The sequence below is a fragment of the Malikia sp. genome, assembly GCF_028687635.1.
GTDB lineage: Bacteria > Pseudomonadota > Gammaproteobacteria > Burkholderiales > Burkholderiaceae_C > Malikia.
Map to the genome: position 1 here is coordinate 1 of NZ_JAQTZS010000008.1, position 56,885 is coordinate 56,885.

47 protein-coding genes and 3 tRNA genes (1 of these 50 running past the window's edge) are annotated in these 56,885 nt (G+C 67.3%); 21 read left to right on the plus strand and 29 right to left on the minus strand.

The genetic code is table 11. The annotated features are described in order from the left end of the window. Positions 1 to 110: 110 nt before the first annotated feature. Positions 111 to 665, plus strand: coding sequence for a DUF5666 domain-containing protein (locus PHR85_RS06990; RefSeq protein ID WP_300052253.1), 555 nt, complete (start codon positions 111 to 113; stop codon positions 663 to 665). Here the strand turns inward: PHR85_RS06990 and PHR85_RS06995 are convergent. The 5 genes from PHR85_RS06995 to PHR85_RS07015 form a co-directional block, all read right to left on the minus strand. Next, positions 662 to 1,744, minus strand: a complete 1,083-nt coding sequence (locus tag PHR85_RS06995; RefSeq protein WP_300052256.1) for a transposase — start codon at positions 1,742 to 1,744, stop codon at positions 662 to 664. The genes PHR85_RS06990 and PHR85_RS06995 overlap by 4 nt on opposite strands. A 161-nt stretch (positions 1,745 to 1,905) precedes the next feature. Further along, positions 1,906 to 2,622: an ABC transporter ATP-binding protein gene (locus PHR85_RS07000; protein WP_300052258.1), complete on the minus strand. Its 717-nt coding sequence runs from the start codon at positions 2,620 to 2,622 to the stop codon at positions 1,906 to 1,908. A gap of 1 nt (position 2,623) precedes the next feature. Further along, a complete protein-coding gene (locus PHR85_RS07005) occupies positions 2,624 to 3,394 on the minus strand; it encodes an ABC transporter ATP-binding protein (RefSeq protein WP_300052260.1) in 771 nt (256 codons plus the stop codon). 16 nt (positions 3,395 to 3,410) lie between these two features. After that, complete coding sequence (locus tag PHR85_RS07010; RefSeq protein WP_300052262.1) at positions 3,411 to 4,487, minus strand: ABC transporter ATP-binding protein; 1,077 nt, start codon at positions 4,485 to 4,487, stop codon at positions 3,411 to 3,413. A gap of 18 nt (positions 4,488 to 4,505) precedes the next feature. Further along, positions 4,506 to 5,435, minus strand: a complete 930-nt coding sequence (locus tag PHR85_RS07015) for a branched-chain amino acid ABC transporter permease (protein ID WP_300052264.1) — start codon at positions 5,433 to 5,435, stop codon at positions 4,506 to 4,508. 313 nt (positions 5,436 to 5,748) lie between these two features. Between PHR85_RS07015 and PHR85_RS07020 the strand changes: the two genes are divergently transcribed. Beyond that, entirely contained in the window at positions 5,749 to 7,317 is a 1,569-nt protein-coding gene (locus tag PHR85_RS07020; protein WP_300052267.1) for a hypothetical protein, read from the plus strand. Positions 7,318 to 7,369: 52 nt separating this feature from the next. Here the strand turns inward: PHR85_RS07020 and PHR85_RS07025 are convergent. From PHR85_RS07025 to PHR85_RS07035, 3 genes are all read right to left on the minus strand, one after another. After that, positions 7,370 to 7,445: transfer RNA gene (locus PHR85_RS07025), tRNA-Lys, on the minus strand. A 70-nt stretch (positions 7,446 to 7,515) separates the two neighbouring features. Further along, positions 7,516 to 7,591, minus strand: a tRNA-Lys gene (locus tag PHR85_RS07030). An 87-nt stretch (positions 7,592 to 7,678) separates the two neighbouring features. Further along, positions 7,679 to 7,754 (minus strand) — tRNA-Lys (locus PHR85_RS07035). 58 nt (positions 7,755 to 7,812) lie between these two features. Here PHR85_RS07035 and PHR85_RS07040 point away from each other — a divergent pair. Further along, entirely contained in the window at positions 7,813 to 8,511 is a 699-nt protein-coding gene (locus PHR85_RS07040) for a ProQ/FinO family protein (protein WP_300052270.1), read from the plus strand. Positions 8,512 to 8,589: 78 nt separating this feature from the next. Here the strand turns inward: PHR85_RS07040 and purB are convergent, their stop codons facing one another. Both purB and glnE read right to left on the minus strand, forming a co-directional pair. Further along, a complete protein-coding gene (gene purB, locus PHR85_RS07045) occupies positions 8,590 to 10,038 on the minus strand; it encodes an adenylosuccinate lyase (protein ID WP_300052273.1) in 1,449 nt (482 codons plus the stop codon). A gap of 340 nt (positions 10,039 to 10,378) precedes the next feature. Beyond that, a complete protein-coding gene (glnE, locus tag PHR85_RS07050; RefSeq protein ID WP_300052276.1) occupies positions 10,379 to 13,159 on the minus strand; it encodes a bifunctional [glutamate--ammonia ligase]-adenylyl-L-tyrosine phosphorylase/[glutamate--ammonia-ligase] adenylyltransferase in 2,781 nt (926 codons plus the stop codon). Positions 13,160 to 13,171: 12 nt separating this feature from the next. Between glnE and PHR85_RS07055 the strand changes: the two genes are divergently transcribed. From PHR85_RS07055 to PHR85_RS07070, 4 genes are all read left to right on the plus strand, one after another. Continuing rightward, positions 13,172 to 17,245 carry a YhdP family protein gene (locus tag PHR85_RS07055; protein ID WP_300052279.1) on the plus strand — a complete coding sequence of 1,358 codons (4,074 nt, stop codon included), beginning with the start codon at positions 13,172 to 13,174 and terminating at the stop codon, positions 17,243 to 17,245. Further along, complete coding sequence (locus PHR85_RS07060; RefSeq protein ID WP_300052282.1) at positions 17,242 to 18,048, plus strand: carbon-nitrogen hydrolase family protein; 807 nt, start codon at positions 17,242 to 17,244, stop codon at positions 18,046 to 18,048. The genes PHR85_RS07055 and PHR85_RS07060 overlap by 4 nt, the downstream gene beginning before the upstream one ends. Before the next feature lie 67 nt (positions 18,049 to 18,115). After that, the gene (locus tag PHR85_RS07065; protein ID WP_300052284.1) at positions 18,116 to 19,378 is read left to right on the plus strand and encodes an MltA domain-containing protein; all 1,263 of its coding nucleotides are present in this window, start codon (positions 18,116 to 18,118) and stop codon (positions 19,376 to 19,378) included. A gap of 37 nt (positions 19,379 to 19,415) precedes the next feature. Next, positions 19,416 to 20,471, plus strand: coding sequence for a 6-phosphofructokinase (locus tag PHR85_RS07070; RefSeq protein ID WP_300052287.1), 1,056 nt, complete (start codon positions 19,416 to 19,418; stop codon positions 20,469 to 20,471). A gap of 16 nt (positions 20,472 to 20,487) precedes the next feature. On the opposite strand, the gene PHR85_RS07075 is transcribed toward PHR85_RS07070, so the two are convergent. Genes PHR85_RS07075 through tsaB form a run of 3 tightly spaced genes read right to left on the minus strand, consistent with a single transcriptional unit; the run spans position 20,488 to position 22,801 of the window. Beyond that, entirely contained in the window at positions 20,488 to 21,381 is an 894-nt protein-coding gene (locus PHR85_RS07075) for a uracil-DNA glycosylase (RefSeq protein WP_300052290.1), read from the minus strand. Beyond that, complete coding sequence (locus PHR85_RS07080) at positions 21,378 to 21,956, minus strand: GNAT family N-acetyltransferase (protein ID WP_300052293.1); 579 nt, start codon at positions 21,954 to 21,956, stop codon at positions 21,378 to 21,380. The genes PHR85_RS07075 and PHR85_RS07080 overlap by 4 nt, the downstream gene beginning before the upstream one ends. Continuing rightward, positions 21,953 to 22,801: a tRNA (adenosine(37)-N6)-threonylcarbamoyltransferase complex dimerization subunit type 1 TsaB gene (gene tsaB, locus PHR85_RS07085; RefSeq protein ID WP_300052295.1), complete on the minus strand. Its 849-nt coding sequence runs from the start codon at positions 22,799 to 22,801 to the stop codon at positions 21,953 to 21,955. The genes PHR85_RS07080 and tsaB overlap by 4 nt, the downstream gene beginning before the upstream one ends. A gap of 128 nt (positions 22,802 to 22,929) precedes the next feature. On the opposite strand from tsaB, the gene PHR85_RS07090 reads away from it, so the two are divergent. Continuing rightward, complete coding sequence (locus PHR85_RS07090) at positions 22,930 to 24,039, plus strand: RNA-guided endonuclease TnpB family protein (protein ID WP_300052298.1); 1,110 nt, start codon at positions 22,930 to 22,932, stop codon at positions 24,037 to 24,039. A gap of 74 nt (positions 24,040 to 24,113) precedes the next feature. Beyond that, positions 24,114 to 25,556, plus strand: coding sequence for a D-alanyl-D-alanine carboxypeptidase/D-alanyl-D-alanine-endopeptidase (gene dacB, locus PHR85_RS07095; protein ID WP_300052300.1), 1,443 nt, complete (start codon positions 24,114 to 24,116; stop codon positions 25,554 to 25,556). On the opposite strand, the gene PHR85_RS07100 is transcribed toward dacB, so the two are convergent. Continuing rightward, positions 25,553 to 26,143, minus strand: a complete 591-nt coding sequence (locus PHR85_RS07100; RefSeq protein ID WP_300052303.1) for a diguanylate cyclase — start codon at positions 26,141 to 26,143, stop codon at positions 25,553 to 25,555. The two genes, dacB and PHR85_RS07100, sit on opposite strands and share 4 nt — an antisense overlap. Positions 26,144 to 26,415: 272 nt before the next feature. Here PHR85_RS07100 and PHR85_RS07105 point away from each other — a divergent pair, with 272 nt between their 5' ends. After that, positions 26,416 to 27,741, plus strand: a complete 1,326-nt coding sequence (locus PHR85_RS07105; protein WP_300052305.1) for an aromatic acid/H+ symport family MFS transporter — start codon at positions 26,416 to 26,418, stop codon at positions 27,739 to 27,741. A gap of 105 nt (positions 27,742 to 27,846) precedes the next feature. Here PHR85_RS07105 and maiA read toward each other — a convergent pair whose 3' ends face one another. From maiA to PHR85_RS07125, 4 genes are all read right to left on the minus strand, one after another. Then, complete coding sequence (gene maiA / locus PHR85_RS07110; protein ID WP_300052307.1) at positions 27,847 to 28,485, minus strand: maleylacetoacetate isomerase; 639 nt, start codon at positions 28,483 to 28,485, stop codon at positions 27,847 to 27,849. Between the two features lie 111 nt (positions 28,486 to 28,596). Further along, positions 28,597 to 29,298, minus strand: a complete 702-nt coding sequence (locus PHR85_RS07115; protein ID WP_300052309.1) for a fumarylacetoacetate hydrolase family protein — start codon at positions 29,296 to 29,298, stop codon at positions 28,597 to 28,599. A gap of 88 nt (positions 29,299 to 29,386) precedes the next feature. After that, positions 29,387 to 30,442, minus strand: coding sequence for a cupin domain-containing protein (locus tag PHR85_RS07120; RefSeq protein WP_300052311.1), 1,056 nt, complete (start codon positions 30,440 to 30,442; stop codon positions 29,387 to 29,389). 33 nt (positions 30,443 to 30,475) lie between these two features. Next, the gene (locus PHR85_RS07125; RefSeq protein WP_300052314.1) at positions 30,476 to 31,684 is read right to left on the minus strand and encodes a 3-hydroxybenzoate 6-monooxygenase; all 1,209 of its coding nucleotides are present in this window, start codon (positions 31,682 to 31,684) and stop codon (positions 30,476 to 30,478) included. Positions 31,685 to 31,829: 145 nt separating this feature from the next. On the opposite strand from PHR85_RS07125, the gene PHR85_RS07130 reads away from it, so the two are divergent. The 4 genes from PHR85_RS07130 (at position 31,830) to PHR85_RS07145 (ending at position 36,357) form a co-directional block, all read left to right on the plus strand. Continuing rightward, positions 31,830 to 32,309, plus strand: a complete 480-nt coding sequence (locus PHR85_RS07130) for a MarR family winged helix-turn-helix transcriptional regulator (protein ID WP_300052317.1) — start codon at positions 31,830 to 31,832, stop codon at positions 32,307 to 32,309. An 84-nt stretch (positions 32,310 to 32,393) separates the two neighbouring features. Next, complete coding sequence (locus tag PHR85_RS07135; protein WP_300052319.1) at positions 32,394 to 33,674, plus strand: glutamate-5-semialdehyde dehydrogenase; 1,281 nt, start codon at positions 32,394 to 32,396, stop codon at positions 33,672 to 33,674. Positions 33,675 to 33,691: 17 nt separating this feature from the next. Next, positions 33,692 to 34,939, plus strand: coding sequence for a hypothetical protein (locus PHR85_RS07140; protein ID WP_300052322.1), 1,248 nt, complete (start codon positions 33,692 to 33,694; stop codon positions 34,937 to 34,939). Further along, positions 34,939 to 36,357 (plus strand): Fic family protein, encoded by a 1,419-nt coding sequence (locus PHR85_RS07145; protein WP_367278714.1) that lies wholly within the window; start codon positions 34,939 to 34,941, stop codon positions 36,355 to 36,357. The genes PHR85_RS07140 and PHR85_RS07145 overlap by 1 nt, the downstream gene beginning before the upstream one ends. On the opposite strand, the gene PHR85_RS07150 is transcribed toward PHR85_RS07145, so the two are convergent. The 3 genes from PHR85_RS07150 to PHR85_RS07160 all read right to left on the minus strand — a co-directional run bounded on the left by PHR85_RS07150 (position 36,354) and on the right by PHR85_RS07160 (position 41,888). Beyond that, positions 36,354 to 39,275: a DEAD/DEAH box helicase family protein gene (locus PHR85_RS07150; protein ID WP_300052325.1), complete on the minus strand. Its 2,922-nt coding sequence runs from the start codon at positions 39,273 to 39,275 to the stop codon at positions 36,354 to 36,356. The genes PHR85_RS07145 and PHR85_RS07150 overlap by 4 nt on opposite strands. 16 nt (positions 39,276 to 39,291) lie before the next feature. Then, on the minus strand, positions 39,292 to 41,556 hold the full coding sequence (locus tag PHR85_RS07155) for a dynamin family protein (protein ID WP_300052328.1): 2,265 nt from the start codon (positions 41,554 to 41,556) through the stop codon (positions 39,292 to 39,294). 80 nt (positions 41,557 to 41,636) lie between these two features. After that, on the minus strand, positions 41,637 to 41,888 hold the full coding sequence (locus tag PHR85_RS07160) for a hypothetical protein (protein WP_300052331.1): 252 nt from the start codon (positions 41,886 to 41,888) through the stop codon (positions 41,637 to 41,639). 102 nt (positions 41,889 to 41,990) lie between these two features. Here PHR85_RS07160 and PHR85_RS07165 point away from each other — a divergent pair, with 102 nt between their 5' ends. Then, positions 41,991 to 42,401, plus strand: coding sequence for a transcriptional regulator (locus tag PHR85_RS07165; protein ID WP_300052334.1), 411 nt, complete (start codon positions 41,991 to 41,993; stop codon positions 42,399 to 42,401). A gap of 3 nt (positions 42,402 to 42,404) precedes the next feature. Here PHR85_RS07165 and modC read toward each other — a convergent pair whose 3' ends face one another. From modC to modA, 3 genes are read right to left on the minus strand one after another with little or no spacing between them, the layout of a single operon-like run. Then, the gene (modC, locus tag PHR85_RS07170; RefSeq protein WP_300052337.1) at positions 42,405 to 43,487 is read right to left on the minus strand and encodes a molybdenum ABC transporter ATP-binding protein; all 1,083 of its coding nucleotides are present in this window, start codon (positions 43,485 to 43,487) and stop codon (positions 42,405 to 42,407) included. Then, the gene (modB, locus tag PHR85_RS07175) at positions 43,484 to 44,173 is read right to left on the minus strand and encodes a molybdate ABC transporter permease subunit (protein WP_300052340.1); all 690 of its coding nucleotides are present in this window, start codon (positions 44,171 to 44,173) and stop codon (positions 43,484 to 43,486) included. Before modB ends, modC begins: the two co-directional genes overlap by 4 nt. Before the next feature lie 3 nt (positions 44,174 to 44,176). Beyond that, positions 44,177 to 44,923 carry a molybdate ABC transporter substrate-binding protein gene (gene modA, locus PHR85_RS07180; RefSeq protein ID WP_300052342.1) on the minus strand — a complete coding sequence of 249 codons (747 nt, stop codon included), beginning with the start codon at positions 44,921 to 44,923 and terminating at the stop codon, positions 44,177 to 44,179. Positions 44,924 to 45,068: 145 nt separating this feature from the next. Between modA and mnmA the strand changes: the two genes are divergently transcribed. Both mnmA and PHR85_RS07190 read left to right on the plus strand, forming a co-directional pair. Beyond that, entirely contained in the window at positions 45,069 to 46,253 is a 1,185-nt protein-coding gene (gene mnmA, locus PHR85_RS07185; protein ID WP_300052344.1) for a tRNA 2-thiouridine(34) synthase MnmA, read from the plus strand. A 223-nt stretch (positions 46,254 to 46,476) separates the two neighbouring features. Then, entirely contained in the window at positions 46,477 to 48,027 is a 1,551-nt protein-coding gene (locus PHR85_RS07190) for a methyl-accepting chemotaxis protein (protein WP_300052347.1), read from the plus strand. Between the two features lie 45 nt (positions 48,028 to 48,072). On the opposite strand, the gene PHR85_RS07195 is transcribed toward PHR85_RS07190, so the two are convergent. After that, entirely contained in the window at positions 48,073 to 48,999 is a 927-nt protein-coding gene (locus tag PHR85_RS07195; protein ID WP_300052350.1) for a LysR family transcriptional regulator, read from the minus strand. A 92-nt stretch (positions 49,000 to 49,091) separates the two neighbouring features. Between PHR85_RS07195 and PHR85_RS07200 the strand changes: the two genes are divergently transcribed. Both PHR85_RS07200 and PHR85_RS07205 read left to right on the plus strand, forming a co-directional pair. Then, positions 49,092 to 49,694, plus strand: a complete 603-nt coding sequence (locus PHR85_RS07200) for an NAD(P)H-dependent oxidoreductase (RefSeq protein ID WP_300052352.1) — start codon at positions 49,092 to 49,094, stop codon at positions 49,692 to 49,694. A gap of 71 nt (positions 49,695 to 49,765) precedes the next feature. Then, positions 49,766 to 50,638, plus strand: coding sequence for a pirin family protein (locus tag PHR85_RS07205; protein WP_300052356.1), 873 nt, complete (start codon positions 49,766 to 49,768; stop codon positions 50,636 to 50,638). Positions 50,639 to 50,649: 11 nt separating this feature from the next. On the opposite strand, the gene PHR85_RS07210 is transcribed toward PHR85_RS07205, so the two are convergent. From PHR85_RS07210 to rpe, 4 genes are all read right to left on the minus strand, one after another. After that, complete coding sequence (locus PHR85_RS07210) at positions 50,650 to 51,180, minus strand: single-stranded DNA-binding protein (protein ID WP_300052358.1); 531 nt, start codon at positions 51,178 to 51,180, stop codon at positions 50,650 to 50,652. Positions 51,181 to 51,263: 83 nt separating this feature from the next. Next, entirely contained in the window at positions 51,264 to 52,445 is a 1,182-nt protein-coding gene (locus tag PHR85_RS07215; protein WP_300052510.1) for an MFS transporter, read from the minus strand. 119 nt (positions 52,446 to 52,564) lie between these two features. After that, on the minus strand, positions 52,565 to 54,919 hold the full coding sequence (locus tag PHR85_RS07220; RefSeq protein WP_300052360.1) for a methyl-accepting chemotaxis protein: 2,355 nt from the start codon (positions 54,917 to 54,919) through the stop codon (positions 52,565 to 52,567). Positions 54,920 to 55,020: 101 nt separating this feature from the next. Further along, on the minus strand, positions 55,021 to 55,698 hold the full coding sequence (gene rpe / locus PHR85_RS07225; RefSeq protein WP_300052363.1) for a ribulose-phosphate 3-epimerase: 678 nt from the start codon (positions 55,696 to 55,698) through the stop codon (positions 55,021 to 55,023). Positions 55,699 to 55,790: 92 nt separating this feature from the next. On the opposite strand from rpe, the gene apaG reads away from it, so the two are divergent. Continuing rightward, on the plus strand, positions 55,791 to 56,174 hold the full coding sequence (gene apaG, locus PHR85_RS07230) for a Co2+/Mg2+ efflux protein ApaG (protein WP_300052365.1): 384 nt from the start codon (positions 55,791 to 55,793) through the stop codon (positions 56,172 to 56,174). A 12-nt stretch (positions 56,175 to 56,186) separates the two neighbouring features. Beyond that, positions 56,187 to 56,885, plus strand: partial view of a site-specific recombinase gene (locus PHR85_RS07235; RefSeq protein WP_300052367.1) — the start only. Its footprint extends 1,368 nt past the window's final position; 699 of the gene's 2,067 nt are visible here — the first part of the coding sequence; the start codon lies at positions 56,187 to 56,189; its stop codon lies off the right edge, out of view.

Consider the following 56,885-nt stretch of genomic DNA (forward strand, 5'->3'; position numbering starts at 1 on the left):
CTGACTTTCAGCGGGAGAAAGCTCAAATCATCTTCTGTCATCGTTGCGTCCGCAGTTCTTGGTTGCGGACGCAATCCTGTCAAACCTCGGCCACCGGCGCCAGGGCGTAGTTGTTCACGCGCTTACAATACATCGGCACCACGCGCCAGGCCAACGAGCGCAACGAGCTCTACGGCGTGATCTCCGACAAGGGGACGACAACCAGCGGTTGCTCGTTCAAGGTCCAGGGCGTGCCGGTGCAGGCCGTCAGCACGACACTGTGCGCGAGCATCGTCAACGGCGACTATGTCGAGGCCAAGGGCCGGATCGTCAACGGTGTACTGGAAGCGACCCGCATCGAGTTCGAAGGTCAGCACAAGACCGAAGACTATTCGGATGACTCGACCGATTCGGACCGTGACGGTCTGCGTTACAAGAGCCTGACCCCGCCGGCATCGAACAACTCGACGACTCCGGCCAACCCCTCGCGCAGCTTCGAGATTTACGGCAACCTGAGCTGCTCGGCGCTCAACACCGCATGCACGCTGCAGAGCGGAACGGTGAGCTACACCGCAGACCTGAGCTCGGCGAGCTGGGAGCACGGCTCAATCGTCAGCGGCTTCGTCGAGGCCAAAGGCTACCTGTCGGGCAGCAGCTTCAAGGTTTTGACATCCTCCCCGCCTTAAAGGGCGGGGATTCCTGCTGCCAGACGGCGATGTCCCGCCGCGAGAATGTTCCTGGCCGCGTTCACGTCCCGGTCGTGGACCGTCGCGCACTCGCTGCAAGCCCATTCTCTTATTCGCAAACCCGCCCTACCTTTCGGACTGCTGGCGGGAATGCCCCCGCAGCACGAGCAAGTCTGGGTTGAATACGCTTCGTTGACTACCTCGAAGACGATACCGGCCTGATGGCTCTTGTATTCCAACATCGTCTTGAACATGGCCCAGCCCGCATCCAGCGTGGACTTGGCCATTCTGGTCTTGACCAGCTTGGCGCTGGCCACGTCGCCCACGAAGATGGCGGCGTTCTGTTGCACCAGGGCGGTGCTCAATTGGTGCAGCGCATCCTTGCGCTGGTTTCTGATCCGGGCGTGAAGGGCCTTGACGCGCCGTTTCTTTCTCGCCCGCTGGGCGGTGGCCAGCTTTTGCTCATGCGCCCGGTACCAGCGGCCTTCGATACGCTGGCCATCTGAACAAACGGCCGCCTCCTTCAGGCCCAGGTCGATGCCCACCGCTGCCGTGCCCGCGCTCGGTTTTGCTGGCACCTGCACCGCCACGTTGAAGTACCAGCGGCCCCGGCTGTCCTCGCTGAACGAGCCGGCGCGCAACTCGTAATCCGACAGACCATAGCTGTCCCACAGGCCGAACTTTTGGCCGGCAAAGTGGATCTGCCCGGCCTTGTAGCGGGCGTGCCCACCCTTGCACGGAATCCAGCCCAACGAGTATTTCGATGATTGGGGGTTCGATACCCGCCAGTTCAGGCGTGAGCGTTTGAACTGCTTGCGCCGGGTGGCGTATTCAGCGCAGACGACTTGCACGGTGCCGCTGCCGATGGTGATGCCGTCGCACTGGCTGAACCCGGCGGTGAGCTTTTGCAGGTCGTAGCCACTGAGCCACTGGTGGCGCTCGCGGATGGCGCGGGCACTGGTCTCGTTGCAGAAGTTGAACACCTGATTGACCTCACGGGCCATCGACGACAGCACGCGGGCGTGCTTGTCCTTGATGCGCAGCTGGAGGGTCTTGGTGGCGGTGTTCACGGCGAACATGATAGGGCATGGACTGCGCAGCAGGCTACAGGCCGTACCGGCCTGATCGCTCGAACCTCGGGCTGAACCCCGAGGCTTGCCGCTCAGTTCTGGTCAAGATCGAGTCCAAGAGCAGCAGCTACTGATAGCTACTGAGCCTGGCGCACCAGACGGCGCCCGGCTCACTCGCCCAGGTAGGCCGCTCTCACCTTGGGGTCGTTCAGCATCTCGCTGCCCCGGCCTCTCATCGTGATCAGGCCCGAGTCCATCACGTAGCCGCGATCGGCCAGCGCCAGCGCGCGGCTGGCGTTCTGCTCGACCAGCAGCACGGTCATGCCCTGGTCATGGACATCCTTCACGACCTCGAAGATCTTGTCGACCATGATCGGCGACAGGCCCATCGAGGGCTCGTCGAGCAGCAACAGCTTCGGCTGGCTCATCAGCGCGCGGCCCATCGCCAGCATCTGCTGCTCGCCGCCCGACATGGTGCCGGCGAGCTGGTCCTTGCGCTCGCGCAGCCGTGGGAAGATCTCGAACATGCGCTCGATGTCGGCCGCGATGCCGGCCTTGTCGTTGCGCAGGTAGGCGCCCATCTGCAGGTTCTCGGTGATGGTCATGCGCGTGAAGACGCCGCGGCCCTCGGGCACCATGACCAGGCCCTGCCCGACCAGATCCCAGGGTCCCTGGCCCTTGAGACTGCGGCCCAGGTACTCGATGTCGCCGCCCTGGATCCCCTGCGTGCCGGTGATGGCCTTCATGGTGGTGGTCTTGCCGGCGCCATTGGAGCCGATCAGCGACACCAGCTCGCCCGCGCGAACCTCGAAATCCACCCCCTTGACCGCCTGGATGCCGCCGTAGGCGACCTTCAGGCCCTTGACTCTCAGCAATGCGTCGGCCATATCAATGTGCTCCGGTGCCCAGATAGGCTTCGATGACTTTTTCGTTGTGCTGCACCTCGGCTGGCGTACCAGCGGCCAGCAGCTTGCCGTACTCGAGCACGGTGACGCGGTCGCACAGGCCCATGACCAGCTTGACGTCGTGCTCGATCAGCAGCACGGTGCGGTTGTCCTGCCGGATGCGCTCGATCAGCTCGCGCAGCATGACCTTCTCGGTCGCGTTCATGCCGGCGGCCGGCTCGTCGAGCGCGATCAGCTGCGGGTCGGTCGCCAGCGCGCGGGCGATCTCGAGCCGGCGCTGGTCGCCGTAGCTCAGCGTGCGCGCCTTGAAATCGGCGTACTTGCCGATGCCGACATAGTCGAGCAGTTCGCGCGCGCGCTCCATGATCGCGCGCTCCTCGGCCTTGAAGCCGGGCGTGCGCAGGATCGCGCCCAGCAGGCCCGACTGGGTGCGCAGGTGGCGGCCCACCATCACGTTCTCCAGCGCGGTCATCTCGGAGAACAGCCGGATGTTCTGGAAGGTGCGCGCGATGCCGGCCTTGGCCACCTCGTGCACCGCCGTCGGCCGGTAGGGCTTGCCGCCGAGCTCGAAAGTTCCGCTGTCGGGCGTGTAGAGCCCGGTGATGACGTTGAAGAAGGTGGTCTTGCCGGCGCCGTTGGGGCCGATCAGACCGTAGACCTGGCCACGCTCGATGGTGAGCCCGACCTCGGACAAGGCCTGCAGGCCGCCGAAGCGTTTCGAGATGCCAGCGACTTTCAGTACGGTTTCTGCCATGGTTTTTCCTTGCGGCTCACTTGACATGCTGCAGGCTCTTGCCATGCTCGGAGGTCGGCCACAGGCCGCGCGGACGCACCAGCATCACGATGATCATGGCCAGCGCGGTCAGCAGCTGGCGCAGGATCGAGGCATCCAGTCGCCCGTCGGTCATGGCCTGCAGGGGACCGGCCACATAGCGCAGCACCTCGGGCAGCGCCGACAGCAGCACCGCGCCCAGGATCACGCCGGGCAGGTGGCCGATGCCGCCAAGCACGACCATCGCGACGATCATGACCGATTCGAGCAGGCTGAACGATTCGGGCGAGATGAAGCCCTGGAAGCCCGCGAACATCGAGCCCGAGATGCCACCGAAGCTCGCGCCCATGCCGAAGGCCAGCAGCTTCATGTTGCGGGTGTTGATGCCCATCGCCTTGGCGGCGATCTCGTCCTCGCGGATCGCCATCCAGGCGCGGCCGATGCGCGAATACTCGATCCGGTGCGAGACCAGCACCACCCCCAGCACCAGCGCCAGGAACAGGTAGTAGTAGAGCGTGACCGAGGCGATCTCGAAGCCGAACAGTTCGAGCTTCTTGCCGAAGTTGAGACCGAACAGGTGGATGGCGTCGATCTGGTCGATGCCCTTGGGGCCGTTGGTGATGTTGACCGGATGGTCCAGGTTGTTCATGAAGACGCGGATGATCTCGCCGAAACCCAGCGTCACGATCGCCAGGTAGTCGCCGCGCAGCTTGAGCGTGGGCGCGCCCAGCAGCACGCCGGCGATGCCGGCCAGCAGCGCCGCCAGCGGCACGATGACGAGCAGCGACATGTGCATGCCTTGCGGGAACAGCGCGGCGATGGCCGGGAAGGTGTCGATCAGGTGCGGCGAGGACAGCAGGCCGTAGAGATAGGCGCCGACCGCGAAGAAGGCGACGTAGCCCAGGTCGAGCAGGCCGGCATAACCGACCACGATGTTGAGGCCCAGCGCCAGCATCACGTAAAGCAGCGCCATGTCGGCGATGCGCACCCAGGCATTGCCGAAGCCCTGCAACAGCAGCGGCAGCACCAGCAGCGCCAGCGCGAACAGCAGCGTTTGGAATTTGTTCAGTTTCATGGGGTACTCCGGTTCCCGTCAGGCGCGGTCGGCCACGCGCTCGCCCAGCAGGCCCGAGGGGCGCAGGGTCAGCATGATGATCAGCACGACGAAGGCGAAGATGTCGGTGTAGTGGCTGCCCAGCACGCCGCCGGTCAGCTCGCCGATATAGCCCGAGCCGATCGCCTCGATCAGGCCCAGCAGCAGGCCGCCGACCACGGCGCCGGCCAGGTTGCCAATGCCGCCGAACACCGCCGCCGTGAAGGCCTTGAGACCCGGCAGCATGCCCATGGTGTGCTGCACCGTGCCGTAGTTGGAGGCCCACATCACGCCCGCGATGGTCGCCAGCACGGCGCCGATCACGAAGGTCGAGCCGATCACGAAATCGGGCCTGACCCCCATCAGGCTGGCCACGCGCGGGTTCTCGGAGGTCGCGCGCATCGCGCGGCCGAGCTTGGTCGAGTTGACCAGCCACATCAGCACCGCCAGCGACACGGCGGTCAGGCCCAGGATCATGATCTGGGTCGGCGTGATCACCGCGCCACCGAACTCGTAGGGCGTGCTCGGCAGCAGGGTCGGGAAGGACTTGTAGTTCGGCTTCCAGATGATCATGGCCAGCGTCTGCAGCAGGATGCTCATGCCCATCGCGGTCAGCATCGGCGCCAGCTTGGGGCTGTTGCGCAGGCGCCGGTAGGCGACACGTTCGATGGTCCAGTTGAGCGCGGCGGCCACCACGCTGGCCAGCGCCATCGCGACCAGCAGCACGAGCCAGCCCGGCAGACCGGGAAAGGCCTCCTGCAGCAGGCCGACCAGGGTCCAGCAGGTCAAGGCACCGACCATCAACACCTCGCCATGGGCGAAGTTGATCAGATTGACGATGCCGTAGACCATGGTGTAGCCCAGCGCGACCAGGGCATACATGCTGCCCAGCACCAGACCGTTGATGATCTGCTGAAGCAAGACTTCCATAATGACTCCATTGACTGATGGCCCTTCCCGGAAGGGTGAGGGCAGGTGCGCCGATTGTATGCAGCCGGGTTGCCGCAGAGGTCCTGAGCGCTAGTGGTTTACCCGCAGGCCAGCGCGGGGGCGGCATCAGGCGACTCGGTGCCACTGACGCCGGTTTGCGCTGACTTCACGCCCAGCCTGAAATAATATATACAAAAATAAAGAGAATATAAAACAAGGCAATCATCTTGTTAAACCAAGAAAAAAATAATAAATTTGCCTTTTCATCGCTTAAAACTTACAGTCATCGCTCACGATCTACTTCGTTGCAGCGATGGACTCGAACACCGAAGCCCGGCCTCTGCTGGCCGTCTCCCCCGAGCGGCATCTGCTCGAGGGCTGTGTGTCGACGCAGTCGCTCAAGGAGCGGCTGCCGACCGGCAGCGCGCTGGCGGCGCTGGGGCAGCTCAGGCAATGGCTGGCCGAACTGGTCGAGCTGAGGCAATGCCCGCTGGAACACTGGCTGGACCTGATCGGGCAGATCGAAAAACTGGCCGAGTACCACCAGCTCCGCCTGGTGCCGCAGTACCTCGACGCGCAGCGCATGCGCAAGCTCAGCGAGAGCGAGATCTGGCGCACGACCTTTGGCTACTGGCAGCAACTGGGCCACGCCTACCTGCAATGCCTGCTGCGCTACCAGGCGGAACCCGACGAGGTACGAAATTTCCGATCCCGGCTGCCGCTGGTGCTGACCCGTCTGTTGCACACCCTGGCCCGGCAGCACGAATGGTCACTGTTGCGCTATGCGCATGTCGAAGAGCGCATCTGGCGCGACCTCGGCCAGTGCTACCTGCTGGCGGAAAGCTGGGGGCTGGCCGAACGGCGCTGCGTCCTGCACGAAGGCCGGCCGGGCGAATCGACGCCCAAGCAGGAACTGCTCAAGACCCTGATGCTGTCGATGGCGGCGCCCGATGCCCTGGCGCCGGTCCAGCTGTACATAGCGGAACGCCTCTCGGCCCACCTGAGCCCCTATTTCGCGCTGCACACCACGGCAGGTCCCGGCTGCGCCTTCTGCTTCGACCTGTCGCTACACCAGCCGCCGACGCGGGTAGCAGGCGGCGCGGCGGCGACGACCGCACCGCTGTCGCGCTTCTTCGGTGCGGGAACCTCGGCGCTGGCGCTGCAGAAACTGATCACGCAGGCGCAACAACATGGCCAACTGACCCGCGAGGTCGGCTTGGGCAGCGAATTCTCGCGGGCCGACCTGCTGGCAACGCTGCACCACCTGGAGCGCCACTGGGCGGATGCCAGGCCAGCCCGACGCAGCAAGCGCGAGCCCACCCTGTCCCGCATGACCGTGCTGCCGGGCCTGTTGCCGGCGCTGCGCTGGCTGGGACAGCTGCAGGAAGGCGGCAAGGGCGCGATGCCCATTCCACTCAGGGCCGAGAGCTGGGTCGTCTCCGACCACAGCGCGGAAGGATTCGGCGCCACGCTGCCCGCGCAACCATCCGACTGGCTAACGGTCGGCACGCTGATCGGCACGCGGGTGCAAAGCGCCGCAGCCATGCGCATGGGACTGTTGCGGCGCATCACGGCCGAGACCGACACGCACTATCGCATCGGAGTCGAACTGATCGGCCAGCAGGCCGTCCGCGTGAACTTGCGCCCCGTCCTGCCGCATCAGGACGGTGGCCCCATGTCGAAGGGCCAGACCGCCATCCTGCTCAGCCTTCGCCCCGACGAACAGGATGCGGTGGAATTGTTGCTGCCACCCGATGCGCTTGGACTGCGCCGCCTGCAGATGCAGCTGGGAACACGCCACTTCATCATCGAGACGCTCGAACTGGTCGAACAGGGCCGTGACTACCGACGCGTTCGTTACCGGCTGTTGCCGCTGGGCTGAAGCCAGCCGGAAAAAACAAAAGCCCCACAGCTTGTGGCTGCGGGGCTATGTATGGTGGGTCGTGCGGGACTCGAACCTGCGACCAATTGATTAAAAGTCAACTGCTCTACCAACTGAGCTAACGACCCAATCGAGCGTGATGAATCGCCATCTGCTCGAAAACTGAATGCTGAAGACTGTCGTCTGCAGCAGCTTGAATGGTGGGTCCTGAGTGACTCGAACACTCGACCTACGGATTAAGAGTCCGCTGCTCTACCAACTGAGCTAAGAACCCATTCAATCTGGCACCAGTCGCCTCATGAGACAACTGAACTTCCTTGACGGAAGAAGGCTTGCAGCGGCCAAGCTGCTCCTCGGTATTTGGTGGGTCCTGAGTGACTCGAACACTCGACCTACGGATTAAGAGTCCGCTGCTCTACCAACTGAGCTAAGAACCCGAGAAGCGGCTATTATCGCACAAAACCGGCATGCCGAAAAATCGGCGACAATTTTTTCATGAACGATACACAAGCCAAACCGCCCCGCTCCAACAATTCCTCCAGCCAGCCGCGTCGGCGCCGTGGTCCGGCCCCGGCCAGCCAGGGCCAGGCACGCGCGCAGGCGCCGGCCCATCCCGTGCTCCAGCAGTTGGCCGACTGGTATCCCAAGCTGTTCGGCGAACAGCCGCGCCCGCTCAAGCGCGGCATCTACGCCGACCTGCTGGCCGCCCAGCCCGAGGGGCTGGAGGCGGAGGGCCTCAAGGCGGCGCTGGCGCTGCACACCCGCTCGACCCGCTACCTCAGCGGCGTCGCGGCCGGTCAGGCCCGCCATGATCTGGCGGGCCAGGCGGTCGAGGACATGGCGCCCGAGCATGTGCTGCATGCCTTGCTGGAAGTCCACCGCCGCCGCCAGACGCGCAGCCAGGAAGACCTCCGCCCCAAGCTGCGCCAGCGCATCGCTCAGGCCTTCGAGGCCTCGGGGCTGAGCCGCGAGGACTACGCCGTGCTGCTGCCCAGTCGCGACCCGGCGGTGCAGGCGCTGTTTGACCAGGCGCTCGACGAGGCGGCCGCGCGCGCGGCCAAGGACGCCGCGCTGCACCGCGCCTACAGCGCCAGCGGTCTGGAGCCGGCCGCCTTCGCCGACAGCTACGGTCTGCCAGCGGCCGAGGTCCAGCGCATGCTGGAACGCGTCAAGCGCCGCAGCCAGCAGACCTGAAGCGGCCCGCACCCATGCAAAAAGCCCCGAGAAGGGGCTTTTTGCTGCGCGATCCGTCCCTGAAGAACGGATTTGTCGTCAGACGCGCTGAGCCAGCTCGACGGCCTTGCCGATGTAGCTGGCCGGCGTCATGGCCAGCAGCCGGTCCTTGTCGGCCTGCGGGATCTCCAGCGAGACGATCAACGCATGCAGCGCCTCGGCCGTGACCGACTTGCCGCGCGTGACTTCCTTGAGCTTCTCGTAGGCGCCCGGCACGCCGTAGCGGCGCATGACGGTCTGGATCGGCTCGGCCAGCACTTCCCAGGCCGCGTCGAGATCGGCGGCCAGCGCCTCCTCGTTGAGTTCGAGCTTGTTCAAGCCGGTCATCAGCGACTGGTGCGCCAGCACGGCGTAGCCGAGCGCGACGCCGATGTTGCGCAGCACGGTCGAGTCGGTCAGGTCGCGCTGCCAGCGGCTGATCGGCAGCTTCTCGGACAGGTGCTTCAGCACCGCGTTGGCCAGGCCCAGGTTGCCTTCGGCGTTCTCGAAGTCGATCGGGTTGACCTTGTGCGGCATGGTGCTGGAGCCGATCTCGCCGGCCTTGAGCTTCTGCTTGAAGTAGCCCAGCGAGACGTAACCCCAGATGTCGCGCGACAGGTCGATCAGGATGGTGTTGCTGCGCGCGACGGCGTCGAACAGCTCGGCCATGTAGTCGTGCGGCTCGATCTGGATCGAGTAGGGCTGGAAGGTCAGGCCCAGACCGATCTTGGCGTCGGCCGGGGTGGTGGCGGTCGCCTCCGGGGTCTCGACCACGGCGCGGCTGAAGGCTTCCCAGTCAAACTCGGGCCAGGCGCTCAGGTGGGCGTTGTAGTTGCCGACGGCGCCGTTCATCTTGCCCATCAGCGCGACATCGGCGATCTTGGCGCGCACGGTGAACAGGCGCATGGCGACGTTGCCGAGCTCCTTGCCGACGGTGGTCGGGCTGGCGGTCTGGCCATGGGTGCGGCTGAGCATCGGCACGGCGGCGAACTTGTGCGCCAGGGTGCGCAGCTTGGCGATGATGCCGTCCAGGCCCGGCAGCAGGACCTGGTCGCGACCGGCCTTGATCTGCAGCGCGTGGCTGGTGTTGTTGATGTCCTCGCTGGTGCAGGCGAAATGCACGAACTCGCCGGCCTTGCGCAGCTCGGGCCAGCCGTCGAAGGCGCCCTTGACGCCCATGGCGGCGTTGCCACGGATCCAGTACTCGACCGCCTTGACGTCGTGGTTGGTGGTCTTCTCGATCGCCTTGATCGCCTCGGCGTCGGCCGGGCTGAATTGGGCCACCACGGCGCGCAGATGGGCGCGCGCGACCGCCGACAGCGGCGGGAATTCGGCGAAGCCGGCGTCGCTCAGGTGCTCGAACCAGGCCAGCTCGACCTGCACGCGGCGGTGCATGTAGCCGTACTCGCTCATGAAGGGGCGCAGCGCGGCGAGCTTGGCCGAGTAGCGGCCGTCCAACGGCGACAGGGCCGTGACGGGAGAAAATTCGACAGGGATGGGTGCTTGCATGATGGCCCGGATTGTAGAAGAGCGCGCGCCCGCCGAGGCGATCGACGGGCGCGGCCCGGGGCATAAAAGGTACCGCCAGGCGCCCCGAACCGAACGAGAGGAAGGAGGAGGATGGGCGGCTCGGGATTGCGACGGGCCACCGCGGGCCGCGCGTCCTGACGGTACAAGGTATCGATTCGCGACAGGCCCTCGCGCCTGCCGCTCCCCGGTTTGAGCGGGGCGGCGAAAGAAAGTTCCCGCCCCCGGCTCGCGCTCGACGACCCGCGCCGCCACCGCGGCGGCCCGCCAGCTTGCCGTTCAGCCGCCGCCGCTGATCGCGGCGGGCGTCAGATGGCGGACTTCAGCCCAGCACATGCGCCCAGAGCGCCTGGACCGCGTCGATCTGCGCCTGCAGCGGCACCGGATCGAACTGGGTCGTGGACTCGTCGAGCCGGGCGCGGTGCTGCAGGTGGCGCAGCTCGCGGTAGGCGACGGCCGCTGCCTCGCCCAGGCCGGCCGGCAGCAGACCGGCGGCTTCGGCGCGCTGCAGCAGCGCGATGTTGCCGACGTTGCCGCGCAGTTCGGGATGCTCGGCGCAGGCCGACAGCACCAGGAACTGGACGATGAACTCGACATCGATCATGCCGCCCGGGCTGTGCTTGAGGTCGAAGCGCCCCTCGCGCAGATGCTGGGCCTCGCGCATGCGTTCGCGCATGACGCGGATCTCGTCCTTGAGCGCCGGGATGTCGCGCGGCGCGGTCATCACGGCTTCGCGCACCGCCTCGAAACGGTCGACCAGCTCGGGCGCGCCGAGCACGCAGCGCGCGCGCGTGATGGCCTGGTGTTCCCAGGTCCAGGCGGTGTTGCTGCCGCGCTGCTGCTGGTAGTCGGCGAAGGCGTTGAAGGTCGTGATCAGCAGGCCCGAGTTGCCGTTCGGGCGCAGCGCGGTGTCGATCTCGTAGAGATCGCCCTCGCCGGTCTTGACGGTGAGCCAGTTGATCAGCTTGCGCACGAAGGCGGCATAGGCCTCGGGGGCGCGCTCGTCGTCGTCCTCGTAGACGAACACGATGTCGAGGTCGCTGCCGTAGCCGAGCTCCTTGCCGCCGAGCTTGCCATAGCCGATGATGGCGTGACGCGGGTCCTCGCGGTGGCGCTGCTTGAGGCGCTGCCAGCACCAGCGCCCGGTCACGCGCAGCACGGTGTCGGCCAGCGCGCTGAGGTCGTCGGCGACCTGCTCGACGCTCAGCACGCCCTCGACGTCGCGCGCCAGGGTGCGGAAGGTCTCGGCATGGGTGGCACGGCGCAGCAGGTCGAGCAGCGCCTCGTCGTCGTCCTCGCCGGTGGCGGCCAGCGACAGGCGGCGCGCCTCCAGCTCGGATTCGAACTGGGCCGGGTCGAAGCGGTCCTCGAACAGCTGGTGGCTGGCGAGCTCGTCGATCACGCCCGGGTGCTTGAGCAGGTAGCGCGCCGGCCACTTGGCGGAGCCGAAGATGCGCAACAGGCGCTCGTGCACCGAGGGCCGCTCCTGCAGCAAGGCGAGGTAGCTTTCGCGCCGCAGCAACGGTTCGATCCAGTCGGCCAGGCGCAGCGCGCCCTGCTCGCTGACCTTGCCTTCCTCGATCCAGGCCCCGGTGCGCTGCACCAGGCGCGCCAGCCGCACGCGGGCGTCCTCGCGCAGCGCCAGCACGCGCGGATGCTCCAGCCACTCGGCGACCTTGGCCGCGAAGGCGGGCGGCAGCTGGGGCAGCACCGACTGCAGGCTTTCGACGCCGCTGCGCGGCTGACCATTGCAGCCATTGCCGTTGCAGCCGGCCTGGGCCGACTGACCGAGCAGGGTATCGAACTCCTGTGCGACAAACTCGCGGTGCGCGTCGAGCGCATGCAGGAAGGCCGGGGTGTCGGCATGGCCCATGGTGGTGGCGATCCAGGCCAGGTCGTCATCGCGCGTCGGCAGGATATGGGTCTGCTGGTCGTCGAGGTACTGGATCCGGTGCTCGACCCGGCGCAGGAAATCGTAGGCCTCGGCCAGCTGCTGCGCGGTCGCGGCCGACATCAGGTTGGCCCGGGTCACGCGCTGCAGCGCGTCAAGCGTCGGGCGCTTGCGCAGCTCGGGGAAGGCGCCGCCGCGCACCACCTGCAGCAGCTGGACGGTGAACTCGATCTCGCGGATGCCGCCGCGCGAGAGCTTGACGTCGTGCGCGCGCTCGGGGTGGCCGGCAGCGCGCTTGGCCGCATGTTCGCGGATCTGGCGGTGCAGGCTGCGCAGCGCATCGAACACGCTGTAGTCGAGGTAGCGGCGGAACACGAAGGGCAGCACGACGCCACGCAGCTGACCCGCGCTGCCGTCGCGTATTGACGCCAGCGGCGCGACGATCCGGCTCTTGAGCCAGGCGAAGCGCTCCCACTCGCGACCCTGGACCAGGAAATATTCCTCCAGCGCGCCGAGCGAGACCGCCGGCGGGCCCGAGCTGCCGTTGGGGCGCAGCATCAGGTCGACCCGGAACACCTGGCCATGCTCGGTGATGTCGCCGACGGTGGCGTAGATGCGCTTGACCGCCTTGGCGAAATACTCGCGATTGCTGATGCGGTTGCGCCCGATCGCGTTGCCGGCGGTGTCGCCATCGTTGTCGTAGACGTAGATCAGGTCGATATCGCTCGACACATTGAGCTCGCGGGCACCGAACTTGCCCATGCCGACGACCCAGAGCGTGGCGCGCTTGAGCTGTACGCCCTGGGCGGGCGGCACCGACATGTCCTGGAACAGCGGCGCGCCGTGCAGCTCGTCGAGCTCCTGCTGCGCCTGGATCAGCGCCTGGTCGAGCGCGATCTCGGCCAGCTCGGTCACGGCCAGCGTGACCACGGCCAGCGGGGCCTCGCATTCGGTATCGATGACCGCCAGGCGTTCGAGCACCAGGTGGCGCAGCACGCGCAGCGCGGAGCCGAGGTCGAGGCCGCGCGCGCGCAGCGTCTCCAGGGTCTGCAGCATGGTGTCTCGCCGCGGCGCGCCGGGCGGCAGCAGCGCGAGCTCCTGCTCATAGCGGCGCCGGATGCGCTGCACGAAACGGGACTGCCCGGCGGCGCCGGGATGTTTGACAGCGAATTGCCCCGAAGCGGCGGCATCTGTCGCGTGGTTGACCATCATAATTCTCAGCCTATGAATCCAGTATCCAGCCACCCCTCGGCCATGCTGCGCCTGGCCGCCGGGTTGGCACGCGCCCTGCTCTGGCTGCTGCTGGCAGCCTGGTGCCTGATCGCACTCGGCTGGGGCGCGCTCCATTGGGTCATTGTGCCCCGAATCGGCCACTGGAAAGCTGACTTGGAACAAGCCGCCACGCAGGCACTGGGGGTACGGGTGGAGATCGGCGCGCTGCAGGCCGAATCGACCAGTGCGGTGCCCCAGCTGACGCTGCTCGACGTGCGCCTGCTAGACGCCCAGGGACGCGAGGCGCTGCGCCTGCCGCGCGTGCTGGGCGCGCTGTCGGTGCGCTCGCTGCTGAGCGGGGGTTTCGAACAGATCGTGGTCGATGCGCCCGAGCTGGAGCTGCGGCGCCGGGTCGACGGTGTGATCACGGTGGCGGGCATCGAGCTGTCGGATCGGGGCAGCCCGAGCGAGGCGGCCGACTGGTTCTTCTCGCAGCGCGAGTTCCTGCTGCGCGACGGCCTGCTGCGCTGGAGCGACGAGTTGCGCCCGCAGGCGCCGCCGCTGGAGCTGCGCGAGGTCAGCCTGCTGGTGCGCAACCCGGGCCGGCAGCATCAGCTGCGACTCGACGCCACGCCGCCGCCCGACTGGGGCTCGCGCTTCAGCCTGCGCGGGCGCTTTCGCCAGCCGCTGCTGTCGCTGGCCGGCGCGGGCGAGCTGAAGAGCTGGAGCGGCGAGCTCTACGGCAACTTCGACGAACTCAAGCTGCAGCGCCTGCGCCAGTACCTGGACCCGGGCGCGCTGCGGGCGATCGAGCTGCAGGACGGCGAAGGCGCGCTGAGCTTCTGGGCCGAGCTGCGGCGCGGCCAGTGGAGCGGCTTCACGGGTGAGCTGGCGCTGCGCCGGCTCGCGCTGCGGCTCGGCCCCGAGCTGACGCCGCTGGCGCTGCAGGAGCTGGCCGGCCATGTCGAGCTCAAGCGCCAGGACGGCGAGTTCGAACTCGCGACCGAACGGCTGGCCTTTCGCACCGGCGCAGGCCGGACCTGGCCGGGGGGCAATCTGCGTTACCGCGAGGCGCGCGCGCCGGACGGGACGCCGCGCGAGCGGCAGCTCCAGGGCGACCGGCTCGACCTGCTGGCGCTGCACCAGCTGGCCGAACACCTGCCCCTGCCCGCCGAGGGTCGGCAGTGGCTGGACCGGCTGCGGCCCACCGGGCTGGTCGAACAGCTTGATCTGCAATGGCGGGCCGGTCAAGCGCCACAGGGCCACTGGAAGGCCGAGGGGCGCGTGAGCGGACTGAGCTTGCGGGCCGGCCCCGATGAATCCGGCGGCATCGGGCGTCCGGGCCTGAACGGCGCCAGCCTCACGTTCGACGCGACCGAAGCCGGCGGACAGGCTAATCTGCAGCTGGAGCGCGGCGGACTCGACTTCCCGGGCCTGTTCGAGCAGCCCAGGCTGGACTTCGACCGGCTGCAAACCGAGTGGCAATGGAAAGTAGACGGCGAACGGATCGAGGTCGAGATCCCGCAGCTGAGCTTCGCCAACGCCGACGCCGAGGGTCAGGCCAAGGGGCGCTGGCAGACCAGCGATCCGGCCCGCAGCGGATCCAGACGCCGCTTCCCCGGTCAGCTTGAGCTCGACGCCACGCTGTCGCGCGCCGATGGCACGCGCGTGCACCGCTATCTGCCGTTGGGCGTGGGCACCGAGGCACGCCACTATGTGCGCGATTCGATCAAGCGCGGCCGATCGAACGATGCGCAATTCCGGGTCAAGGGCGACCTGTCGGATTTTCCCTTCAGTAAACCTGGTAGCGGCGAATTCAGCGTGCGCGCCAGCCTGAGCGGGGTCGAGCTCGACTATGTGCCGGCGCTGCGCAACGCCGAGGGCCGACCCGCCTGGCCGGCGCTGAGCCAGGCCGAGGGCGAGCTGCGGATTGACGGTAATTCGCTCGCCATCCTGAAAGGCCGGACCCAGGTCGCCGGCCTGCCGCTGCTGCGCGCCAGCCAGGTCGAGGCCCGCATCCCGGATCTGGCCCATGCCCCGCAACTGCAGATCAAGGGCCAGATCGCCGGTCCGGCGGCCGATGCGCTGGCCTTCGTCAACCGTTCGCCGCTGCTGGGCATGACGGGGCACGCGCTGGAGCAGACCCGCATCGATGGCCAGACCCAGGTCCAGCTCCAGCTCGACCTGCCGCTCGAACGGCTGGAGAACGCCAAGGTCGATGGCCAGGTGCAGTTTCCCGGCAACGACATGCAGTTCACGCCCGACACCCCGAAGCTGGCCGGCACCCGGGGCACGCTGCGCTTCAGCGAGCAGGGCTTCAACGTGCCGCAGGCGCGTACCCAGCTGCTGGGCGGCGAGCTGACTTTCCAGGGGGGCATGGCGCCAGGCCAGGGGGCGGCGGTGAGCTTCCGTGGCCAGGGCAGCGCGAGCGCCACCGGCCTGCGCCAGGCATCCGAATGGGCGCCACTGGCAACGCTGGGGCAGGTCGCCAGCGGCAGCACCGCCTACCAGGTGCAGCTCGATTTCCAGGGCGCCGCGACGACAGTGCTGGTCAACTCCAGCCTGCAAGGGATGGCCATCGCCCTGCCCACCCCGCTGGGCAAGGCGGCTGCCGACAGCCTGCCGGTGCGCTTCGAGATCGCGCCGCAAGCGGCGTCCGGCGGCCGCTGGCGCGACCTCATGAGCCTGGATCTGGGGCCGCCCGGCCAGCCCATCGTCAGCGCCCGCTACGAGCGCGAGCACGAAGGCGAACACACCCGGGTGCTGCGCGGCGCGCTGGCGCTGGGAGCCGAGCGCCCCGCCCTGCCGGCCAGGGGCGTGCAGGCACGGTTCGAGTTCGACCAGCTCCCACTCGACGCCTGGCAGGAAGCGCTGGGGGCGGTGGACCGCGCAGCGCCGGCAGCTCCGGCCGGTGCGGCGGGACCTGCTCACCCTTACTGGCCCGGCGTACTGGCACTGCGCGCCCGCCGGATCGAGCACGAAGGCCGCAGCTTCCATGACCTGAACCTGAACGGCACGCTGGAGCGCAACGGCTGGCGCGGCACGGTCGAGGCACGCCAGCTCAAGGGCCGGATCGAATACCAGCCGGCCGACGCCGACTCGCCCGGGCGCATCCAGGCCCGGCTGGAACGCCTGAGCCTGCCGCACAGCGCCGCCAGCGAGATCGAGCAGCTGACCCAGCAGGTGCCGGTGCGGCTGCCGGCGCTCGACATCGTGGTGCAGGACTTCGAGCTCGGCTCGCGCAAGCTGGGCCGGCTCGAAATCGAGGCGGTCAATCGCATGCCCGGCCCGGCCCAGCGCGGGGCCGGCAGCGTGTGGCGGCTCGAAAAGCTTAACCTGACCCTGCCCGAGGCGCGGCTGCAGGCCTCGGGCAACTGGGCCATCGCGGCGCTGCCCAAGGGCAGCGAGGCCGCGCAACGGCGCACCGCGCTGCAACTCAGGCTGGACATCAGCGATGCCGGCGCGCTGCTGGCGCGGCTGGGCATGCCGGGCGTGGTACGCGGCGGCCAGGGCAACTTGTCCGGCCAGGTCGGCTGGCTGGGCTCGCCACTGGCGCTGCATCCCCCCAGCCTGAACGGCGAACTGCAGCTCGACCTCGAGCACGGCCAGTTCCTGCAGGCCGATCCCGGCCTGGCCAAGCTGCTCGGCGTGCTGAGCCTGCAGGCACTGCCACGCCGTCTGACGCTGGACTTCCGCGACATCTTCAGCCAGGGCTTTGCCTTCGACTCGGTGCGTGGCGACGCGCAGATCGTGCAAGGCGTGATCAGCAGCGACAACCTGCAGATGAAGGGCGTCAACGCCGCCGTCTTGCTGGAGGGATCGGCCGATCTCGGCAGCGAAACGCAAGACATCACCGCGCTCGTGATCCCCGAGCTCAATGCCGGCGGCGCCTCGCTGATGGCGAGCCTGGTCAACCCGGCCATCGGGCTGGGCAGTTTCGTGGCGCAATACCTGCTCGGCAAGCCGCTGCAGGCGGCGGCCACGCAACAATTCCATGTCAGCGGCTCGTGGTACGACCCGAAAGTGGAAAAAATGCAGCGCAATGCCGCTAAGCTACCCAAAAACAATCCAGGAGCACAGCCATGAAAGTCGCCGCCATCCAGATGGTCTCGGAAATCAGCGTGGACCACAACCTGGCCCAGGCGCACCGGCTGCTCGACCAGGCCGCCGCGGCCGGCGCCGAGCTGGCCGTGCTGCCCGAGTATTTCTGCTTCATGGGCCACAACGACCGCGACAAGCTGCTGCTGGCCGAGACACCTGGGCTGGGCAAGGTGCAGGACTTCCTGTCCGACACGGCGCGCGAGCTCGGCCTCTGGATCGTGGGCGGCACCCTGCCGATGGCCACCGACGACCCCGAGCGCGCGGCCAATGCCTGCCTGGTCTACAACCCGAAGGGCAAGCTGGCCGCACGCTACGACAAGATCCACCTGTTCCGCTACGACAACGGCCGCGAACGCTATGACGAAGCCGCCGCGCTGGCCGCCGGCGAGCAGCCGACCAGCTTCGCGCTGAAGGACCATGGCGGCCAGGACTGGCGCGTGGGCCTGAGCGTGTGCTACGACCTGCGCTTTCCCGAGCTGTACCGCCAGCTCGGTGCCGACATCATCGTGGTGCCGTCGGCCTTCACGCACACGACCGGCCAGGCGCACTGGGAGGTGCTGCTGCGCGCCCGCGCGATCGAGAACCAGGCCTACGTGATCGCCAGCGCACAGGGCGGCCTGCACGAGAACGGCCGCCAGACCTGGGGCCAGACCCTGATCATCGACCCCTGGGGTCAGATCCTGGGCCAGCACGCGGTCGGCGCCGGCCTGGTGGTCTGCGAACTCGACCCGGCGCGGCTGCAGTCGGTGCGCCAGCAGTTGCCGGCACTGCAACACCGCAAACTGTGACCCATCTCCCCGCAGCGGCCTGGATAACAACGCGACGCGGAAGCCGAAGCGTGAGAAAATTTTCCGGATGAATCGCCCGCCCCCGCCATCCACAGCCCCCTCAGCCGGCCCCGAACGCCTGCTCGCAGCCGCCAGACGACACGCACGCCACTCGGCGCTCGCCGCGAGCGCCCTGCTGCTGGCCGCCTGCAGCACGGTGGATCAGCCACGGCCAGATCGCCTGCCGCCACACTCGGCTGGCGCGTCAACCGTCCCGAGGGCGCGGATCGCCGTGGTCACGCCACAGAGTTCGCAGGCCTGGCAATGGGCCGACAGCCAGCCGCTGCCGGCGCCGATCGCGCGCGGCAAGAGCGTCTGGACGCCGGCGCGCTGGAGCGAGCTGCCGGGCTGGGGCTACGACGCCCTGCACGAGGCCTGGAACGCCTGGCTGCGCAGCTGCGAACGGCCGGCGGCCGGCTTCGGCCCGGTCTGCGCCGAGGTGCGCCAGCTCACGCTGGGCGGCGCCGAGGAACAACACGACTGGCTGATGCGCCGCCTGCAGCCCTACCGCCTGAGCGCGCCCGCCGGCGAGACCAAGGGCCTGCTGACCGGCTACTACGAGCCGGTCATGAGCGCCAGCCGGCAAGCTGGCGCGGGCTTCGGCGTGCCACTGTATGGCCTGCCGCCCGGCGTGAGGAACGGATCGGCCTGGTACAGCCGGCAGGAGATGGAGCGCTCGCCGCAGGCACAGGCCGCGCTGCGCGGCCAGGAGATCGCCTGGCTGGCCGATCCGATCGACGCGCTGCTGCTGCAGATCCAGGGCTCGGGGCGGCTGACCATCACCGAGCCCGATGGCAGCCGGCGCCAGGTGCGGCTGGCCTACGCGGGCAACAACGGCCACCCTTACCAGAGCGTGGCGCGCTGGCTGCTCGACCGCAAGCTGATCAGCAGCGGCAGCTGGGAAGCGATCCGCGCCTGGGCACTGCAGAACCCGCAGCGCGTGCCCGAGATGCTGGCGGCCAACCCGCGCATGGTGTTCTTCCGCGAGGAGCCGCTCGGCGAGCTGGAGGCGCGCTTCGGCCCGCGCGGCGCGCAGGGCGTGGCGCTGACGCCGGGCCGCTCGATCGCGGTCGACCGCGACAGCATCCCCTACGGCACCCCGGTCTGGCTGCGCAGCGCCGGCCCGGCGGCACAGTTCGAGAAGCTGGTGCTGGCGCAGGACACCGGCAGCGCGATCGTCGGCGCGGTGCGCGCCGACTACTTCACGGGCTGGGGCGACGACGCCTACACCCTGGCGGCCGGCCTCAAGCAGCCGCTCGAGCTGTGGGCGCTGTGGCCACGCAGCCAGTAAGCCAGGCCCACCAGCGGGCCGCTACCAGGAGATCGATATGCGCATAGGCGTGCTCACCGGCGGCGGCGACTGCCCCGGACTCAACGCGGTGATCCGCGCGGTCACCAAGTCGCTGCTGCGGCAATGCGGCGCCGAGGTGATCGGCATCCACAACGGCTTCGCCGGGCTGATGGGCGAGGCGCCGCAGACCCGGACGCTCGACTGGGACCGCGTCAGCGGCATCCTGATGCAGGGCGGCACCATCCTGGGCACCAGCAACAAGGCCAATCCGCTGGCCAGCGAGGCGAGCGCGGCCCAGGCCATGACCAACGCGCGCGCGCTCGGACTCGATGCGCTGGTGGCGATCGGCGGCGACGGCACGATGGCGATCGCGCATGGCCTGAGCCTGCGCGGCCTGCACATCGTCGGCGTGCCCAAGACGATCGACAACGACATCGTGGGCTGCGAGCGCAGCTTCGGCTTCGACACCGCGGTCGCCACCGTGACCGAGGCGATCGAGCGCCTGCAGACCACCGGCCAGAGCCACGGCCGGGTCATGATCATCGAGACCATGGGCCGCTACGCGGGCTGGATCGCGCTCGAGGCCGGCCTGGCCGGTGCCGCCGACGTGATCCTGCTGCCCGAGATCGACTACTCGGTCGAGGCGGTGGCCGCGGTCTGCCGCGAGCGCGAGCAGCGCGGCCGCCACAGCCTGATCTGCATCGGCGAGGGCGCCAAGCCGCGCGGCGGCGCGCTCACGATCGAGCGGCGGGTGACCGACAGCCCGGACCCGATCCGGCTCGGCGGCGTAGGCCACGCGCTGCGCGAGCAACTGCAGCCGCTGCTGCAAAGCGAGGTGCGCGCGACCGTGCTGGGCCATGTGCAGCGCGGCGGCGCGCCGACACCGTTCGACCGCGTGCTGGCGACCCAGTTCGGCAACGAGGCGGCGCAGCTGATCATGGCCGGACGCTTCAACCAGATGGTCACGCTGCGGGGCGAGCGCCTGGCCAGCCTGCCGCTGGCCGAGGTCGCGCACCAGTCGCGCCACGTGCCGGCCGACCATCCGCTGCTGCGCACGGCCAGACAGATCGGGGTGTCGCTGGGGGAGGGCTGAAGCCCGGGCGGCCAGCTCAGCCTCTCGGCGGCAACCGTCCGAAGGCGTCGAGCGCCAGGCAGAGGTCGGCCCAGGACTTGGCCTTCTCGGCCGGGCTGCGCAGCAGATAGGCCGGGTGGTAGCTCACGACCAGCGGCAGGCGCCGGCCGGCGATCTCGATCTCGTGCACCCGGCCGCGCAGCTTGCCCAGCGGCAGCTGGCGCAGTGAATCGGCGCCGGGCTGGGTGGCATGGGCCAATAGCGTGTAGGCGGCGAAACGCCCGAGCGCGAGGATGAACCGGGGCCGCAGCAGCTCGATCTGGCGCAGCAGGTAGGGCTCGCACTGCGCGATCTCGACCGGATCGGGGTTGCGGTTCTGCGGCGGACGGCACTTGATCACGTTGGCGATATAGACCTGGTGCTGCCGGTCCAGCCCCATCGCGGCCAGCATGCGGTCGAGCAGCTGGCCGGCGCGGCCGACGAAGGGCAGGCCCTGGCGGTCCTCCTCCTCGCCCGGCGCCTCGCCGACGATCAGCCAATCGGGCGCGGGGTCGCCCATGCCGGGCACGGCTTGGCGCCGCCGCGTGCCGAGGTCACAGGCACGGCAGGCGCGGATCGCCTCCGCCAGCGCGGCCTGATCGGTCGGCACCTCGGCCAGCGGGATGACGGCACGCGCGGGCACCGGAGCCGGTGCGGTGACGGTGGGCGGGGCCGGCCTCTCCTGCTGGCGCGAGGGCTGCGGCACGCGCGTGGCAGCCGGGCTCGTGGCGGCTGCCGTCACGCCACGCACCGCGGGCGCGGCGGCTGGCTGGGTCGCTGGCGGCTGCCGCGCCTGCGCCTCCTGCCACCAGCAGTTGATGCCCATCTCGGCCAGCATGGCGGCGTGGCGTGTCTCCAGCCGTGGCAGGTCTTGCAGTCCGATGTCGCTCATGCCTGGGCCTCCGTGTCGGCTGCGGTGGCCGGATCGGCTGGCAGCAGCGCCAGGCTCATCACCACGGCATCCTCGCGCTGACCACCGTCGGCCGGGTAGTAGCCGCGCCGCAGCCCGGCCTGGGCAAAACCCAGGTCCTGGTAGAGCGCGCGCGCGCCCTGGTTGCCGGCGCGCACTTCGAGCCACAGGAATTCCGCACCCTGCAGCCGCGACCAGGCCCGCAGGGCCTCCAGCAGCAGGCGGGCGCAACCCTGGCGCCGATGCAGCGGCACCGTCGTGATGTTGAGCAGATGCGTTTCGCGGTAGCCCGGCATCGCGACCAGATAGGCCAGCAGCAGGCGGCCGTCGGCCAGGCGTGGCGCGTCATCCCATGCGGGCGGATCGCCGGGCAGCGCTGGCGTGACCAGCAGCTGGCACCAGTAGCCAGCCGCGATCGAGTCACGGAAATGGCCCTCGCCCCAGGGATGCGGGTGGCTGCCGCGCTCGACCTCGGCCACCAGCGGCGGCAGGGACGAGTCCATCGTCACCAGCGCCCAGGGCCGGTCGGCGCCGACGGCTTGGGCGGCCAGCTTCATGCGCCGGCTCCGGCGCCAGCCGCCGCAGCAGCGAGCTTGGCGGCCTTGATGCGCTCGCGCTCCTCGGTGGTCTGGGCCACCTTGTCGCGCACATAAAGCGGTTGCGCCGCAGCGGCGGGCACCGCGGCCCCGGCGGCACAGAGCGCGGGCGCCAGCCTGAGCATGGCGGCGGCAGTCGGCCAGGCGGCCTCCTGGGGCGCGGCCTGCCAGGCGGCGGGCAGGCGCTGGCCGTAGACCGGCACCGCGTTGCCGGCCAGCAGCGGGGTCGGGCCGGTACCGGCCTCGGGCCAGCCGTCGGCCAGCTGCAGCGCCTCGGGCGCACTCAGCCAGGGCCGACCCGCCGCACGCGGCAACGCGCCGGCCAGATCGAATTCAGCGACGTAGAGCTCGTCCATGCGCGCGTCGAGCGCGGCGACGATGCGGTGCGGGCAGGATTCGCCGCGCTGCTCGCGCTGCCAGCGCGCCTGCTCGGCGACCGCCTGCAGGGTATCGACCGGCAGCACCGGGATGCCGCCCGGGCGACCCGCGAGCGCCAGCCCCTGCACCACCGCGCAGGCGGTGCGCAGGCCGGTGAAGCTGCCCGGGCCGCGTCCGAAGGCGATCGCGTCGAGCCCAGCCAGCTTCCAGCCGGCCTGTTCCAGCAGGGAGCGGATCAGCGGAATCAGCGCGGCCGAGGCCTGCGCGCCACCGGCGCCCTCGTGCAGCAGCCAGCCCTCGGGCTGGTCCGGGCTGCCGAGCGCGACGCTCAGACGGTCGGTGCTGGTGTCGATCGCCAGCACGCGCGCGCCGGGCGGCAGGGTGGCGGGCAGGTCGGCGTAGGGCGAAATGGACGAAAGGGGTTGCATTTAGTTACCGTATGATCTGCTTAATTCTTATCTTTCATGCTCATACCTGCTCACGCACTGTGACGGCATGACGGGAAGAACTGCAAGCCTGTTCAAGCCGTGTGGGTTCGTGCCAGAATTATGCTGCCATGCTGATCGCGCACAAGATTGCTCTCGATCCGAACAACGCACAGGCCACTCATCTGGCCCGCGCGGCGGGCGTGGCGCGCTTCGCCTACAACTGGGCGCTGGCCGAGTGGCAGCGCCAGTACGAGGCCCGCAAGCTTGATCTGACGCTGCCCCAACCCTCGCAAGCTGCCTTGCGCCGCCAGCTCAACGCCGTCAAGCGCGAGCAGTTCCCGTGGATGATGGAGGTGACGAAGAACGCGCCGCAGATGGCGATCATCCAGCTGGGCCAGGCGTTCCAGAACTTCTTTGCCGGCCGCGCCAAGTATCCGCAGTTTCGCAAGAAGGGTCAGCACGACCGCTTCAGTCTCAGCAACGATCAGTTCAGTCTCGACGCCTCGCGCATCCGCATCCCCAATCTCGGCTGGGTACGGATGCGCGAGACGTTGCGTTGCGCGGTCGGTGTGGATCTGGGCGTCTCGGCACTCGCCACGCTTTCGACGGGAGAGGTGATTCCCGGTCCAAAGCCTCACAAGGCCTTGCTGGGTCGCTTGCAACGGCTCTCGCGCGGCCTGTCACGCAAGCAGAAGGGATCAGCCAACAGAACGAAGGCCAAGTCCAGGCTGGCGAAGTTGCATGCCCGTATCGCCAACATCCGTTCGGACGCGCTGCACCAGCTCACGACGAGCCTCACGCGCCGCTTCCACACCATCGGCATCGGCATCGGCATCGGCATCGAGGATCTGAACGTGCGCGGCATGGTGAAAAACCGCCGTTTGGCGCGCAGCATCACCGACATGGGTTTCTTCGAGCTGCGGCGGCAACTGGAATACAAGGCCGTGATGCGCGGCGGGCAGGTGGTGGTGGCGGATCGCTGGTACCCCAGCAGCAAGACCTGTTCGGGCTGCGGGCATCGACTCGACGAGCTACCGCTGTCGGTGCGCGAGTGGACCTGTCCGGCCTGCGGCGCTGTCCACGACCGCGACGTGAACGCGGCTGTGAATCTCAAGAACATGGCCGTGAGTTCCACGGTTTCAGCCTGTGGAGAGGAGGGCTCTGGCCGCCGTCGCAAGACGGGGGCGAAACCAGCCTCGGCGAAGCAGGAAGTCAGCTTTGTTGATGTTTGTACATGAATGAGCAAGTCTGACGGAACGGCGCGGCGGAAACGGACATGGCGCGATTATCCTCGGCACGGATAATGACCGCCATGCTGGAGCGACTCCCAACCCCGAAACTCATCTTCGCCGGGCTGCTGGCGCTGGCGTTCTGCGGCGCAGCACAGGCGCAACTGCCGCCCGAAGTCACCGCCCTGCTCGCGCGCGCCAAGGTGCCGGCCGATGCGCTGGCCGCCGTGGTGCTCGACACGCGCCCCGGCGCCGCGCCGCTGCTGGCCTGGCGTGCCGACGCGCCGGTCAACCCGGCCTCCACGCTCAAGCTGGTCACGACCTACGCCTCGCTCGACCGGCTCGGCCCCGACTTTCGCTGGCAGACCCGGGTCTACAGCGACGGCGCGGTGCGTGACGGCGTGCTGCACGGCGACCTTTACCTGCAGGGTGGCGGCGACCCCAAGCTGGTGAGCGAACGGCTCTGGCTGCTGCTGCGCCGGGTCCAGGGGCTGGGCATCCGGCGCATCGCGGGCGATATCGTGCTCGACCGCAGCGCCTTCGATCTGCCCGAGACCGACCCGGGCGCCTTCGATGGCGAACCGCTCAAGCCCTACAACGCCGCGCCCGACGCGCTGCTGGTCAACTACCGCAGCCAGCTGTTCGGCTTCACGCCCGACCCCGAGGCGGGCGTTGCGCGCGTGACGCTGGAGCCACCGCTGGCCGGCGTCGAGCTGCCCGCGAGCGTGCCGCTCGACACCGGCCGCCCGGACGCAGCCGAGTCCTGTGGTGACTGGCGCGGCGCGCTACGCGCCGACTTCTCGGACCCGCTGCGCCCGCGCTTTGCCGGCCGCTATCCGCTGTCCTGCGGCACGCGCGAATGGCCTATCGCCCACCCCGAGCCGGCCCGCATGGCAGGGCGCGCCATCGCCGGCCTCTGGGCCACGCTGGGCGGCCAGCTCGGCGGCCAGGTGCGCGAGGGCCGGGTGCCACCGCAGGCCAGCCTGCGGCTGAGTTTCGAGTCGCCACCACTGGCCGAGGTGGTGCGCGAGACCAACAAGTACAGCAACAACGTGATGGCGCAGCAGATCTTCCTGACGCTGGGCCGGGCCGGGCGCGATGGCGCACCCACCGGCTGGGACGCGGCCCGACAGGCGCTGGAAGGCTGGTGGCGGGACAAGCTGGGGCCGGGCACCCGGCTGCCCGAAGTCGGCAACGGCAGCGGGCTCGGCCGTGACGCGCGCCTGAGCGCCGATGCGCTGGCGCGCCTGCTGCAACTGGCCTGGCAATCCGGGCTGATGCCCGACCTGGCCGCCTCGCTGCCAGCCAGTGGCCTGGACGGGACGCTGCGGCGCAGCGCCCTGGAAGCGGGCCAGGCCCACCTCAAGACCGGCAGCCTGCGCGACGTGCAGGCACTGGCCGGCTATGTGCATGGCGCCGACGGGCAGCGCCGCGTGCTGGTCGCGATCGTCAACCACGACAACGCCCGCGCCGCCAAGCCGGCGCTCGAAGCCCTGGTGCGCTGGGCCGCGCAGCGCGAACCCTAAGGCTCGATTTCCACCCGGCCCGCTCCGTTGGCCCGGGTCGCGTCGAGCGCGCGCTGCGCCGCGGCGGCCATCGCCAGCGCCAGCTCGCCGATGCTTTCGCGCGGGTCGGGCTGGCGGGCGTGCACGCCCACGCTCACGCTGGCCGCCCGGGGCTCGCCATCGAGCTCCAGCCCGCGCCGGGCCAGGCCGTCGCACAGGTCCTGCGCCAGCACGAGCGCCGCGCCGACATCGGAATCCGGCAGCACGATCAGGAAATGGCCCTCGTCCCATTGCCCCAGCAGGTCGTGATCGCGCGTGCGGGCGATCAGGCGCTGCGCGAACGACCGCAGCCAGGCGGGCGGATGGGGGCCATCGCATTCGACCATGAGCACGGCCACCGGATGACGCCGCCTCGCCGCCAGCGCGAGTTGCCGCCCGAGCAGTTCGAGCAGCAAGGCACGTCCATAGAGGCCGCTGCGGGGATCGCGCCAGGCCAGGCCGGCCTCGCGCATCCGTGAGCGGCGCCGCTCCCAGGCCATGCCCGTCAGCCACGCGGCCGCCACCAGCAGGACAAGGCCGGACAGAACGAGCAACAGGGTGAACGACATGGGCGGGACGGCAACGCGACGGAATGCGTGCGGCCAGTCTGCCTCAAACGAGGGCCGCTGCACCAGTCCACGGACATGAATCTTTGCAGCAGTCGCGAAACGCCCAGCCGGAGAACGGGTCAAGCGGACGTCATAATTTGATTGCATACTGAATATCTGTATACAACTATACTGTGTACTGATAGTTTTTATAATCGGGGAATGCCGGTTTCGCATCGGTAGCATCCAGCCCCGCGCTGGCCGGAAACCCCGACTTTCAACTGGAGACAAACATGTCAAACCTAACTTCTGATCCCGGGCTGGAAGCCCGCCGCATGCGCACCGTGACTTGGGTCGTGACCCTCGCCACCCTGGGCCTGCTGTTCGACGGCTATGACCTCGTGGTCTACGGCGCCGTGGTCTCGACCTTCCTGCGCGATCCCTCGCAACTCGGCCCCGTGACCCCGGCCATCGCCGGCATGATGGGCAGCTACATGCTGTTCGGCGTGATGATCGGTGCACTGCTGGCCGGCACCGTCGGCGACATCCTGGGCCGTCGCAAGGTGATCCTGGCCTCCTATGCCTGGTTCTCGATCGGCATGGCGCTGACCGCCATGAGCACCAGCACCACCACCTTCGGCTGGCTGCGCTTCTTCACCGGCCTGGGCGTGGGCTCGCTGGTCGCGACGACCGCCGCGCTGGTGGCCGAATACGCGCCCAAGGGCAAGAAGAACATGATCAACGCCATCACCAACGGCGGCATCCCGCTGGGCAGCCTGCTGTCGGCGCTGCTGGCCATCCTGCTGATGGACAAGATCGGCTGGCGCGGCATGTTCTGGATCGGCGCCATGCCCCTGGTCACGCTGCTGCCGCTGGCCTACTTCAAGATGCCCGAGTCGGTCGCCTGGCTGGCCGCGCGCGGCCGCATGGACGAGGCGCGCGCCATGTCCGAGCGCACCGGCGTGCCGATTCCCGAACTCGCCACCACGACCTCGGACCAGAACCAGCCGAGCGGCCATGACAAGACCGGCTTCGCCGGCCTGTTCACCGCCCACTACCTGTTCCCGACCCTGATCCTGGGCCTGATGAGCGCGACCGGCCTGGTGCTGGTGTATTCGCTCAACACCTGGCTGCCCGAGCTGATGCTGCGCGCCGGCTTCAACGCCAAGGGCTCGCTGTCCTTCCTGCTGGTGCTCAACGGCGGCTCGCTGTTCGGCGCCCTGCTGGCCTCGCGCTTCGCCGACCGCTTCGGTCCCAAGCCGGTGGTGGCCGCGACCTTCTCGATCGGCGCGGTCGCGCTGATCCTGCTGACGCTGGGCCTGCCGCTGGCGGCACTGCTGTGCATCGTGGCCATCGTCGGTCTGGGCACCAGCGGCACCCAGACGCTGATCTACGGCTTCGTCGCCAACTACTACCGCACCAATGTGCGCGCCGCTGGCGTGGCCTGGTGCGCGGGCTTCGGCCGCCTGGGCGGCATCGCCGGTCCGATGCTGGGCAGCGTGCTGATCAGCGCGGGCATCCAGCTCGACTCGATCTTCTATGTGCTGGCCGGCATTGGCCTGTTCGGCGTGCTGCTGACGCTGCTGGTGCCGATGGCGCGCAGCGCCGCCAACCGCTGACATGAACCCGGCCCCAGCGGCCGGGAACGGAATGAAAAACCCCCGCGGGCTGCGAGCCGGCGGGGGTTTTTCATGGCGCAGGGGACTCGCCCCTGCTGCGCGGAATCAGACCGCGTCGGGCTGGGCGGCCGGTGCCGCCTTGCTGAAGGCTTCCAGTTCGCCGCAGGCGGCATCGATCGCGCTGATCAGCGGCCAGCGGCTCAGGTCGACCTTGAAGCGGCGCGCGCTCTCGACCTGCGGGATCAGGTAGCAGTCGGCGATGGTCGGCTGGTCGCCATGGCTGAAGCGGCCACGGTTGGCGTCGGCGGCCAGCAGCGCCTCGTAGGCGTCGAAACCGGCGCTGATCCAGGTGCCGCACCAGGCGTTGATCGCCTCGTCATCGGCGCCAAAGGTCTTGCGCAGGTATTCGAGGATGCGGCGGTTGTTTACGGGATGGATGTCGCAACCCACGATCGCGGCCAGCGCGCGCACCTTCTGGCGACCCGTGGCGTCAGCCGGCAGCAGCGCCGGGGTCGGGTACTGCTCTTCCAGCCACTCGATGATGGCGGGCGACTGGATCAGCACCTCGCTGCCGGTATCGAGCGCGGGCACCAGCTGCTGCGGGTTGACGGCCTTGAACTCGTCGCTCAGGTGCTTTTCCTTGCCCAGGTGCACGGCCACGTATTCGGTGTCCAGGCCCTTGAGGTTGAGTGCGATGCGGGTGCGATGCGAGGTGCCGCTGCGCCAGAAGTTGTAGAGCTTCATATGAAATCCTGATTCAGACTGGAGGACGGACGCACAGCCTAGCACGCCCGCCACGAAAAAAAACCCCTGCACGGGCTGGCCAGCGCAGGGGTCGAAGGCAAATCGTGCGACTTACTCGGCCGCGCCGACGGTCAGTGCCACTTCACCCACGCCAGCCACATGGCCGGTGATCTTGTCGCCCGCCACCACGGCGCCCACGCCTTCGGGGGTGCCGGTGTAGATCAGGTCGCCCGGCTGCAGGTGGTAGTACAGCGACAGGTCGGCGATGATTTCACGCACGTTCCAGATCAGCTTGTTGACGTCCGACTTCTGCTTGGTCACGCCGTTGACTTCGAGCGCGATCTCGCCGCTGTCGATGATCTGGCCTTCCATCGGCACGATCTCGGAGCAGACCGACGACTGCTCGACGTCCTTGCCGGTGTCCCACGGACGGCCCTTGTCGCGTGCCACCAGCTGCAGGTCGCGGCGGGTCATGTCGAGGCCGGTGGCATAGCCGTAGATCAGCTCGTGGGCCTTGTCCTCGGGCACGCGGAAGCCCGGCTTGCCGATCGCGACCACCAGCTCCATCTCGAAGTGGTAGTTGCTGGTCTCGGGCGGGTAGGCCACGGTGGCGCCGCTGTCGACCAGGGTGTCGCGCGACTTGGTGAAGTAGAAGGCGCGCTCGACCGACTTGTCGACCGGGCGGCCCATTTCGACGGCGTGCGCGTGGTAGTTGCGGCCGACGAAGAACAGGCGGTTGATCGGGAAACGCTCTTCCTTGCCCTGGATCGGCAGGGACTGGACTTCGGGCGGGTTGAACAGGTACTGTGCCATTGCGGTGCTTCCTAGAAAATCGGTTTCAAAACGACGGAAAACCGGAGCCACCATATGAGAGCAGCTCCGGCCTGTCAGTGACGGCTGATCAGCCGCGGTTCTCGTAGACGCCGAGCTTGCGGTGCAGCGGCGACTCGTCGGCGACGAAGATGAAGGCCGGCTCGGTGGCCGAGCGGTTGGTCAGCGTCGCGGCGGTGTAGCCCGGCACGGCGCAGGTGTCGGCCTCGGCCAGGGTGAAGGCGCTGCCTTCGACCTGGACATCGGCGCTGCCTTCGATCGGGTGCAGCACCTGGGCCGGCGAACGCGCCGGCAGACGCTGGGTCTGGCCCGGGCGCAGCATCAGGGCGTAGAAGCCCAGGATGTTCTCGGCGTCCTTGCCGGTCTCGGGGTTGACATAGGTCACCTGCACGGCTTCCAGCTCGGGCTGGTCCTCGCCCAGCGACAGCAGCGCGGCCTTGGCGTCGGCCCAGGGGTAGCGCAGCATCGGGTAGGCCTTGTCGGAACGACCGAACACCGGGGTCGGCACCACGCCGCCACGGGCATAGGCCTTGGCGCCCTGGCCCGGCACGACGGTCTGGCTCGGCACTTCCTCGTGGTAGGAGGCCTCGACATAGTAGACCAGCGGCAGGTCCAGCACGTCGAGCCAGATCACCGGCTCGGTGCCGTCATGGCCATGCTCGTGCCACAGGCCGGTCGGGGTCAGGATCAGGTCGCCGCGGCTCATCGGGCATTTCTCGCCGTTGACCAGGGTCCAGGCGCCTTCGCCCTCGACCACCATGCGGATCGCGTTCGGGGTGTGGCGGTGCGCCGGTGCCAGTTCGCCCGGCAGCAGCAGCTGCATGCCCAGGTACATGGCGGCGCTGGCCTGCATCTTCTCCAGGCCATGGCCCGGGTTGGCCAGCACCAGCACGCGGCGCTCGGCCTTCTCGATCGGGGTCAGCTCGCCGGCCTTCAGCAGCAGCTCGCGCAGCTTGGCGTAGGGCCAGTGGGTCGGCTGGGTCCTGCGCGTCGGCACATGCGGCGGCAGCACCGCGCGCAGGCTGGGCCAGAGCGGGACCAGGTTGTTGGCGCTCAGCTCGTCGCGGTAGTCCTGCGGCAGGTCTTCCAGACGGCCCAGGGTGTCAAAACGGCCAGTATCTTGCATCTTGATGTCCTTTTACGTGACAGGTTGCGAGTATCAGCCCTGTTGCAGGCAGTTGGTGACGTTCCAGCCGTACAGCCACTCGATCGCGTCATAGAAACGCTCTTGGGTGCGGCCCTTCCACAGGCTGTTGCGGATCTGGCGCTCGACGCCCTTGGCGTGGTAGAGGCGGCCCATTTCGCGTCCCGACAGCACGATGCGGCCGGTGCGGGCGATACGGTTCTTCTGGTACAGGTCCAGGGCCTTGACCCAGTCCTTGTTGGTGACACGCAGCGCTTCGCCCAGGGTCACGGCATCTTCCAGCGCCATGCAGGCGCCTTGAGCCATGTACTGGGTGGTCGGGTGAGCGGCATCGCCCAGGATGGTGACGCGGCCAAAGCTCCATTGCGCGATCGGCTCGCGGTCAGCGGTGGCCCAGCGTTTCCAGGTCTTGGGCAGCTCGATCAGCTGGCGCGCCTTGGGGCAGATGCCCTGGAAGTAGCTCTCGACTTCTTCCTTGGAGCCGTCGGTCACGCCCCACTGCTCTTGCTGGCGGCTGTGGAAGGTCACGACCACGTTGTACTGCTCGCCGCCGCGCAGCGGGTAGTGCACCAGGTGGCAGTTCGGGCCGGCCCACAGGCTGGCGGCGTTCCACTTCAGGTCATCCGGGAAATCTTCCTTCTCGACCACGGCACGGTAGACCACATGGCCGGTCACGCGCGGCGGGTCGTTGACATACTGCGCGCGCACCACCGACTTGCCGCCGTCGGCGCCGATCAGGGCCTGGCCGGTCCAGCGCTTGCCGTTCTGGTCGATCACGGTGACGGTGCCGGCGGCCTCGTCCTGCTCGATCTTCTCGATGCGGGTGTTGGTGAAGAATTCCACCTGGCCGGTTTCCACGGCGCCTTCGAGCAGCGAACCGTGGATGTCGACGCGGTGGATCACGGCGTAGGGGTTGCCGAAGCGCTTGCGGAAGGCCTCGCCGGTCTCGATCTTTCCGACCAGGGACTCGTCAATCGCGTCGTGCATCACCATGCAGTCGGTGTAGACGGCGCGAGCACGAGTCTTGTCGCCAACGCCCAGCGCGTCGAAGGCGTGGAAGGCGTTCGGGCCGAGCTGGATGCCAGCACCGATTTCACCGATCTCGGGCGCCTGTTCGAACACCTGGACATGGAAGCCTTGACGCACCAGCGCCAGCGCTGCGGCCAAGCCGCCAATGCCACCACCGGACACCAGGACGGGCAACTCGGATTTGATTTCGCTCATATCTACGCTCCAGGAAAAAACAGGGTTGAGGCCGGCCGGCTGCCGCCGCTCCGGATTAATCAGTACACAGACGATTAGTATAGATACAAATTGAAGGAACGCAAGAGGGTTTTCCCTAGGTTGGCTTGCGCTAGACTGCCGGCGCATGGAGTCCACACGACCAGACAGCGTACGGTTAGATGCCCAACCCGGCCATGCGATACGTCGCCTGCACCAGATTTCGGTTGGCATCTTTCACCAGGAAACGCAAGACCTCAACATCACGCCGGTGCAATACGCCATCCTGCAGACGGTGCGCGACCTGCCCAGCTGCGACCAGCGCACGCTGGCGGGGCGCATCGCGCTCGACACCTCGACCACGGCCGGCGTGGTCGATCGGCTGGAGGCGCGCGGGCTGCTGGCACGCCGCATCTCGCCCGAGGACCGGCGCGTGCGCCTGCTCACGCTGACCCATGCCGGCGAGCTGCTGCTGGCGCAGACCCTGCACGGCATGGAGCGGACCCAGGAGCGCATCCTGGAACCGCTGGACAGCGAACAGAAGCGCCAGTTCATGATGCTGCTGCAGCTGCTGGTGACCGAGAACAACGACCTCTCGCGCGCGCCTGGCGACAAGCCGCAACGCTGAACGACGGGCTGGCCGCGCCACTCGCGCGGCGTCCCCGACGCAGGCACTAGCAAGGCCGGCGATCATGGTGAGAAAATCCCTGCCATGAATGCCGAAACCACCACCGAATTGATGAACCGCCTGGGCCAGCAGGCCAAGGCCGCCTCCGCCCTGATGGCCCGTGCCAGCACCGCGCGCAAGGTCGCCGCGCTGCGCGCGCTGGCCGCGCTGCTGCGCGCCAACATCGAGCCGTTGCAGGCCGACAACGCCCGCGACCTGGAGCGCGCGCGCGCCGCCGGTCTCAGCGAGCCCATGGTGGACCGGCTCAAGCTCGGCCCCCAGGTGATCGAGACCTGCGCCGAAGGCTGCGAGCAGCTCGCCGCCATGCCCGACATCATCGGCGAGATCCTCGGCATGAAGCAGCAGCCCAGCGGCATCCGGGTCGGCCAGATGCGGGTGCCGATCGGCGTCTTCGGCATGATCTTCGAGAGCCGGCCCAACGTCACGATCGAGGCCGCCAGCCTGTCGATCAAGAGCGGCAATGCCTGCATCCTGCGCGGCGGCTCGGAGGCGATCGAGTCGAACAAGGCGCTGGCCAAGCTGGTGCAACAGGCGCTGGAGCAGGCCGGCCTGCCGGCCAACGCGGTGCAGCTCGTTCCCACCACCGACCGCGAGGCCGTGGGCGAGCTGATCACCATGCCGCGGTATGTCGACGTCATCATCCCACGCGGCGGCAAGGGCCTGATCGAGCGCATCAGCCGTGACGCCAAGGTGCCGGTGATCAAGCACCTCGACGGCAACTGCCACACCTATGTCGACGACCCCTGCGATGTCGCGATGGCGGTCAAGGTGGCCGACAACGCCAAGACGCAGAAGTACAGCCCCTGCAACGCGACCGAAAGCCTGCTGGTCGCGCGCGGCGTCGCGGCGGCGTTCTTGCCGAAGATCGGCGCCATTTATGCGCAGAAAGGCGTCGAGATGCGCTGCTGCCCGGTTTCGAAGACGATCCTGAGCCAGGTGCCGGGCGCCCAGCTGAAGGACGCGAGCGAACAGGACTGGTCCGAGGAATACCTGGCTGCGATCATCAGCGTCAAGGTGGTGGCCGGCATCGACGAGGCCGTTGCGCACATCAACAAGTATTCGAGCGGCCACACCGAGGCGATCCTGACCACCGACCACCGGCACGCGCAGCAATTCCTGCGCGAGGTCGACTCCAGCAGCGTGATGGTCAACGCCAGCACCCGCTTCGCCGACGGCTTCGAGTACGGCCTGGGCGCCGAGATCGGCATCAGCACCGACAAGTTCCACGCGCGCGGTCCCGTGGGCGTCGAAGGCCTGACCTCGCTCAAGTACGTGGTGCTGGGCGAGGGCGAGGTACGCGGCTGACACGATCCGGACACCCCATGACACGGAAGACCACCTGGGCGCGGCGCAAGCCGGCCACCGAGACCGACCCGCGCTTTGCCCCACTGCCCGATGCCGTGTCCGCGCCCGCCGCCGCACAGGCAAAGACCAGCACCACCACGGACCTGAGCGTGCAGCCGCAAGCCAAGGCCGAGCAGTCGTCCGCCGCGCGGGCCTTCCGGCGCGAAATGGCCAGGCTCGACCGCATCAAGGCTCAGCTGACCGAGATGCAGCAGCAAGGCCAGGGCTACAAGCTCCAGCTGAATCAGGTGCTGCAGCCGCTGCTGGACCAGCGCCTGGCCTGCATGCGCCAGATGGTGCTGACGCTCGACCCCTGGCTCGACGTCAAGACCAAGGGCCTGAGCAAGCTGCAGCGCCAGATGGCGCTCGACCTGGTCTGCCACCTCAGCGCCGAACTCGCGCAAACGGGCGATGCCGAAATGGCCGCGCTGCACGACCGGCGCAGCCCGGAAACGATCAGCGACAAGCAGCAGGCCGAGGCCGATGACATGCGCGAGCTGTTCGGCGCCATGTTCGAGGACATGTTCGGCACCGCGCCGCCGCCCGACATTGACGGCAACGACCCCGACGCCATGATGCGCGCCGCCATGGAGAAGATGGCGGCCATGGCAGCCGAGGAAGAGGAGCGCCGCCAGGCCAAGGCCGAGGCCCGCAAGGCCAAGCGCAAGCCCAGCGCCGCACAGCAGCAGGCCGAGCAGGCGCAGCAGGACGCCGACACGATGCTGCGCGGCATCTACCGCCAGCTCGCCAGCGCGCTGCACCCGGATCGCGCCGGCGACGAAGCCGAGCGCCAGCGCAAGAACGCGCTGATGGGCGAGGCCAACGCCGCCTACGAGCGCAAGGATCTGGTGACGCTGCTCAACCTGCAGCTGCAAGCCGAACTGGTCGATCCGGACCACCTGGAACGGCTCTCCGATGAACGACTCAAATCGCTGACCTTGCTGCTCAAGCGCCAGGTCGGTGACCTCGAGCGCGAGCGTCAGATCGAACAGGAGCGCTGGTGGCACGACCTCAAGCTGCCCAGGGGCATTCCACTGACGGCCGCTGCCCTGCAACAGAATCTGGAGCTGGAACGCCTGGCGCTCGAAGACCATCTGTTCTCGCTGAAGATCGATATCGAGACAGCAGGCGAGATCGCCACGCTCAAGCCCTGGCTCAACCGGCAGCGCCAGATGACGCGCGCGGCAGAGCGCCGGATGCAGCTGATGGACGACTTCCCGTTCTAATGCTGCGGTTTCAGCGCCGATTCAGAGCGGAAAAACCCGCTCTGAATGTCGCAAAAAATTGCGCAGAATTTGCAATTTTTCATAGTGCAGACAGGGTGCATAGAATGTCGCAGATGAAGACGAAAGTGATCACGCGCTACGACTCGCCGCATCAATTCGAGCCGCTGCTGCCCTCCGAGGCAGTCATGACGCCATTGCTGGAGCTGGCGAGCGATCTGACGCGCAAGGCCACGGCCCTGGGGACGACTTCGGGCCAGGCTGCCCAGTTCGAATTGCGCAAACTGCTGCGCAGCATGAACTCGTATTACACCAACCGCATCGAGGGTGAGCACACCCGCCCCAGCGACATCGAGCGCGCATTGCAGCAGGACTTTTCGGCCAATGCCGACCTGGCACGCAAGCAGCGCCTCGCAGTGACGCATATCCGGACCGAGGAACACTGCGAGGCCGAGCTGGACCGCAAAATGGCGGCCATGGGCGATGAGGCGGCACGGTGGCTGTACTCGCCAGACGCACTGTCCTGGCTGCACCGTGAGCTGTTCAGTGGCCTGCCTGCAGATGATCTCAAACTCTCCGATGGCAGCGCCATGGTGCCGGGTGCGTTCCGCCAGCGCGGCGTGGCCGTTGGAAGACATGAAGCCCCGACTTGGGAGTCGCTGCCGGGCTTTCTGAAACGCTGGCAGGAGGTCTATGCCGGCACCCGGCGCGGAGAAGCCTCCATCGTGGCGCTGGCCGCCGCGCACCACCGCCTGGCCTGGATGCACCCGTTCCTCGATGGCAATGGCCGTGTCACACGACTGCATAGCCACTTGCTGCTGCACAGCTGGGGACTGACCAACGGCTTGTGGTCGCCCTTGCGCGGTTTCGCCAGGACGGAGACGACATACAAAACCCTGCTGCAGGCCGCAGATGAACACCGGCGCGGTGATCTGGATGGCCGGGGCAATCTGACCCAGTCCGGCCTGATCGAGTGGATTCGGTACACCCTTGAGGTCTGCATCGATCAAGTCGAGTTCATGAGCCAACAGCTCAATGTCCAGGGCATGCGAGACCGCATCCAGGCTGCATTGGCCTACGAAACCGCAGTGGTCAAGTCCGGCGCGCGTGCAGAGGCCCTGATGCCATTGCATTACCTTTTTGCGACCCAGGGTGAACTGGGACGCGCCGATTTCAAGACCATGACCGGCCTGAGCGATCGACTGGCGACCGCCACCGTCTCGGCCCTGCTGCGGCGTGGGTTCCTGGCCACTGATTCGCCCTACGGCAGCTTGCGCTTCGCCATCCCGCGCCATGCGCTGCGGTTTTACTTTCCTGCCTTGTGGCCAGAAGCCGAGCAGGACCAGGCCCTGCTGGACGGCGAGGCCGGCCTGGTGTCCAGGTCATGCCGCAGACGACCGGCTGGGACAGAGCCAGCTTAGAGCAAGCTTTGCTGCAGCGAAGCCTGGGCCAGCGGACGCAGGCGGGCGTAATCCAGCAGTTCCGCCAGATGCGCCCCCTTGGCCTGCCACTCCAGCAGCACCGGCTCGGACAGCAGTACGTAATGCCAGGGCAGGCCCTGCCGGTGCTCCGGGGCCAGCGCGTTGATGCGCTCGCACCAAGCCAGCGCGGCCTTGAGCTTGCGCTGCACGTTCGGGTGGCTGACCTGCTGCGCGGCCTTGGTCTCGGCCAGATAGATCGCGTGCTCGGTCCGCACCAGGAAGTCGGGTGAGTAGAAGGCTGGCAGGCCGTCGTCCTTGACATAGCGTAGCCGCGCGAACGGATGACGCGTTTCGCTGATCTTACAGAAGGCCGCCACCTGCGCGTCGGCCTGCGCCCAGTGGATGAAGGCCTTTTCCAGCCCGCCATTGCGCGCCGGCCAGCCCTGCCGGGTGTAGATGCACTTGCTGACCGCCATCGAATGCGCCTCGCGCAGCATCAGGCGCGGCACTTCCGACAGCTGGCGAGCATGGACCTCGGTCTGGCCAGTCACCTGCTGTTGCTCCGACTCCAGCAACGCCACCGCGAACACCTGGGTGATGTGATCGACCACCGGCTGCAACAGCAACAGACGCCAGTTCTCGTCCTCGATCGGATTGAAGGCCTGGCCAAACAGCTGGGTCCAGATGTAGTCGTCGAGCCAGCCGGTCAGATCGGCGGTGTGGACCTGCAGATAGGGCTTGGCCAGGTGGGTAGCGATCTTGTTGCCCTTGGGCAGCGGCTCGCTCAAGGCCTGGCTGATGCGCCGCGTCAGGCGTGACAGATAGTCGTTGTAGCCACCAACGTTCATCACCGCGCCGTTGACGCGGTAGTCGCCGAACAGCGTGGCGCTCTGCAAGTCCTGCGAGACAAAGGTGTCGCCCTTGCCCAGCAGGCCGCGCAGCCCGTCAGCGCTCATGGCGGTGAAGGCGGGCAGTTCAGCGACATCGACGGCGGCATGCTCGCGAAACTCGTCTGCCTCCTGCAGGATGAAGGGAATGCCGAAATCAAATGCCTGATAACCCTCGCGCAGTTCGGTGGCCACCACGTCGCCGACCGCACTGGTGCCGTCGGACCCGTCGCCGCTGGTGCCGGCCAGGCCCTCGTTGATCAGGTCATCGTAGAAGGACTGGAACGCCGGGTGCTCGACGATGGACAGCACGTCGATCAGGCTGGCCGGCTCCTGACCCGCGTTGATGCGCTCGCGGTTCTCGCGCTTGATGTCCTCAAAATCCTGTCCGCGCCACATCAGGCGCAGGCCGCGACCTATGGTCTGCTCCAGCAGGATTTGCGCCTGGCTGGAGCGCAGCGGCACGATGACGCAGATGTTGTTGACGTCGAAGCCTTCGCGCAGCATCAGCACGCTGACGATGACGCGCGGCGTCGCGTGCCGGTCGACGTCGAACAGGCGCTCGCGCACCGGCGCCCAGTCCTTCTCGCCGAGTTCGGCCTTCCTGCCCGAGTCGATGGTCATGACCTCGTCGTCGCCCAGGCCTTCCTGCTCCCGCAGGAACTGCGCCACCAGCGGCGACACCGTGGTGTCCTCGCACACCACCAGCATCTTGGGATGGCGGCTCGGGTCCACCGAAGCGAAGTCTTTTTCCAGCTTGCGCAGCTTGGCCAGACCGGCGCGCAGCATCACGCGCTGGCCTTCGCTCAGGGTGGGATTGCCGGCCTCGTCGCGCTCGGCCTTGAACTCCAGCGGCAGCGCGCCGATTTCCTTGCGCCGGTCAAGCAGCAGCGACTTGACCAGCCCGGCGCGCATCGCGCTCTTGAGGTCGAAGTCGGTCACGATATGCGGGAAGTAAACCTTCTTCTTGTTCTTGCCGGTGCCGACGTCGTTGTACGGCGTGGCGGAAAAGTCCACCTGCACGAAGCGCCGCCCCTTGGGGGCCGCGATGCGGCTCAGGCTCTTCTGCCATTCGACCTCGGTGGTCTCGCCCTCGCGCCTGAGGTCGTGGATATGGTGGGCCTCGTCGTTGAACACCATCAGCTCGGGCAGGCCGGCCAGGTACTCCAGCACGTTGCCGCGCGCGTAACGGCGGTCCAGCAGGTCGAGGCTGTTGCCCGTGGCGCGGCCCGGCATCAGGGGCAGCACCTGACCCACCACCTGATGCGGCTCCAGCGGCGCGCCCAGGGCCTCGACGACCCCGACCTCATCGGCCACATCACCCTCGGCCAGCAAATGCCAGTTGGTGATGGCGATCATGCCGTTGCCAGTGGCCTTGAGGCCGATTTCCTGCTTGGCGCAGACATTGCCGCGCACGAAGGCGAACACCCGCTCGCGGTAGGCCTCGGGAATGAAGAGGTCGGCGAACTGCGCCAGGTCCGAGCGGCTGAAATCGCGCGAGCCATTGCCGTTCTCGACCAGCTTGCCGCAAAAGGCGTCGAGCAGCCGCTCGTACACGATCAGCCCCGGCGCCACCACCATGAAGTGCCGGGTGAAGCGCGCGTCGTCCACGCCCGCTTCCAGTGCCGCCGTCTTGTTCAACAGCTGCCAGATCAGCAGCGCCTGCAGCACCCAGGTCTTGCCGGTGCCGGTCGCCATCTTGAAGCAGTATTTGGGGTGCGCGTGCTTGGGCGCGGACACCTCGGCCAGCCTGGTGCCGGCCAGCAGCGCGTCGGGGGCCACGGCCTGGTACAGCTGCTGCAAGGTGGCGCTCCCCAGCACCTCGTGCGCCACGATGGCATTCAGGATCGCCTGCTTCTGGCCCTGATGGAAGTTGAGCCCGCCGCGCGTGGTGGTCTGCTCCTCGCCAAACCACCACAGCAGCAGCTCGGCCGTGGTCGGGGTCACCAGTTCGAGCAGGTCGGCCGCGCCATGCTCCAAGCCCAGGCAGAGCTGCTGGGTTTTGGCGGTCAGGGCGGCAGAGAGAACCAAGGGATTTTTTGTTCGCTCATAAACGAGGCGTCTTGTCGAGTGTGTAGCCTGTAGCCGCGGCCAGACCATGTTGAAAAGATGGTAGATTAACCGATTGCAGACAATCCAAGGCTTGCTGCAATTCAACGTCAATCGAATTAATGAAGTTCACAGCCGCCTCTTTCTGATTCGCCAAATTTTCAGCCGTGGTAGCCAGAATATTATCTGCCGCTTGCTCCAGCAGAACTTGCACATCGCTCAGGGCATCTCGAGGAGCAGCCTTGGCTGCAGTCAAAAAGAACTCTCCAAGCTCTCGACAGCTTTCCTGCAAATAATCGTTCAATGCATCCTTGAGCAAGGATTTAACCTCGCGATAAAAACTTTGCACTTCAAGATTTTGACGCGCGGTGGTTCCTGCCTCACAAATTTTCTCCAGCATAAATCGCTTATCAGCAACAAGATCGACCACGCCGTCAGTGACAAACTCATGGAGCAACTCAACAACCTTATTTTTCTTGGAAGTCGAAATTCTCTTGGCATGCGACAAGGACCGGTCTAACGATGCTTTCAGCTTGCCGGAAACATCCAACGACAATGTCGCGCCCAACTCCAACCGGATGGCAATGCGATCACTCTCTTGCGCCAAACGGTCAAGAAAAGTTCCGAACTGCGTGGCATACTGAACAAACTGCTCCGTATACCCATCCAGAAGCTGTTGGACCTTGGGAAAAACTGCGTTGGCAACACCGACCAGCAATCCGTTCAGATGACCCCACCCGCCGTTGCGACGCGTTTTCCAATGAATTCCCATATCATGGGACTCCAAGGCCGACAACGGTTGTTCCGCCAATACACCGATGTAACCCAGCAAGATTTCGTCCCGCAAGGATTGCTCGGCTAGATGATCGGTCAAGAGCTTGACTTGTTGCTCAACAGCCCGGGCAAACCTCTGGCTAGCCTGCCCAAATTCGTGGCGAAACGTGTCGAGCTTTTGCTCGGCTACCTCCTTGCTCTGGGTGCTTTGCATGACTTTCAGTTTTGTCTGCAGCACGGTCTGCAACTCCAGTAAGCTGCCACTGGCACCTTTGACAAGATTCTCGGCAGCCTGTGCCAAGCGAGACTCAGTAGACAACAAATACAGCAGGCTGCCCTTGAGCTTTTCCACGCCACCCGGATCTGTCGCATCAATCACGAACGGTAGCGATTTCTTTTCTTTCCAGTTTCGATGGAGGCGAGCCGAGGTAAATGCAATCGGCACCTGACCAAGTTGCTCCTGGTAGCGGTACAAGCTGTCGTCCTGACCCAAGTTGCTGAGTGTGTCTGAAATCTCACGGGCAATCTTCGTCCGCTCCCTAGCAATGCAGTCAGCAATGGATTCCGGCTCTTCATCGTTATCTTCAGCTTCCTCCAGTATCTTGCGATAGGTTTCATCAATTTGAGTCACAACGACAATCAGCTGCTTGACCGTCCCCTTGCGCAACAAGGACAAAAGAAATTCTTTTTCCGATTGACCATAAGATGCACCCGATTTTGTCAAGAACAACACCGCATCCACATCAGCCACGACTTTTTCTGTCAAGGTCACGCGGAAACGCTCTGTGTCATCCAACCCAGGAGTATCAATCAGAAGGACGCCCTGATCCAGAATTTCTGCCGGGGCAGTGATTTCAATCCTATCCACCAAGCAATGCAATGGACTATTGGCAGAAGTAAATTCCTTGAGCTTGCGCCGAAACTCAGTGACTGATTTCTTCGTTGCATCGGCTGCCAACTCCAGCGAGACAATACAGCCTCCGTCGTGAACATATTGCTGCTCCAGACCAGCGAGATCAAACGTCTTTTCAGGCTCACCCTCTTTGGTTTTTTTGGGCTTGGAGAAACTTTCCCAACTACTGATCCGATGTGCATCAAAGTTCTTCGGACTCTCCGCATACAGGACTTTGAGTTGCTGCCATTTCGTGCGATCCACAAACCCAATGCTGGCCTTTGTATTTGACCCATACTTGAAAGTCGTGACAGCGGCAGTTTCAGGAAGCGTCCCTTCACTGGCTAATTGGGTATTGAGCAATTCATTCACAAACGATGACTTACCTGCCTTGAAGCGCCCAACCACAGCGACCTTGTATTCACTGGGCACCTGCTGATTTTTCAGTAACTGCGCCAGTAAATCAGCAGTTCTCTTGCATTCCTTTCCGATGCTGGCCACCTTAATCGAGGATCGGTTTTGCAGTCCACCCTGCACCTGTGACAGATGGGCAGACAGGTCATGGATTTCTCGCCGGAGTTGTTTGGGCGTTTTCATAGATGGTTTCTGGATCAAATGAAGTGCGGTAAAGGTTGAGGATTCTGATCAGGCCGTAAGTTAGCTCAAAGCGCTTTGACCTATGCGGTCACCAGTGTGGCTTGCGGGCTATCGAGCAGGCTAACCTGGCCGGGCGCGAACACCTCGCGCTGCGCCGCGCGGCTCTGCTGCGTGATCCAGTCCTGCGCCGCGCTGTCGCGCGCCGGCAGCACCACCTCGCGCGTCTGCAGCCGCACGCGCGAGCGGCTCTCCAGGCTTTCGAGGATTTTTTCGGCTTGCTTGCGCCCGTTGGCGACGATCTCGGGCAGTTGTTCGAGCAGGGATTTGGGCATGCTGAGCGGCCTCAACCGCTAGTTGAGAGAAATCAAGTGAATGTTGAGATGATAATCAACAGGAACTTGTTTTCTTGTTCAAGCGCCTCTTAGCTTGCGGGGATGGACGAAAAGATCGAGTTCAGCCAGCGGCTACGGGACGCGATGGTCCGCGCGGGCTACGGCGCCAGCCCGTCGGTGCTGGAACATGAGTTCAATCTGCGCTGGCAGGGACGCTCCATCAGCAACCAGGCCGCGTGGGGCTGGCTCAACAACCGGGCCATCCCGACCCAGGACAAACTGCAGATCCTGGCTGAATGGCTCAAGGTGGAGCCCGAGGTGCTGCGCTTCGGCGAGAGGGTGAGACACAAGGTCGCCGAACAGCGCCAGCGCTGGGACGAAGGCGCGGGCTATCTGGAGCGCGAGACCTTCGACGCCTTCCTCAAGCTGCCGGCACCGCAACGCAAGATCATCCGCGAGGTCATCCTGACCTTCGCCAAGGCGCACGGAACAGCGGACAGCGACACGCGATAAGAACTACTCGATCACCGCCACCGACTTGACCTGAACCCAGACCTCGGTCTGCGGCGCCAGCCGCAGCGCGTTGACCGCCCTTTGCGTCACCCTGGCCAGCAGGCAGGCCTGGCCGCAGCGCAGCCTGACCAGCGCCTGTGACGGGTGTTCCCCGTCCGCGATCGATTCCACCCGGGCGCGCAGATGGTTCTGGATGCTGCTTTGCAGCGGTTCGCGCAGCGCGAGGCTGACGTCGCGCGCCAGCACCCGCAGCCGCAGCGGCTGGCCCAGCGGCAGGCCGTTGTCCCTGACCCAGAGGCTGCCGCCATCGAATTCGGCGCGGATCAGGTGCCAGGCCGCATCGCGCTCAGCCACCCGGGCCTGCACCAGCATACCGGCCTCCTCGCCCGCCAGCACGGGATGATCGATGGCCGACAGCAGCTCGACGACCGGGCCGGCAGCCCTGACCTGGCCGCCCTCCAGCACCACCAGCTGATCGGCCAGCCGCGTCACCTCGTCGGCCGAATGGGTCACGTAGAGCATCGGCAGGCTCAGTTCATCGCGCATCCTTTCGAGCCAGGGCATGATCTCGCGCCGGCGCGCCGGGTCGAGCGCCGACAGCGGCTCGTCGAGCAGCAGCAGCCGGGGCTGGGTGGCCAGCGCGCGCGCGATCGCCACCCGCTGGCGCTCGCCGCCCGACAGCTGTGCCGGCGAGCGCGGCAGCAGATGGCCGATGCCGAGCAGCTCGATGGCAGCCGCCAGCGCGGCCGGCCCGCCCGTCCTGCCGCTGCGGCGCAGGCCGAATTCGAGGTTGCGCCTGACGTCGAGATGATCGAACAGGCTGGCCTCCTGGAACACGTAACCCAGGTCGCGGCGCCAGGTCGGCAACCTGAGCCCGGTGGCATCATCCTGCCAGGTCTCGCTGCCGATGCGCACCAGGCCGCGCGCCTGCGGCTCCAGGCCCGCCACGCAGCGCAGCAGCGTGGTCTTGCCGGAGCCCGACGGACCGAACAGCGCCGAAATGCCCCGCCCTGGCAGTTCAAGCCTCACCGACAGACCGAAATCCTGCCGCCGCAGGTCCAGCCGGAGGCAGAGGCTTTCGCTCATGGCAGCACCCGTCCCGCGCGCCGCTTCAGCAGCGACAGGCCCAGCAGCACGATGAAGGAAAACAGCAGCATGCCGCCGGCCAGCCAGTGCGCCTGCGCGTACTCCATCGCTTCCACATGGCCGTAGATCTGGGTCGAGACCACCCGCGTCTGGCCGGGAATATTGCCGCCGATCATCAGCACGACGCCGAACTCGCCCACCGTGTGGGAAAAGCTCAGGATGGCCGCCGTCACGATGCCCGGGCGCGCCAGCGGCAGCGCGACCGAGAAGAAGGCATCGAGCGGGCTGGCGCGCAGGGTAGCGGCCACCTCCAGCGGCCGGGTGCCGATCGCCTCGAAGGCATGCTGGATCGGCTGCACGGCGAACGGCAACGAGAAGATCACCGAGCCGATCAGCAGCCCGCTGAAGGTAAACGACAGCACGCCCCAGCCCAGCGCCTGCGTCAGCTGGCCCAGCGGGCCATGCGGCCCCAGCGCGACCAGCAGATAGAAACCCAGCACCGACGGCGGCAGCACCAGCGGCAAGGCCACGACCGCGCCGACGGGAGCGCTCCAGCGCGATGAAGCGTTGGCCAGCCACCAGGCCAGCGGAATCGCGATCAGCAGCAGCAGCAGCGTGGTCAGGCTGGCCAGCTCCAGCGTAAGCCGGATCGCCGCCAGCGCTTCGTCATCGAGCGGAATCACCATGGTTCAGATCTCGTAGCCGAAGCCGCGGATCAGGGCGCGGGCCTGCTCGCCCTTGAGGAAGGCCAGCAGCGCGCTGGCCGCCGGATTGCCCTGGCCGGCGTTCAGCAGCACCGCATCCTGCCGGATCGGGGCATGCAGGCGGGCGGGCACGATCCACGCCGAGCCCTGCGCGATGCGGCCTGCCGTCTGGACCTGTGACAGCGCCACGAAGCCGAGCTGCGCGTTTCCGGTCGCGACGAACTGGTAGGTCTGGCCGATGTTGTCGCCCTGGACCATTTTGGGCCTGAGTCTGTCCAGCAGCCCGAGTTTGTTCAGCGTCTCGATGGCGGCCGAGCCGTAAGGCGCCAGCTTGGGGTTGGCCAGCGCCAGCCGCTGGAACCGGCCGGAGCGCAACAGCTCGCCCTGGTCGTCGACCAGGCCGGGCTGGCGGCTCCACAGCACCAGCCGGCCGGTGGCGTAGGTGAAGCGCGAGCCCGCCACCGCCAGGCCTTCCTGCTCCAGCTTGAGCGGCGTCTCGTCGTCCGCCGCCAGCAGGACCTCGAACGGCGCACCATGGCGGATCTGGGCATGGAAGCTGCCCGTGGCGCCGAAGGACAGCACGGCCTGGTGGCCGGTCTCCTGCTCGAAGGCCTGGGCCAGCTGGCGCATCGGCGCGGTGAAGTTGGCGGCGACCGCCACCTTGACCTCGGCCGCTCGCGCCTGGGCCAGCAGCGCCAGACCGGCTAGGAAGAAAGTGAAGAGCCTGGACATGGATCGCTCGCGGTTCTGTTCTGGAATCGCGATTATCGGCGGGCTGCCCCGGCAAGCCATGGCTGCGGTGGATGAGGCGGGCCTCGGTGTGGCGGGGATTTTCCGGCCCGGGACTGCGAACGGCCCGCGCTGGGATAATCCCGCCATGGCAAACAAACAACGTGTCGTCGTCGGTCTCTCGGGCGGGGTGGACTCCGCGGTCAGCGCCTGGCTGCTCAAGCAGCAGGGCTACGAGGTGATCGGCATCTTCATGAAGAACTGGGAGGACGACGACGACAGCGAATACTGCTCGTCGCGCCAGGACTTCCTCGACGCGGCCAGCGTGGCCGACGTGCTCGGCATCGACATGGAGCATGTCAACTTCGCGGCCGAATACAAGGACCGCGTCTTCGCCGAGTTCCTGCGCGAGTACCAGGCCGGCCGCACGCCGAACCCCGACATCCTGTGCAACGCCGAGATCAAGTTCAAGGCCTTCCTGGATCACGCGATGCGCCTCGGCGCCGACAAGATCGCGACCGGCCATTACTGCCGGGTGCGCGTCGACGAGGCCAGCGGCAGGCACCAGCTGCTCAAGGGCCGCGACCCGCTGAAGGACCAGAGCTATTTCCTGCACCGGCTGAATCAGGCGCAATTGAGCAAGGCGATGTTCCCGGTCGGCGAGCTGCCCAAGACCGAGGTGCGCCGCATCGCCGACGAGATCGGCCTGCCCAACGCGAAGAAGAAGGACTCGACCGGCATCTGCTTCATCGGCGAACGGCCGTTCCGCGACTTCCTGAACCGCTACATCCAGAAGGCGCCCGGCGCGATCCGCGACGACCAGGGCCGGGTGATCGGCCAGCATGTGGGCCTGAGCTTCTACACCCTGGGCCAGCGCCAGGGCCTGGGCATCGGCGGCGTCAAGGAGCAGGGATCGGCCAAGGGCGGCAGCGAGCACCAGCCCTGGTTCGTCGCGCGCAAGGAGGTCGCGAGCAACACGCTCTGGGTGGTGCGGGGCCATGACCACCCCTGGCTGCTGTCGCCGCTGCTGCAGGCCGAGGACGCGAGCTGGGTCGCGGGCGAGCCGCCAGCGCCGGGCCGCTACGGCGCCAAGACCCGCTACCGCCAGGCCGACGCGGCCTGCCTGCTGGCGCCCAACGGCGACGGCGCCTTCGCGCTCGGCTTCGACGAGCCGCAATGGGCGGTCACGCCGGGCCAGAGCGCGGTGCTGTACGACGGCGATGTCTGCCTGGGCGGCGGCGTGATCCATTCCGCCAGCGCGACCGAGGCACCGCTGCCCGAGCTGCCGCCCGAGCCCAGGCCACGCCGCCACAAGGCCAAGGCCAAGAACTGAAACCAGGTCGCGCTCCTGGTCAAGCATGGCCAACAAGTCCTGTAGAACCATCACGCGATGCCGCCCGCGCGGCAAGGTCTGATCCGCCCTCATCGCTTTGGCCAGCACCAGCACGAAGCCTGGCTGGCGACAGCAGAATTTTATCATTTGCATATTCAATATAACTATATTTATGTCATATAAGATATGACCAGAAAAATATCACCATCATTAGAATTCAAATATGAAACCATCAGATTTCAAAATCGGGACAAGGCTTGGCGCATCATTCGGAATCATTACGCTGATGATGATCATTCTGTCTCTTTCCAGCATCAATATGATGAGCTTAATCAATGGAAACATTGATGACATCGTCTTGAACAACAACGCCAAGGCCGCGCTCAGCAACAACCTCTCGCAGCAGGTCCACGCCGTCTCGCGCCTGACGCGCAATATCGTGATGATCAACGACGTCGAGGAAAGAAAGCGCGAAATCGACAAGATCAATGCGGTCCGCATCGCCTACGACCACGCCCGTGCCGAGCTCGAGAAACTGCCCGCCAATGAGGAGGGGCGGGCGTTGCGTGCCAGGATCGATGCCGGCCTTCAGCTGGCGCGCTCGCTCAACAGCCAGGTCATCGCGCTGAGCCTGGAGAACAAGACCGAGGAAGCCAGGGCGCTGTTGCGGGAAAAGGCCGCACCGGCCACCGACCAGTGGCAAGACATACTGCAGGAAGGCATCAAGCTGCAGGAGCAGCACACCCAGCAGCAATATGAAGCCGCCAAGGCCGAGTACCAATTCGCGCGCGGCGTGCTGATCGCCGGCAACGTCCTGGGCATCGCGGCCGCTGCCCTGCTCGGCTGGTTGATGACGCGCTCGGTGACAGGCCCGATGGCGCGCACCCAGGAGGCCGTCCGCCGCCTGAGCAACGGAGACCTGACCGTGGCGCTGCGGGCCGAGGGCAAGGACGAGACCGCGCAACTGATCGCCGCCCTTGAACAGATGAAGGAGCATCTGGCCCAGACCGTCCAGCAGGTGCGCCAGAGTTCCGAAAGCCTTGCCAGCAGCAGCGACCAGATCGCCAGCGATACCCACGCGATGAGCCAGCGCACCGAGGAGCAGGCCAGCGCGCTGGAACAAACCGCCGCCTCGATGGAGGAGCTCGGCGGCACGGCGCGCCAGAACGCCGACAACATCCAGCAGGCCAACCAGCTCGCGCTCAACGCGTCCAACGTGGCGACCAAGGGAGGCGATGTCGTCGACCAGGTCATCAGCACCATGAAGGGCATCAACGAAGCCTCGACCAAGATCGCCGCCATCATCAACGTGATTGATGGCATCGCGTTCCAGACCAACATCCTGGCGCTCAACGCGGCGGTCGAGGCCGCCCGCGCGGGCGAGCAGGGCCGTGGCTTCGCGGTGGTCGCGAGCGAGGTGCGCACGCTGGCGCAGCGCAGCGCCGAGGCCGCCAAGGAGATCAAGGGCCTGATCACGACCAGCGTCGAACGCGTCGAGCAAGGCGCCGCGCTGGTCGACCAGGCGGGACACACCATGGCCGACGTGGTCACCTCGATCAAGCATGTGACCGACCTGATGCGCGACATCAGCGTCGCGAGCCTGGAACAAAGCGCCAACGTGGCCCAGGCCGGTACGGCCATGGGACAGATGGATATCGTGACGCAGAAGAACGCCTCCTTCGTCGAGGAGAGCGCCGCCGCCGCCGAGCACCTGAAGCAGCAGGCGCATGAGCTGGTCCGGGCCGTCGGCGTGTTCAAGCTGGCGGCGGCGTGAGCCGGCGTTTTCCCCGCCTCGCCGGCATATGACCGGCGCGACCGCTCAGGCGGCCCGTGCGTCGCGGCCCGACAAGGCCGTCTGCAGCATGTCGATGAAGACGCGGGTCTTGGCCGGCATCAGCTTGCGGCCCGGGAACACCGCCCAGGCGGCATGCGGCGGCAGGCACCAGTCCGGCAGCACCCGGCGCAGCAAGCCGCGCTGCAGCATCGGCTGGGCAAACAGGTCGGGCACGGCCGCGATGCCGCCCCCGGCGCGCGCCAGGCGGATCAGCAGCTCGGGCGAATTGGCGCTGACCCGGCCCGGTGGCAGGCCTTCCCAGACCTGATCGCCGTGGCGCAGCGTCCAGGGCGCCGGCTCGCCCTGCCCGCCCAGCAGCCGCACCGCCTGATGCCGCGGCAGCTCGTCGGGGTGGGCCGGCTCGCCACGCTCGGCCAGGTAATCGGGCGAGGCATAGAGGCCGTTGGAGAACACCGTCAGCCGGCGCGCGGCCAGCCAGGCGTCGTCGGGCAGCGCGCCGATGCGCACCGCGACATCGATGTCCTCGGCCAGCAGATCGACCCGGCGTGGCGACAGGTCGAGCTCCAGCGTGATGGCCGGGTGCAGCGCGATGAAGGCCGCCAGCATCTCGCCCAGGAACAGGTTGGCGAAGTCACTCGGCATCGAGACGCGCAGCCGCCCGCTCGGCGCGGCCTGGCGCTGTTCGCGCAGCGCCGCCACCGCCTCGACTTCGAGCACCACCTGATGCGCGTGTTCCAGCAGCTGGCGACCGAAGTCGGTCAGCTGCTGGCGCCTTGTCGTGCGCTGCAGCAGGCGCTCGCCGAGCTGGGTTTCCAGCCCGGCCACGCGGCGCGACACCGTGGACTTGGGGCAACCGAGTCGTTCGGCGGCGCGGCTGAAGCTGCCGAGCTCGGCCACGCGGGCAAAGATCAGCAGGTCGTTGGGATCGATGGCGTCGGTCGATTGTTCCATTGCAGAAACAATGATATCCATCAAGAGGTATTCACAGCCAAACCAACAACAAATACAGTAGAGCCATTCCCTCCCCACTCAAGGAAACGACCATGAAGATCCTGCAAATCAACGCCAGTGCCCGCCGTGAAGGCGCCAACTCGACCAAGGTCGCCAACCGCGTCACCGAGCGTCTGCAAGCCGCCAACCCGGGCGCCGAAGTCACGCTGCGCGACCTGGCCGCCAACCCGGTGCCGGTGCTCGACGAAACCATGCTGGGTGCCCTGTTCACCCCGGCCGAGCAGCGCAGCGCCGAGCAGGCCGCCGCCGTCGCCACCTACGACGCGCTGATCGCCGAACTGCAGGCTCACGATGCGATCGTGCTGGGCGTGCCGATGTACAACTTCGGCGTCTCGTCGCAGTTCAAGAGCTGGATCGATGCCGTGGCCCGCGCCGGCGTGACCTTCCAGTACACCGCGACCGGCCCGCAAGGCCTGGTCAAGGGCAAGACCGTCTACGTCGCCTTCGCCCGTGGCGGCCTGTACCGCGACACCCCGAACGACAGCCAGACCCCTTACCTGAAGTCGGTGCTGGGCTTCCTCGGCATGACCGACGTGCGTTTCGTCTTCGCCGAAGGCCTGAACATGGGCCCGGAAGCCGCCGCCAAGGGCTTCGCCCAGGCCGAGGCCGATCTGGAAGCCGCGCTGGCCGCCTGATCCCCCTCGATTGAATGCAACGCGGGGCGCGCCCACCCGGGCCGTGCCCTGCCATCAGGAAAGTGCCGACCATGACCCCGAACGCCACCCCCGCTACCGTCGTCAGCCAGCCGCGCCGCGTCGAACGCCTGATCGTCGGCCACCCGACCTCGGACGGCGCCGGCGTCAAGCTCACCCGCCTGCTGACGCAGGACCTGCAGCGCCGGCTCGACCCTTTCCTGATGCTCGACGCCTTCGGCAGCGAGAATCCGGACGACTACATCGCCGGCTTCCCCGACCATCCGCATCGCGGCTTCGAGACCGTGACCTACATGATCGCCGGTCGCATGCTGCACCGCGACAGCGCGGGCCACGAGGGCCTGCTGCAGAACGGCGACGTGCAGTGGATGACGGCCGGCAGCGGCCTGATCCACTCCGAGATCCCGCAGCAGGAAGCCGGCGTGATGGAAGGCTTCCAGCTCTGGCTCAACCTGCCGGCGCGCGACAAGATGAATCCGCCCTGGTATCGCGACATCGGGCAGGCCGAGCTGCCCGGGTTCACCACGGCCGAGGGCGTGGCGGTCACGGTGATCGCGGGCGAAAGCCATGGCGTGACCGGCGCGGTGACGCGCGAGGCGACCGCGCCGACCTATCTGGACCTGCACCTGCCGGCTGGCGCCCGCTTCGAGCAGGCCTTGCCGGCCAGCCACAACGCCTTCATCTATGTCTACCGTGGCGCGGTCAGCCTGGGCGGCCAGGCCGTGCCGATGCAACGCATGGCGATCCTGGCCAACTCGTCCGAAGCCGACGGCGTGCGCATCGAGGCCAGCGAGGACGCCCGGGTGCTGCTGATCGCGGGCCAGCCGCTGGGCGAGCCGATCGCGCAGTACGGCCCCTTCGTCATGAACACCGAGGCCGAGATCTACCAGGCGATCCAGGACTTCCGGGCCGGCAAGCTGGGCTGAGGTTTTTCTGATCAGAACGGCACGTCGTCGTCCATGTCCTCGAAGCCGCTGTGGGTCGGTGCCGCGGCGGGTGCGGGCGCCGGACGCGGTGCCGGGGCGGGACGGGACGCCATGGGCGGGCGCGCCGCTGGCGCCGCCGCGCGCGGGGCGTAGGCCGGGCGCTCGCCGCCCTCTTCCATGCCACCCCGGTCGCCGCCACCCATGCCTTCGCGGCTGCCGAGCAGCTGCAGCTCGGTCGCGATGATGTCGACCGTGTTGCGCTCGACGCCGGACTGGTCGGTGTACTTGCCGTACTTCAGGCGGCCCTCGACGTAGATCGGGCGGCCCTTCTTGACATATTCACCGGCGATCTCGGCCAGGCGGTCGAAGAACTGGACGCGGTGCCACTGGGTGTCCTCGACCATCTCGCCGCTGTTGCGGTCCTTGCGCCGGCTCGAAGTCGCGAGCGTGACGTTGGCGACCGCCGCGCCCGAGGGCAGGTAGCGGATTTCGGCGTCGCGGCCGACGTTGCCGACCAGGATGACTTTGTTGACGGATGCCATGTGTGGGACCTCTCTAAGCAGTGTTCAGGGCTGGGATTGTGCAGCATTTGATCCGCTGGCAACAGGCCGGCGGAGCGCGGTTTTCAATGCCGGGTCGGCCCCGCCACGGCCGGCGCCTTCATCGGCCAGGCCAGCAGCAGCCAGAGCAGCGACAACACAGCGCAGACGCCGAACACGCCCGCGCTGCCCTGGGTCTTGGCCAGCCAGCCGCCGACCGCGCCGCCCGCGAAGAAGCCCAGCGACTGCAGCGTGTTGTAGACCCCCAGCGCGGTGCCGCGATGCGCGGCCGGCGCCAGCCGCGAGACCAAGCTGGGCTGGCTGGCTTCCAGCATGTTGAAGCCGGTGAAGAACAGGCACAGCAGTGCCGCCGCGCCCCAGATCGATGGAGCGTCGCCCAGCGCCAGCAAGCCCAGCTGCACGGCCGCGATCAGCGCGATCGAGAACAGGAACACCGCGCGCAGGTGGCCCTTGCGCTCCAGCCGGAACAGCACGCCACCCATGACCAGGAAGGACAGCAGCACCGCCGGCAGGTAGACCTGCCAGTGCTCGGCGGCGGCCAGCCCGGACCGCACCAGCACGGCCGGCACGGCCATCCACATCGACAGCTGCACCGCGTGCAGCGCGAACACGCCGAAGTCCAGTCGCAGCAGGCCGGCGTGCGTCAGCACCTCGCGCAGCCCACCACGGCCGGCATCGCGCTGCTGGGCCGGCTCGGGCGGCACCACCCAGGCCACCACCGCCATGCCGGCCAGCGCCAACGCGGCCGTGAGCCCGAAGATGCCACGCAGGCCGATCCGCGCCGCCAGCAGCGGCGCCAGCACCAGCGAGAGCGCGAACATCAAGGCGATGCCGATGCCGACCAGCGCCATCGCCTTGGTGCGCACGCTGTCGCGGGTGACGTCGGCCAGGAAGGCCGTGACCGCGGCCGAGATCGCGCCCGCGCCCTGGATCGCGCGCCCAGCCACCAGCCACTGCACGCTGGGCGCCCAGGCCGCCACCCCGCTGCCGAGCGCGAACAGCGCCAGCCCGAGCAGGATCACCGGCTTGCGGCCCCAGCGGTCCGACGCCATGCCGAGCGGAATCTGCAGCAGGGCCTGGGTCAGACCATAGGTCCCCATGGCAAGGCCGACCAGCGCGGTATCGTCGCCGCCGGGGTAACGGCGCGCCTCCAGCGCGAACACCGGCAGCACCAGGAACAGCCCCAGCATGCGCAGGGCGAAGATGGAGGCGAGCGAGAAACTGGCGCGGCGTTCGCCGGCAGTCATGCGGTTGGGATCGGTCTGGATGGCGGGCACGGCGGGTGGGGCGGCCAGCCGCGCCGGCGGCTGCCGGACGGCGACCGCTGGGGTAGCGGGCGAAGCCGCCATTTTCGCTCAAGCGCTGCTCAGTGGTGGCCGAGCGCGCTGCGGTAGGCCCCGCAACCCACCAGCAGCTGCTCGCTGACCGGCAACACGAAGGAGGACTTGCCGCGCACGTCGCAGGTCAGGGGATTGACGATGTTGTATTCGACCCAGCCACCGCCGTCCTGCTCGATCCGCTCCCAGGCATCGTGCAACAGGCGTTTGGCATCCACGCCCGGGGCATCGTGGACCGAGCTGCCGGTCTTGCCGCGATCGGCCCCCATGACGAGGTAGCGGCCCGCGCGGTCGAGCACGAAGACATAGAGGTCGCGGTCGATGAAGCGACCCGGCTTCTGGTAGAAATCCTCGCTGGCGCGCTCCAGACCCTTGGCCCGGATGTTTTCGAGCGCGGCCTGCGCCAGACGCATCGCGACATCGGCGGTGCCCTGGGTCAGCGTCATGTGCTGCACCGCCTGGGTCAGGTCCGACGTGCGGTCCATCAGCTGGCCGCAGCGACCGCTGGTGCGGTCCGCCATCGAGGCATTCTGGTAGGTCACCTTGTCGATCTCGTCCATGGCTTGCGCCACTTCCTTGAGCGCCACGCTTTGCTGCTTGCTGGCCACGGCCATGCCATCGATGCGCACGGCGATGTCGCGAATCCCGGTGACGAGTCGCTCCATCACCACATTGACCGAACTGATTTCGGTGACCGAGGACTTGACCCGCCCGGTCGAGGCCGCGATCAGCGCGCGCACCTCGCCCGCCGCCGACTGGGTGCGCTGCGCGAGGCTGCGGACCTCGGTGGCCACCACGGCAAAGCCGCGTCCCGCCCCGCCCGCGCGCGCGGCCTCGACCGCCGCGTTGAGCGCGAGGATGTTGGTCTGGAAGGCGATGCCGTCGATCACGCCGATGATCTCGTTCATGCGCTGGGAGGTGGCCTGCAAGGTGCCCATGCCCTGCACGGTCTGCTGCATCAGCCCGTGCGCCTGCTCGGTTTCGCGGTGCAGCACCTCGCCGACGCGGCTGATCTCCTGCACCGATTCGCCGTTGCGCGTCACGGTCTCGGCGGCGTCGCGCACGCTGGCCGTGGCCTGCTCCAGGCTGGCGGCCTGCGACTGGGTACGTTCGGAAAGCTGGCCGCTGTCAGCCACCAGTTGCTGCCCCATGTGACCGAGCACGGCCGAGACGCTGCGCACGTCGGCGACCAACCCCGCCAGGCTGGCGAGCATATGCTGGAACTTGGCGCCCATGGCCGCCATCTCGTCGCGGCCGGGAATATCGACCACGCCGCTGAGATCGCCCTGGGTCGCGCGATCGATCACCTCGTTGAGCGACTGCAGTCCGCCCACGGTCGCATGGTAGAAGGCCGTCACGGCATAGGCCAGCAGCAGCATGACCAGCAGCGCGCCGGCCGTCACGCCGATCAGCTGTCGACCCGCCTGATCGGCCCGGGCCTGCAGTTGCTCCTGCAGGCGTTGCGCGGTGGCCTGGCCGAAGACGAGCTGAGCCTGCACGACCTGGGACACCTCGTCATAGAAGTCGTCGGGGTTGCCGGTCAAGCTTCCGTAACCCAGGGTCAGGCCGACCTTGCTGATCAGGCTGTCGGCGGCGGACTTGAACTCCGGCCAGCCCTTGAGTGGCGGCTCGCCGGCACGCTGCAGGGCAACCATGCGCCCATCGAGCTGACCGAGCTGACCGCGCAACACATCGGTCTGGCCACCGCCCAGACGCACGGCGGCATTGAGCAGCTCGGCGTTGGCGCCGTCGCGCTGCTGGTGCGCGAACAGGACCGAGCCCTCGTTGCGCAGGTGGCTGATCGTCTGGAGCATCGGCAACATGCGCTCGACGACGATGTCCTTCATGAAGTAGCCCGAGGCCGAGGCATCCTGCAGCAGGCCCGAGGTCTCGCCGACCAGGGACACCAGCTTGCGCAGCTCGCGGTAGTGCAAGGCCAGCGCATTGGCCTCGGTGACCTCATCGGACGCGACCAGCGACTCCAGGGACTGGCGCACCGGCGTCCAGTCCGCCGCCAGATCGAGCTGGGAGGCGGCCTCGACGGCCTGATCCATCTGGGCCATGGCGGCCTTGAGCTGCTGGCGCGCGACCGGCAGGGCCGACTGGGCCTGGGCATCGCCCTGCATGGCCAGACGGGCCCGGCCCTGATGCTGCCCGACCTGGTCCACCAGCTGGGTGATCTGCCGCACCACCCGCAGGCCGGCCAGCTCGTGCAGCGACTCATGCCGGACATCCCAGTAGGACTTGGCCAACAGGACGCTGACGAGCAACAGCGGCAGCACCAGCGTGGCGCTCATGGCCAGCATCTTCACCGTCATCGGCAAGCGCTGCATCAGGGCGATGCCCGGAGCGAGGAGACGGGAAGGTGGGATGGCACGAGTCACGGGAGATCTCCTGGTAGCCACCAGATTCTCCCCCGCAATCATTCGGGAAACTGACGCCGGAAGCAGGGAGAAACCCTAGCTCCGGCAGCAAAAACCCGGAGTCAGGCCAGCGCGGCGCGCATGTGGTCGATCATGCTCTTGTAGTCGGACTGGCCGAAGATCGCGCTGCCGGCGACGAAGGTATCGGCGCCCGCGTCGGCGACGCCGCGGATGTTGGCCGCCTTGATGCCGCCATCGACTTCCAGCCGGATGTCCTTGCCGCTGGCGGCGATGCGCTTGCGCGCGGCCTCGATCTTGCGCAGCGCGGAATCGATGAAGCCCTGGCCGCCAAAGCCCGGGTTGACGCTCATGATCAGGATCAGGTCGATGTCGTCGATCACCCAGTCCAGCACGTCGAGCGGCTCGGCCGGGTTGAATGCCAGGCCGGCCTTGAGGCCGCGCGCCTTGATCGCCTGCACGCTGCGGTGCACATGGGTCGAGGCGTCGGGGTGGAAGCTGATCAGGTCGGCGCCAGCGTCGGCGAAATCGGCGGCCAGCGCGTCGACCGGCTGCACCATCAGGTGCACATCGATCGGCGCGGGCGTGCCGTCGGGCTTGAAGGCATGCTTCTTCAGCGCCTTGCAGACCATCGGGCCGAAGGTCAGGTTCGGGACATAGTGGTTGTCCATCACGTCGAAGTGGATCCAGTCGGCGCCGGCGGCCAGCACATGGCGGACCTCCTCGCCCAGGCGGGCGAAATCGGCCGAGAGGATGGAGGGGGCGATGCGGTAGGTGCTCATGCGCGAGATTGTGGCAGCTTTGCGGCCCCGTTCGACCCACCCAGGCCAGCCCGCCGGCCGACAAACCGCCCGAAGCTGGTTAGGATTGACCCATGCCCCAACACCAGTTCGCCGTCCATGTCCGGCCCGAATACCTGCCCACCCAGTCCTCGCCGATGGAGGATTCCTACGTCTTCTCCTACACGATCACCCTCTCCAACACCGGCTCGGTGGCGGCGCAGCTGATCTCGCGCCACTGGGAGATCGAGGACGCCTTCGGCGAAACCCAGGTCGTCGACGGCCTGGGCGTGGTCGGCCACCAACCCCTGCTCCAGCCCGGCGAGGCCTTCCAGTACGTCAGCAGTGCGCGCCTGCATGCCGCCATGGGCATCATGAGCGGACATTTCTTCTGCGTCGGCGTCGATGGCCATCGCTTCGAGGTCGCGGTCCCGCCCTTCGCGCTCAATGTGCCCGCGGCTGGCCGTGGCCCCGATTGACCGGACCGCCGCATGACGCCGCAGGACGATACGCCAGCGACCCGGCTGGCCGCACTGGACCCCGACGCCAGCCTGGCCGAGCGCCATCTGTGGCTGATCGCCCTGATCGACTGGCTGCGCGGCCCCAAGGCCGATGTGCCGGCCACGCTCAAGCGGGTGGGCGAGCTGCTTGATGCCGCCGAGGCCGATCCCGACTGGCTGGCGCGCTGGCGCCTCTGGTGGCGGCGCTTCCGTCAGGATGTCGATCTGGCCCCGCTGCTGGCCGACTTCGGCTTTGCCTCGCAGACCGCCTTCATGACGGCGCTCGGGCACCGGATCAGGCACAAGCTGCTGCCGAGCTCGCCCTTGACCACCGACATGACCGAGCTGTTCGGCCTGCTGTTCCACGACCCGCTGGATGCGCGCTGGCTGGGCGCGCTGCCAGCGCGCCAGCTCGAACGCATCGGCGCGCTGCTGGCGCCGGAGCGGGACCCGGCAGCAGCCAGCCAGCTGAGCGACTGGGAGCAGACGCTGGTCGATGCCCTGTCGTTCTGCATCGGCCAGATCAGCGCCACCGGCTTTCGGCCCGAGCTGCGCTCGCGCATGTCGGTCGAGGTGCGCCAGGCCCGCAGCTTCCTGGATTTGCCCATCGCGCTGGAAAACTTTCGCCGCGCCGCCGCCGCCCGAGGCCTGACCAGCGCCGAGGCCCAGGCCCGGCTGCCCGAACTGCAT

Bases quoted from the DNA above. Each gene is read 5' to 3' on its own strand.
- PHR85_RS06995 (WP_300052256.1), bottom strand. From the start codon at position 1,744: ATGTTCGCCGTGAACACCGCCACCAAGACCCTCCAGCTGCGCATCAAG.
- PHR85_RS07000 (WP_300052258.1), bottom strand. From the start codon at position 2,622: ATGGCCGACGCATTGCTGAGAGTCAAGGGCCTGAAGGTCGCCTACGGC.
- PHR85_RS07005 (WP_300052260.1), bottom strand. From the start codon at position 3,394: ATGGCAGAAACCGTACTGAAAGTCGCTGGCATCTCGAAACGCTTCGGC.
- PHR85_RS07010 (WP_300052262.1), bottom strand. From the start codon at position 4,487: ATGAAACTGAACAAATTCCAAACGCTGCTGTTCGCGCTGGCGCTGCTG.
- PHR85_RS07015 (WP_300052264.1), bottom strand. From the start codon at position 5,435: ATGGAAGTCTTGCTTCAGCAGATCATCAACGGTCTGGTGCTGGGCAGC.
- PHR85_RS07020 (WP_300052267.1), top strand. From the start codon at position 5,749: ATGGACTCGAACACCGAAGCCCGGCCTCTGCTGGCCGTCTCCCCCGAG.
- PHR85_RS07040 (WP_300052270.1), top strand. From the start codon at position 7,813: ATGAACGATACACAAGCCAAACCGCCCCGCTCCAACAATTCCTCCAGC.
- purB (WP_300052273.1), bottom strand. From the start codon at position 10,038: ATGCAAGCACCCATCCCTGTCGAATTTTCTCCCGTCACGGCCCTGTCG.
- glnE (WP_300052276.1), bottom strand. From the start codon at position 13,159: ATGATGGTCAACCACGCGACAGATGCCGCCGCTTCGGGGCAATTCGCT.
- PHR85_RS07055 (WP_300052279.1), top strand. From the start codon at position 13,172: ATGAATCCAGTATCCAGCCACCCCTCGGCCATGCTGCGCCTGGCCGCC.
- PHR85_RS07060 (WP_300052282.1), top strand. From the start codon at position 17,242: ATGAAAGTCGCCGCCATCCAGATGGTCTCGGAAATCAGCGTGGACCAC.
- PHR85_RS07065 (WP_300052284.1), top strand. From the start codon at position 18,116: ATGAATCGCCCGCCCCCGCCATCCACAGCCCCCTCAGCCGGCCCCGAA.
- PHR85_RS07070 (WP_300052287.1), top strand. From the start codon at position 19,416: ATGCGCATAGGCGTGCTCACCGGCGGCGGCGACTGCCCCGGACTCAAC.
- PHR85_RS07075 (WP_300052290.1), bottom strand. From the start codon at position 21,381: ATGAGCGACATCGGACTGCAAGACCTGCCACGGCTGGAGACACGCCAC.
- PHR85_RS07080 (WP_300052293.1), bottom strand. From the start codon at position 21,956: ATGAAGCTGGCCGCCCAAGCCGTCGGCGCCGACCGGCCCTGGGCGCTG.
- tsaB (WP_300052295.1), bottom strand. From the start codon at position 22,801: ATGCAACCCCTTTCGTCCATTTCGCCCTACGCCGACCTGCCCGCCACC.
- PHR85_RS07090 (WP_300052298.1), top strand. From the start codon at position 22,930: ATGCTGATCGCGCACAAGATTGCTCTCGATCCGAACAACGCACAGGCC.
- dacB (WP_300052300.1), top strand. From the start codon at position 24,114: ATGCTGGAGCGACTCCCAACCCCGAAACTCATCTTCGCCGGGCTGCTG.
- PHR85_RS07100 (WP_300052303.1), bottom strand. From the start codon at position 26,143: ATGTCGTTCACCCTGTTGCTCGTTCTGTCCGGCCTTGTCCTGCTGGTG.
- PHR85_RS07105 (WP_300052305.1), top strand. From the start codon at position 26,416: ATGTCAAACCTAACTTCTGATCCCGGGCTGGAAGCCCGCCGCATGCGC.
- maiA (WP_300052307.1), bottom strand. From the start codon at position 28,485: ATGAAGCTCTACAACTTCTGGCGCAGCGGCACCTCGCATCGCACCCGC.
- PHR85_RS07115 (WP_300052309.1), bottom strand. From the start codon at position 29,298: ATGGCACAGTACCTGTTCAACCCGCCCGAAGTCCAGTCCCTGCCGATC.
- PHR85_RS07120 (WP_300052311.1), bottom strand. From the start codon at position 30,442: ATGCAAGATACTGGCCGTTTTGACACCCTGGGCCGTCTGGAAGACCTG.
- PHR85_RS07125 (WP_300052314.1), bottom strand. From the start codon at position 31,684: ATGAGCGAAATCAAATCCGAGTTGCCCGTCCTGGTGTCCGGTGGTGGC.
- PHR85_RS07130 (WP_300052317.1), top strand. From the start codon at position 31,830: ATGGAGTCCACACGACCAGACAGCGTACGGTTAGATGCCCAACCCGGC.
- PHR85_RS07135 (WP_300052319.1), top strand. From the start codon at position 32,394: ATGAATGCCGAAACCACCACCGAATTGATGAACCGCCTGGGCCAGCAG.
- PHR85_RS07140 (WP_300052322.1), top strand. From the start codon at position 33,692: ATGACACGGAAGACCACCTGGGCGCGGCGCAAGCCGGCCACCGAGACC.
- PHR85_RS07145 (WP_367278714.1), top strand. From the start codon at position 34,939: ATGCTGCGGTTTCAGCGCCGATTCAGAGCGGAAAAACCCGCTCTGAAT.
- PHR85_RS07155 (WP_300052328.1), bottom strand. From the start codon at position 41,556: ATGAAAACGCCCAAACAACTCCGGCGAGAAATCCATGACCTGTCTGCC.
- PHR85_RS07160 (WP_300052331.1), bottom strand. From the start codon at position 41,888: ATGCCCAAATCCCTGCTCGAACAACTGCCCGAGATCGTCGCCAACGGG.
- PHR85_RS07165 (WP_300052334.1), top strand. From the start codon at position 41,991: ATGGACGAAAAGATCGAGTTCAGCCAGCGGCTACGGGACGCGATGGTC.
- modC (WP_300052337.1), bottom strand. From the start codon at position 43,487: ATGAGCGAAAGCCTCTGCCTCCGGCTGGACCTGCGGCGGCAGGATTTC.
- modB (WP_300052340.1), bottom strand. From the start codon at position 44,173: ATGGTGATTCCGCTCGATGACGAAGCGCTGGCGGCGATCCGGCTTACG.
- modA (WP_300052342.1), bottom strand. From the start codon at position 44,923: ATGTCCAGGCTCTTCACTTTCTTCCTAGCCGGTCTGGCGCTGCTGGCC.
- mnmA (WP_300052344.1), top strand. From the start codon at position 45,069: ATGGCAAACAAACAACGTGTCGTCGTCGGTCTCTCGGGCGGGGTGGAC.
- PHR85_RS07190 (WP_300052347.1), top strand. From the start codon at position 46,477: ATGAAACCATCAGATTTCAAAATCGGGACAAGGCTTGGCGCATCATTC.
- PHR85_RS07195 (WP_300052350.1), bottom strand. From the start codon at position 48,999: ATGGAACAATCGACCGACGCCATCGATCCCAACGACCTGCTGATCTTT.
- PHR85_RS07200 (WP_300052352.1), top strand. From the start codon at position 49,092: ATGAAGATCCTGCAAATCAACGCCAGTGCCCGCCGTGAAGGCGCCAAC.
- PHR85_RS07205 (WP_300052356.1), top strand. From the start codon at position 49,766: ATGACCCCGAACGCCACCCCCGCTACCGTCGTCAGCCAGCCGCGCCGC.
- PHR85_RS07210 (WP_300052358.1), bottom strand. From the start codon at position 51,180: ATGGCATCCGTCAACAAAGTCATCCTGGTCGGCAACGTCGGCCGCGAC.
- PHR85_RS07215 (WP_300052510.1), bottom strand. From the start codon at position 52,445: ATGACTGCCGGCGAACGCCGCGCCAGTTTCTCGCTCGCCTCCATCTTC.
- rpe (WP_300052363.1), bottom strand. From the start codon at position 55,698: ATGAGCACCTACCGCATCGCCCCCTCCATCCTCTCGGCCGATTTCGCC.
- apaG (WP_300052365.1), top strand. From the start codon at position 55,791: ATGCCCCAACACCAGTTCGCCGTCCATGTCCGGCCCGAATACCTGCCC.